Annotated in this window: 42 protein-coding genes (1 of these 42 running past the window's edge); 20 read left to right on the forward strand and 22 right to left on the reverse strand. The window is 58.2% G+C overall.

Features of this window, described 5'->3' with window-relative positions; all coding sequences use genetic code 11:
- Positions 1–144 precede the first annotated feature (144 nt).
- The 7 genes from FEM03_RS21460 to FEM03_RS21490 all read right to left on the reverse strand — a co-directional run bounded on the left by FEM03_RS21460 (position 145) and on the right by FEM03_RS21490 (position 10,043).
- Entirely contained in the window at positions 145–1,236 is a 1,092-nt protein-coding gene (locus FEM03_RS21460) for a M42 family metallopeptidase (protein ID WP_138088368.1), read from the reverse strand.
- An 82-nt stretch (positions 1,237–1,318) separates the two neighbouring features.
- Positions 1,319–1,672, reverse strand: coding sequence for a DUF4870 domain-containing protein (locus tag FEM03_RS21465; protein ID WP_138088369.1), 354 nt, complete (start codon positions 1,670–1,672; stop codon positions 1,319–1,321).
- 42 nt (positions 1,673–1,714) lie between these two features.
- Positions 1,715–2,485 carry a phosphodiester glycosidase family protein gene (locus FEM03_RS21470; RefSeq protein ID WP_138088370.1) on the reverse strand — a complete coding sequence of 257 codons (771 nt, stop codon included), beginning with the start codon at positions 2,483–2,485 and terminating at the stop codon, positions 1,715–1,717.
- Positions 2,482–3,090 (reverse strand): non-canonical purine NTP pyrophosphatase, encoded by a 609-nt coding sequence (locus FEM03_RS21475; protein ID WP_138088371.1) that lies wholly within the window; start codon positions 3,088–3,090, stop codon positions 2,482–2,484. Before FEM03_RS21475 ends, FEM03_RS21470 begins: the two co-directional genes overlap by 4 nt.
- Before the next feature lie 345 nt (positions 3,091–3,435).
- Positions 3,436–6,345 carry a PVC-type heme-binding CxxCH protein gene (locus tag FEM03_RS21480; protein ID WP_138088372.1) on the reverse strand — a complete coding sequence of 970 codons (2,910 nt, stop codon included), beginning with the start codon at positions 6,343–6,345 and terminating at the stop codon, positions 3,436–3,438.
- A 90-nt stretch (positions 6,346–6,435) separates the two neighbouring features.
- Positions 6,436–7,083: a response regulator gene (locus FEM03_RS21485; RefSeq protein WP_138088373.1), complete on the reverse strand. Its 648-nt coding sequence runs from the start codon at positions 7,081–7,083 to the stop codon at positions 6,436–6,438.
- Complete coding sequence (locus tag FEM03_RS21490; RefSeq protein WP_166443052.1) at positions 7,080–10,043, reverse strand: sensor histidine kinase; 2,964 nt, start codon at positions 10,041–10,043, stop codon at positions 7,080–7,082. The genes FEM03_RS21485 and FEM03_RS21490 overlap by 4 nt, the downstream gene beginning before the upstream one ends.
- Positions 10,044–10,175: 132 nt before the next feature.
- Here FEM03_RS21490 and FEM03_RS21495 point away from each other — a divergent pair, with 132 nt between their 5' ends.
- The 9 genes from FEM03_RS21495 (at position 10,176) to FEM03_RS21535 (ending at position 25,881) form a co-directional block, all read left to right on the forward strand.
- Complete coding sequence (locus FEM03_RS21495; RefSeq protein ID WP_138088375.1) at positions 10,176–10,943, forward strand: pilus assembly FimT family protein; 768 nt, start codon at positions 10,176–10,178, stop codon at positions 10,941–10,943.
- Complete coding sequence (locus tag FEM03_RS24565) at positions 10,940–11,452, forward strand: hypothetical protein (protein WP_166443051.1); 513 nt, start codon at positions 10,940–10,942, stop codon at positions 11,450–11,452. Before FEM03_RS21495 ends, FEM03_RS24565 begins: the two co-directional genes overlap by 4 nt.
- 5 nt (positions 11,453–11,457) lie before the next feature.
- Positions 11,458–12,384 (forward strand): PulJ/GspJ family protein, encoded by a 927-nt coding sequence (locus FEM03_RS21505; RefSeq protein WP_166443053.1) that lies wholly within the window; start codon positions 11,458–11,460, stop codon positions 12,382–12,384.
- Positions 12,385–12,417: 33 nt separating this feature from the next.
- A complete protein-coding gene (locus FEM03_RS21510) occupies positions 12,418–16,716 on the forward strand; it encodes a hypothetical protein (protein ID WP_138088378.1) in 4,299 nt (1,432 codons plus the stop codon).
- Positions 16,713–17,549: a hypothetical protein gene (locus tag FEM03_RS21515; RefSeq protein ID WP_138088379.1), complete on the forward strand. Its 837-nt coding sequence runs from the start codon at positions 16,713–16,715 to the stop codon at positions 17,547–17,549. Before FEM03_RS21510 ends, FEM03_RS21515 begins: the two co-directional genes overlap by 4 nt.
- A 349-nt stretch (positions 17,550–17,898) precedes the next feature.
- The gene (locus tag FEM03_RS21520) at positions 17,899–20,883 is read left to right on the forward strand and encodes a beta strand repeat-containing protein (protein ID WP_138088380.1); all 2,985 of its coding nucleotides are present in this window, start codon (positions 17,899–17,901) and stop codon (positions 20,881–20,883) included.
- Between the two features lie 259 nt (positions 20,884–21,142).
- Positions 21,143–22,042 (forward strand): hypothetical protein, encoded by a 900-nt coding sequence (locus FEM03_RS21525; protein WP_138088381.1) that lies wholly within the window; start codon positions 21,143–21,145, stop codon positions 22,040–22,042.
- 47 nt (positions 22,043–22,089) lie between these two features.
- A complete protein-coding gene (locus tag FEM03_RS21530; RefSeq protein ID WP_138088382.1) occupies positions 22,090–22,935 on the forward strand; it encodes a hypothetical protein in 846 nt (281 codons plus the stop codon).
- 84 nt (positions 22,936–23,019) lie between these two features.
- Entirely contained in the window at positions 23,020–25,881 is a 2,862-nt protein-coding gene (locus tag FEM03_RS21535) for an RICIN domain-containing protein (RefSeq protein ID WP_138088383.1), read from the forward strand.
- A gap of 570 nt (positions 25,882–26,451) precedes the next feature.
- On the opposite strand, the gene FEM03_RS21545 is transcribed toward FEM03_RS21535, so the two are convergent.
- Together FEM03_RS21545 and FEM03_RS21550 are read right to left on the reverse strand one after the other, a co-directional pair.
- Positions 26,452–27,723, reverse strand: coding sequence for a DUF1501 domain-containing protein (locus FEM03_RS21545; protein WP_138088385.1), 1,272 nt, complete (start codon positions 27,721–27,723; stop codon positions 26,452–26,454).
- A gap of 13 nt (positions 27,724–27,736) precedes the next feature.
- Entirely contained in the window at positions 27,737–29,953 is a 2,217-nt protein-coding gene (locus FEM03_RS21550) for a DUF1549 domain-containing protein (RefSeq protein WP_138088386.1), read from the reverse strand.
- Between the two features lie 150 nt (positions 29,954–30,103).
- Here FEM03_RS21550 and FEM03_RS21555 point away from each other — a divergent pair, with 150 nt between their 5' ends.
- Together FEM03_RS21555 and FEM03_RS21560 are read left to right on the forward strand one after the other, a co-directional pair.
- The gene (locus FEM03_RS21555; RefSeq protein WP_240772870.1) at positions 30,104–31,465 is read left to right on the forward strand and encodes a hypothetical protein; all 1,362 of its coding nucleotides are present in this window, start codon (positions 30,104–30,106) and stop codon (positions 31,463–31,465) included.
- A gap of 177 nt (positions 31,466–31,642) precedes the next feature.
- On the forward strand, positions 31,643–32,719 hold the full coding sequence (locus tag FEM03_RS21560; RefSeq protein WP_138088387.1) for a hypothetical protein: 1,077 nt from the start codon (positions 31,643–31,645) through the stop codon (positions 32,717–32,719).
- Positions 32,720–32,734: 15 nt separating this feature from the next.
- Here FEM03_RS21560 and panC read toward each other — a convergent pair whose 3' ends face one another.
- Positions 32,735–33,586 carry a pantoate--beta-alanine ligase gene (gene panC, locus FEM03_RS21565; protein WP_138088388.1) on the reverse strand — a complete coding sequence of 284 codons (852 nt, stop codon included), beginning with the start codon at positions 33,584–33,586 and terminating at the stop codon, positions 32,735–32,737.
- A 71-nt stretch (positions 33,587–33,657) separates the two neighbouring features.
- Complete coding sequence (locus FEM03_RS21570; RefSeq protein ID WP_138088389.1) at positions 33,658–38,097, reverse strand: PVC-type heme-binding CxxCH protein; 4,440 nt, start codon at positions 38,095–38,097, stop codon at positions 33,658–33,660.
- A 120-nt stretch (positions 38,098–38,217) separates the two neighbouring features.
- Here FEM03_RS21570 and FEM03_RS21575 point away from each other — a divergent pair, with 120 nt between their 5' ends.
- Positions 38,218–39,162, forward strand: a complete 945-nt coding sequence (locus FEM03_RS21575; RefSeq protein WP_138088390.1) for a TerB family tellurite resistance protein — start codon at positions 38,218–38,220, stop codon at positions 39,160–39,162.
- Between the two features lie 36 nt (positions 39,163–39,198).
- Here the strand turns inward: FEM03_RS21575 and FEM03_RS21580 are convergent, their stop codons facing one another.
- The 4 genes from FEM03_RS21580 to FEM03_RS21595 form a co-directional block, all read right to left on the reverse strand.
- Entirely contained in the window at positions 39,199–40,191 is a 993-nt protein-coding gene (locus FEM03_RS21580) for a ParA family protein (RefSeq protein ID WP_138088391.1), read from the reverse strand.
- Positions 40,188–41,381, reverse strand: a complete 1,194-nt coding sequence (locus tag FEM03_RS21585; RefSeq protein ID WP_138088392.1) for an ATP-binding protein — start codon at positions 41,379–41,381, stop codon at positions 40,188–40,190. Before FEM03_RS21585 ends, FEM03_RS21580 begins: the two co-directional genes overlap by 4 nt.
- Before the next feature lie 93 nt (positions 41,382–41,474).
- Positions 41,475–42,449 carry a tRNA preQ1(34) S-adenosylmethionine ribosyltransferase-isomerase QueA gene (queA, locus tag FEM03_RS21590; protein WP_138088393.1) on the reverse strand — a complete coding sequence of 325 codons (975 nt, stop codon included), beginning with the start codon at positions 42,447–42,449 and terminating at the stop codon, positions 41,475–41,477.
- Between the two features lie 101 nt (positions 42,450–42,550).
- Positions 42,551–43,321, reverse strand: a complete 771-nt coding sequence (locus tag FEM03_RS21595) for an SDR family oxidoreductase (RefSeq protein ID WP_138088394.1) — start codon at positions 43,319–43,321, stop codon at positions 42,551–42,553.
- Positions 43,322–43,467: 146 nt separating this feature from the next.
- Here FEM03_RS21595 and FEM03_RS21600 point away from each other — a divergent pair, with 146 nt between their 5' ends.
- Entirely contained in the window at positions 43,468–44,148 is a 681-nt protein-coding gene (locus FEM03_RS21600) for a hypothetical protein (protein WP_138088395.1), read from the forward strand.
- A gap of 142 nt (positions 44,149–44,290) precedes the next feature.
- On the opposite strand, the gene FEM03_RS21605 is transcribed toward FEM03_RS21600, so the two are convergent.
- Entirely contained in the window at positions 44,291–45,376 is a 1,086-nt protein-coding gene (locus FEM03_RS21605; protein WP_138088396.1) for a sugar kinase, read from the reverse strand.
- 476 nt (positions 45,377–45,852) lie between these two features.
- Here FEM03_RS21605 and FEM03_RS21610 point away from each other — a divergent pair, with 476 nt between their 5' ends.
- Entirely contained in the window at positions 45,853–46,641 is a 789-nt protein-coding gene (locus FEM03_RS21610) for an ice-binding family protein (protein WP_206171104.1), read from the forward strand.
- A 71-nt stretch (positions 46,642–46,712) separates the two neighbouring features.
- Here FEM03_RS21610 and FEM03_RS21615 read toward each other — a convergent pair whose 3' ends face one another.
- Both FEM03_RS21615 and FEM03_RS21620 read right to left on the reverse strand, forming a co-directional pair.
- On the reverse strand, positions 46,713–48,911 hold the full coding sequence (locus tag FEM03_RS21615) for a FecR domain-containing protein (RefSeq protein ID WP_138088397.1): 2,199 nt from the start codon (positions 48,909–48,911) through the stop codon (positions 46,713–46,715).
- Positions 48,912–48,931: 20 nt separating this feature from the next.
- A complete protein-coding gene (locus FEM03_RS21620) occupies positions 48,932–49,903 on the reverse strand; it encodes a porin family protein (protein WP_166443054.1) in 972 nt (323 codons plus the stop codon).
- Positions 49,904–50,125: 222 nt separating this feature from the next.
- On the opposite strand from FEM03_RS21620, the gene FEM03_RS21625 reads away from it, so the two are divergent.
- The 4 genes from FEM03_RS21625 to FEM03_RS21640 all read left to right on the forward strand — a co-directional run bounded on the left by FEM03_RS21625 (position 50,126) and on the right by FEM03_RS21640 (position 54,120).
- Positions 50,126–52,357 carry an adenylate/guanylate cyclase domain-containing protein gene (locus FEM03_RS21625; protein ID WP_138088399.1) on the forward strand — a complete coding sequence of 744 codons (2,232 nt, stop codon included), beginning with the start codon at positions 50,126–50,128 and terminating at the stop codon, positions 52,355–52,357.
- An 82-nt stretch (positions 52,358–52,439) separates the two neighbouring features.
- Positions 52,440–53,264: a hypothetical protein gene (locus FEM03_RS21630; protein ID WP_138088400.1), complete on the forward strand. Its 825-nt coding sequence runs from the start codon at positions 52,440–52,442 to the stop codon at positions 53,262–53,264.
- An 83-nt stretch (positions 53,265–53,347) separates the two neighbouring features.
- Positions 53,348–53,905, forward strand: a complete 558-nt coding sequence (locus tag FEM03_RS21635; RefSeq protein WP_138088401.1) for a cob(I)yrinic acid a,c-diamide adenosyltransferase — start codon at positions 53,348–53,350, stop codon at positions 53,903–53,905.
- The gene (locus FEM03_RS21640; RefSeq protein ID WP_138088402.1) at positions 53,902–54,120 is read left to right on the forward strand and encodes a hypothetical protein; all 219 of its coding nucleotides are present in this window, start codon (positions 53,902–53,904) and stop codon (positions 54,118–54,120) included. Before FEM03_RS21635 ends, FEM03_RS21640 begins: the two co-directional genes overlap by 4 nt.
- A gap of 434 nt (positions 54,121–54,554) precedes the next feature.
- Here FEM03_RS21640 and FEM03_RS21645 read toward each other — a convergent pair whose 3' ends face one another.
- Positions 54,555–55,361 carry a hypothetical protein gene (locus FEM03_RS21645; RefSeq protein ID WP_138088403.1) on the reverse strand — a complete coding sequence of 269 codons (807 nt, stop codon included), beginning with the start codon at positions 55,359–55,361 and terminating at the stop codon, positions 54,555–54,557.
- A 30-nt stretch (positions 55,362–55,391) separates the two neighbouring features.
- The gene (locus FEM03_RS21650) at positions 55,392–56,162 is read right to left on the reverse strand and encodes an SH3 domain-containing protein (RefSeq protein WP_138088404.1); all 771 of its coding nucleotides are present in this window, start codon (positions 56,160–56,162) and stop codon (positions 55,392–55,394) included.
- Between the two features lie 197 nt (positions 56,163–56,359).
- Here FEM03_RS21650 and FEM03_RS21655 point away from each other — a divergent pair, with 197 nt between their 5' ends.
- Both FEM03_RS21655 and FEM03_RS21660 read left to right on the forward strand, forming a co-directional pair.
- A complete protein-coding gene (locus FEM03_RS21655; RefSeq protein WP_206171105.1) occupies positions 56,360–56,620 on the forward strand; it encodes a hypothetical protein in 261 nt (86 codons plus the stop codon).
- Positions 56,621–56,625: 5 nt separating this feature from the next.
- Positions 56,626–57,072 (forward strand): TA system VapC family ribonuclease toxin, encoded by a 447-nt coding sequence (locus FEM03_RS21660; protein ID WP_138088405.1) that lies wholly within the window; start codon positions 56,626–56,628, stop codon positions 57,070–57,072.
- Positions 57,073–57,137: 65 nt separating this feature from the next.
- Here the strand turns inward: FEM03_RS21660 and FEM03_RS21665 are convergent, their stop codons facing one another.
- Together FEM03_RS21665 and FEM03_RS21670 are read right to left on the reverse strand one after the other, a co-directional pair.
- Positions 57,138–57,389: a hypothetical protein gene (locus FEM03_RS21665; RefSeq protein ID WP_138088406.1), complete on the reverse strand. Its 252-nt coding sequence runs from the start codon at positions 57,387–57,389 to the stop codon at positions 57,138–57,140.
- Between the two features lie 65 nt (positions 57,390–57,454).
- Positions 57,455–57,671, reverse strand: partial view of a hypothetical protein gene (locus tag FEM03_RS21670; RefSeq protein WP_138088407.1) — the final stretch only. Its footprint extends 326 nt past the window's final position; only the last 217 of its 543 coding nucleotides appear in the window; its start codon lies beyond the right edge, outside the window; it ends in the stop codon at positions 57,455–57,457.

The following is a 57,671-nucleotide window of genomic DNA, read 5'->3' on the forward strand; positions in this document are numbered from 1 at the left end:
GGTTGGTTCATATGATGAACGCCCCACACCTGTGGTTGGAAGAACTAAGCGAGCGCAGACCCCGCCGACCGCGCCAGTTGGCAAGAGTCAAGCGATGCATGGCGCGTTAGGTATATGCTTATGGGCTCCAAGCCTGTGTCACGGTCAAATCTTCAGCATGAAGTCATCGCCATCGCCAATGCTCTCAACGAAGTCGGTCAGCACCGTGATGATTTTTTCCACATCCTGCAAGTTCGCCATCTCTACGACCGAATGCATGTATCGCAGCGGCAAACTGATCAAGGCGCTGGGAATTCCCGAACCCACATTAAAGATGCTATCGGTGTCCGTGCCGCTGTAACGTGACGAGGCCTCATGTTGCAAGGAGATCTTCGCCTTCTCCGCCACCTCCATCAGCCGTGCGACGACGAGCGGATGATTGCAAGTCCCGTGCGTGATGCTCGGGCCGCCGCCAAGTTTAACATCACCATGTTTGCTCTTGTCGATGCCAGGAGTGTCAGTCGCATGGGTGACATCGAGCACAACGGCCAGATCAGGCAGCAGACGTTGGGCGATCATCTTCGCCCCGTTGCCACCGATTTCTTCCTGAACCGCATTCACCGCGATCACGGTGCAGTTTTGGCGTTTCTTTTTCGCATGCAGTTTTTTGATCACCTGCGCAATGATGAAACCGCCGATGCGGTTGTCGAGAGCGCGGCCGAGCAGAAGTTTGTCGCCCATGAACTCCGCGTCATACGCATACACCGCCGGATGACCGACACGGATGCCCGCCTTGGCGACCTCCTTGTCGCTGCTGGCACCGATGTCGACATAAAGCTCGTTCACCTTAGGCACCTTTTCGTTGTCGCGCTCGCGAATGTGGATGGCCGTGTTGCCAATGATGCCGCGCACCACGCCCTTGTCTCCGAGAATTTCCAGACGACGACCGCGCGCCGTGGCCACATCGGAACCGCCGATCCGGTCCAGATGAAGAAAACCGTCCTTGGTGATCATGTTGACGATAAATCCGATTTCATCCGCATGGGATTCAAGCATCACCCGACGAGGCTTTTTGCCACTGCCTTCGAGCGTCGCCCATGCTGTGCCATACGCATCGCTTTCGACGCGATCAGAAAACTTGCGAAGATAGGATGCCCAGATGCGCTGGCCGCGGACTTCAAATCCGGTCGGGCTGGGGGCGCTGAGGTATTCGATGAGAAACGATTTGGATGGGGAATCAAGAGAGGTCTGAGCCATGGGAATTGATGAATAGATGGGATACGAGATACTGCCATGCTTCAGACACGGTGCCTAGTGCATTTGTATCGACGATCTGACCTCAAGCAATCAGCCGGATCGTCAGCGGATACCGATACATCACGCCATCGGCCGACTTGACGGCGGCGATGATGGAGAGCACCAGCGCGCCCACACACAGCACGATGAACATCGGAATGCCGATCAGAAACAGGCTCAGCACCAAGCATCCAATCGCATAGATGAAGAAGCTGATATGGAAGTTGAGCGCCTCCTTGGCGTGTTCAGCGGTGAATGGTGCTTCTTGTTTTTTGACGAGATAGATCACCAGTGGCAAAATGAAACCCACTCCGATTACCAAAGACAGGTGGCTGAGGACCACCCATATTTGTTCATTGGAATTGCTGTTGGGAAGGGGTGGAGTGGGCTGGTCCATGGTCGGCAGGATGGGCTGAATTTTCTGAAGGCAGTTTACTCCTCATGGGCGGGGAACCACCACCAAAAAATTGCGGACGTGGGTGAACTCGCGACGATAACGCACCTTACCGGACGACTCTTTCCACCACAGCGCGGTGGAACGACCGCCATCAAGGTTAAGCGCGCGATCCACTTCCAGCTCCGTGATGATGCCCTTGATCGAGAGCAGATCAGACAGCTGCCGCAAAGTTACATAACGACAGGTGCCAATGGCCCATTTGCCATCGTTGTCCGTCATGATGAAGGTTCGCGGACGACTGCGCACCGCTTCGAGGCCCTTTACCGCGAGACCGCCGTTCACCAGTCGGGGACCCGCCTGCACCAGATCCGTGATGCCCAATACATCGGAAAATTCATCGCGCCACAGCAGCATCGGCCGACCCCGCCGGACTTGAACCAATCCGCCGAGCAGCGAACTGCGTTGAAATTTCCCCGCCCGCTTTGACGCGGTTATGCTCAATCCCAATGGAGCAAATTCCGGGGTGAAATAACCGCCATTACAAGCTGCAAGGGCACCGCTGATGGAGCCCGCCATCTTTCCGAGATCCACCGCAGCTGATGCTGAAGGTTGATCCACCACGCGCAGGGTGCAGCGTTTGGAATCAAAGAAAATCAGCGTCAATTCCGCATCGACCGGACCTTCAATTTTTTTCTCCACCTGAACTGCTCCGTGACCGAGGTCGACGGCGGGGCTCTGCGAGGCAACTCTCCAAGCGGGTTGCGCCAAGAGTTCGGTGCTGCACAATACCATGCAGAATAGCAACAGTTTCACGTCGGCTGTGCCTCCAGCCACTGGATGACTTTTGCCAGCGCGCGTGCCCGGTGGCTCAATTGATTTTTGGTCGCGGCAGGCAGAACCCCGAAGCTGTGTTCGTAACCTTCCGGCACAAACAGAGCGTCATATCCAAAACCACCGACACCCTCTTCTTCGCGCAATAAACTTCCTTCCACCGCACCGTCGAAAACGCCTTTCACCACGCCGTCCAACGCGAGCACCATGCAACAGCGGAAGCGACCGGTGAACGGTGCTTGTTTGCCACTGGAGATCCGGGCGGTGAGTTCCTTGATAAGCTTTCGGCGGTTGCTGGCGTCGGTCGCACTCGCTCCTGAATAACGCGCAGAATGCACGCCGGGTTCACCATCGAGAACATCGACTTCAAGACCGGAGTCATCCGAAAGCACCAGCACACCCGGCAGCAAAACGCTCGCCGAAAGCGCCTTGATGGCGGCGTTCTCCGCAAACGTCGATCCTGTCTCGTCGGGCGAGGGAAGATGGGGATGGCTGGTGAGATCCGTTACCTCCCAGCCAGCACCGAGCATGGCGCGAATTTCTTCGGTCTTATGAGAATTTCCGGTGGCGACGAGCAGTTGCTTCACAATGGCCTATTGGTAGCACGAAGCAGCCATGCGCCAAGCAGCATTTGTTTGCCCAACGTTTCATTCGGCCAGAATACCTAATTATGAATTATCATCGAAAGCATCCTCCGGCCTGCGACGCAGTCGTCCTGGACTGCTGCGGCCTGCCGCCGCTGTAGGGAGCGTAGCCTGCTGCGCTGCGGAGGGAGACAACATGGCGGCTTTTGCCGTGGCAGGCACAAACCGGCAGGCCGGTTTTGGAAAAGCTGCGGCAGGCCGCAGCAGTCCACAGCGCTACGCGCAGAAGAAATGGATTCCGGCATCAACTGCGCTTGATTAAGCCTTCTGGCAATGAAACTGGAGAGCCTATTTGAGCGTCATGAGAAAGGCCATCAGATCGGCGATTTCCTGGTTTTTAAGAATCAGGTTCATCGGCGGCATGGGCGAGATCGGTGTGGCGGTGTAATTTTCCGCCATCACCGCATTCGGTTCCAGCAGGCTTTGCAGAAGGTAGGCTTCATCCTTGCGACCAGCGATTCCATCCAATGCCGGTCCGACCGGGCTGCCTTTTCCGCCCAGCATGTGGCAGTTCAGGCAGGCGGCGACAGGATGGGTGAGAAACAATTTTTCCCCGTTTTTGGCATCCCCCACCAGCACCTGATCATCGGCGTCCTCAAGCACCAGTTCGCTCAATTTGACATCGTCAAAATAGGTGTCGCCTTTCGCCACATGCAGCAAATTGACACTGGCCTTGGTGAGTTCACCGCTGTTGAAGATCACTTCCACCTCACGCCAGTCACCTTTGGCGACAATGGTTTCTGTCTGGATTTTGGTGCCATGAATGTTGAGGCTAGCCCTGCCACGAAACGCATGAGTTTTGATCCAGCCGCTGAGCCGGTATTGGGTGTTGGGTTTGAGCGCCACATCAGCGAAGAAGCTGGTGTCGGCAGAATCTCGCGTGATGCAGCGAAACCCAGGCGATGCCGCGTGAAACTGGCCATTCTCTTTGACGATGCTCCATTCCGCCGTGGCGTTGCCCGGAGGTTTGCTGTAGTCGTAATCGCGGCGTGTCCAACCTTCGGGCAGGCCGTTCGCTGCCAGCTTGTCAAAACCAGGATTGGGCAGCAGGTTGGGTCCTTCTTTCCAGGGCACTGCGTCATGATGCCGGCCCAGTTGGGTGATCGCCTCATTGAGCCATTCGTCCTTCTTCAACGATTCGTCCCGGCTCAGGTTTTTGATGGCTTGTTGGATTTCCGGGGTGGTAGGAAAATTCGCCAGTTTGATCAAGGCCGCGAGCCGTGTTTGTGGATCAGGATCGCTCATCACTCCGCTGCTGAAGTAGCTGTTGGCGGCATCTGCATCACTTCCAAGAGAACGAATGGCATTGCGGCGCAGCGCGGCATCCTTGGCCAGCAATGCGGATTTGGAAGTCTCCGCATCCAGCAAGCCAAGACCCTGCAAAGTCCACAGGGCATGGATCGCCTGAATGGGATTTGCCGCCGTCGTGATGATGGCCTTCAAAGCATCTGCTGCATCCACCTTTTTTCCTTCGACCAGCAAACGTTGGGCCGTGAGTCTCCAGTGTTGGGTGTCGTCTGCCAACGCGTCGACCAGTTGCGCCGTGGTGGCTTGTTGCAGCGACTTTTTCTCCGGCTTCGCCTGATCCCAAACGATGCGGTAGATGCGGCCACGACGATGATCACGCAGATCATTTTCATGAGCACCACCCACTCCGGTCTTCGCATCAAATCCACCGCGCGCCACACTGGGGGTGGGGTTGTGTTGAATAATAAAATTCTGGAAATCCGCCACCCAAATCGCACCATCGGGGCCAACTTCCGCATACACCGGTGAAGTCCATTCGTCACTGCTTGCCAGCACGTTAAAATCGTCCAAAGCCTTGTAGCCTGCGCCGTCGGGCTGCGCATCCATCAGCGTGATGACCTTCATGGTGGGCTCACAAATCATCGCTCTTCCCTGGAGTCGCGCGGGCAGATTGGCCGATTCAATAAAGGCACTTCCCGCAGCCGAGGTAAAACCACCGAACACATCAACCTGCCGGAAATTCGGCGTCACGGTATGCACCACATCCACGGCATTGATCTTCTTCGCCGACATGAAGCGACCTGCTTTCGGAAAGGTGTTGGCTGGAATGCCACCGTAAAAAATGGGCGCACCATTGGCCGTTCCGCCAAATGAATCGCCGACCGCGTTGAAGCTCTGCGCCCATGCGTTGTTGGTAAACTGGTGCAAAAACTCCATCTCACTGCCATCCGCCTTGAACCGATAAGTGCCCATGCCGAACTTCATCGCCTTGCCATTCACCGTGCCGTCAAAATTTGAATAACCCACGCAACCATGAATCCAGTTGTCGTAGCCATAGTGCAAATTGTTCGCCTGGGCGTGGGTGTCGCCGATTCCCCAGCCCGTCATGATCTCCTTGCGGACATCCGCCTTGTCATCGCCATTGGTGTCCTTCAAAAAAAGGAAGCGCGGAGGTTGAGAAACAATGACGCCGCCATGGCTCAACACGAGGCCGGTGGGAATATTCAAACCTTCCGCAAAAACCGTGAACTTGTCCGCCCGGCCATCGCCATTGGTATCTTCGCAAATCGTGATGCGGTCATTGCCCTGCCCGTCGGGTTTAACCCCATGCGGATAGTCAAAAGTTTCCGCCACCCAGCAACGTCCGCGCTCATCCCATGCCATGGCAATCGGTTTGCCAATGTCGGGATCGCTGGCAAAAAGTTCCAGCCGCATGTCCGCAGGCACTTGCGTGCGTTCGATGGAACCTTTGGCCTTAAACGGATGTTGAAAGGTGATCGCTTCCGGCCTCTTCTCATAGTTGGCCACCTGGGGATGTGGTTCACGCACCTCAGGTTCCCGGCTGCCGAGAAATTTGAGCCACTGATCTTTGTTGGCAGCGCTGAGCACCTCTTCACGAATTTGAGCCACCGTCGTGCCGGGCTCGGTGGTGATCAATTTCTTGCCGGACAAAGTCGCAGGGACCTTGTCGGAAGCCGCCATCATGACGACAGGAAAGTGTTTCACATAAGCTTCCGTCAACGCGCCGGCATCTGCCGTGTAGTCAAAATAAATGGCGTCCCTTCCGAGTTCGGCCATGGCCTGATGGAGGACACTGTCTTTACTCGCCTGACTGCGTGAAGGGTCAAACCACAACACCCGCAAATGATCGGGCGGATTTTCGGACGCGGTGGCGAAGATTGAAAAATGCGTAATAACCGCAAAAATAGAAAGGCGAAGCGAGTGAATCATACAAAGTTACCGGGTGAAGTGCATGGTATAGAACGCCCTATTGGCAGCGATGGTTAAGACGACTTTTGTAGGAAATCAGACATTTGGCTGCTACTTGCCGAGAAATTTCACCACCGCTTCGGTGCGGGATTGCACATGCAGTTTGCCGTAGATGGCATGCAGATGAGCACGCACCGTGCTGGTGCTGATGTTGAGTTGATCCGCAATTTCCTTGTATTGCAATCCCTTTGAAAGCTGGCCAAGAATCTCATTCTCGCGAGCCGTGAGGGTTTGCAGTTCGGGTGCCATCGTGCGACCAGGGTGAAAATAGGAAACCACCTTGCGGGCAATGTGCATCGACATCGGTGAACCACCCCGGTGGACTTCCTTCACCGCAGCGAGAATGTCCGCCGGGCGTGCGCGTTTCAGCATGTAGCCGCTGGCACCCGCGCGTAGAGAATCAAAAATGTTCTCCGTGTCATCATAAGTGGTGAGCATCAAAACGTGCAGGCCCGGCATCGCGGTCTTGAGCGCGGCGACGCACTCGATGCCGCTTCGTCCGGTGAGGTTGATGTCGGCCAGCAATACATCGGGCGGCAGCTTGGGCACTTCGATAATGGCCTGTTCGGCGCTGGGATAGGTGGCAATGCAGGTGAGGCCAGGTTCGCGGTTGATGAGTTTCTCCAAAGTTTCTCGGGTGACGCGGTCATCCTCAACAATGGAAACTTTGACGGAGGTGGAAGCGGTGGAAGCGTTCATGATTTTGGCCAGGGAAGCGTGATGGTGATGGTGGTGCCGGTGCCCGGTATGCTGACAATTTCACAGTTTCCCTTCAAGGCAGCCGCGCGGGCGGTGAGATTTTTCAGACCGTTGCCAAGGGAGTCTAAGGCGATCGAGTGGTCGTCAAAACCCCGCCCATTGTCGCTTAAAACCGACAGCAAATGGTGGGGTTTGGGTTGCACACTCAACGTGATCTCGCTGGCACCGGAATGTTTTGCCGCATTGTTTTGGGCCTCTTGAATCATCAGGAAATAATGATGACGGAAGTCGGCATTGAGCGGTCGTTCAGCCACATTGTCCGGAAGTTCAAGCCGGCAACGGATGCCGGCTGCATCAAACATTTGCACGGCTTTCTGTCCCACATATTCCAGCAGGCTGCTGAGGTTGTCGTGGCGTGGATTCACGGCCCAAACAATTTCATCAAGATGAGTGACGGCTTCCCGGGATGTCTCCGCCAGCTGCCGCAGTTGCTCTTTGGGAGCCTGGCCCGCTGACTGTTCGTGGTCCGCCAGTTCCGCCAGCAGTGCAATTTGTGTGAGGCTGGCACCTATCTGATCATGCATGTCACGGGCGATTCGTGCCCGTTCACGTTGAATGTCTGCTTCACGTTTGAAGGCTTCGGTTTGGCGACGTGTTCTCAGCTTTGAATAGCGATAGGCGGTCACCGCAGTGACCAGAAAAAACAAACCACCCAAACCGAGTTGGAACCACAACGTCTGCCAGAAAAATGGCAATACTTGCAAGGACAAGGTGGCGTCCCGGCGACTGGACAAACCATCGTTGTTGGTGGCACGCGCTCTTAACTGATAGTGACCCGGGCGCAGACTTCCATAAGTGGCCGTGCGCGTCGCGCCACTGTCGATCCAGTCGTCATCCACCCCGTCCATCCGATACCAGACCGTCACACTTTGCGGTGCCACATAACTCATCGCCGCGAGATCGGCCCGCAAGGTGTTCACTCCAGGTTGGAGAGCCACTGACAGCTGCACCGGCACCTCACGACCATTCACGCGCAGCCCTTCGATGCTCACCGGCGGCGGAATCAAATTCGTGCCCGGCAACGTCGGGTCCGCCATCACGATGCCACTTCGCGAGGCAAACCACAGCCGGCCACTGGCCATCGCCATCGCATTGGGCTGGTAACCATTGTTCGCCTGGATGCTTGGCACCCCTTCATTGCGACCGTAGGCCGACGCGTGAACCTTCACCGCACGGCCATCCGCCACCGCGTTCAGCGATGACAGCGAAACCGCAAAAATGCCCCGGTCACCCGCGCCCCACAAGCGTCCTTGCTGATCCAACACCAGCTGTGAAACCGCGTTGCTCCACAATCCATGCGAAGCGTTGACCATTGCCACCTTGCCATCCTTCAAACGTGCCAGTCCACCCCTCGCCGTGCCCATCCACATCGCGCCATCACGCGTCGTCAAAAACACCCGCACCGGCCCCGCCCCTTTCATCTCCGCAAAACGTTGGAACACCATCCGCCCTTTCTCCAGCCGGTAGAGTCCGCCATTTTGAGTCGCCGCCCAGACACGGTCAGACTGGTCATGGCCAATCGCCTGCACCTCGACGCCTCCGTTATCGATCACATAAGTGGTCCACTGTCCGGGCAGGCCACAGACCACGGCATCCCCACGCCCAAACCAAAGCTTGCCATCACGTGCTACACTCATCGCGCGGATGCGCGTCGGAGACTCCTTTTTAGGCAGCCCATGAGTCTCAAACACCTCACCATTCCAGCGCACCAAACTCTGTTCACTGGTCGCAATCCACACATCCCCATTGCGACCCACCGTCACGCTGGTGGCCAGCTTGCCCGGCCAGTGCAACCCGGCGATAAGATGTTTCCAACGTCGATCCCGTCGCAAAAAAAGTTCCCCCGTCTGCAACGCCACCCACACATCGCCGCGCTGATCTTCACAAAACGCCCGGGCCGTCTGCTGCACCGGTGCATCCGGCTCATTCAGCATCGACAACACCCGCTGACGCAGCCGGCAAGCCCCGCCGCCACCCGTGCCCACCCACACATTGCCCTCGCGATCCTCACTCAGCCACCACACATCCTGGTTGGGCAGATTCACCCGTCTAAAATCCCCGTCCTCCCAGCAGTGCAGGCCATACCCAAACGTTCCAAACCACAAACGCCCCGTCCTGTCCTCATACAATGACGAGGCCCGCGTTCCCGGCGAATAACCCGTCAGATCCGCCAGCTCCACCAGCCCATCGCGGGTCGAATACGCAAACAGCTTCTCGCCAATCCCCATCCACAAACCTCCCTGCTTCGCCGCACAGATCACCGGACGATCCCCCGGAATCTCCAGCACCCGCTCAAACCTCCCGTTGCGCCATTTCGCCAGCGACTTATGGCCCGCCGCCCACATCTCGCCCTGGTTGTCCATTGTCAGCGACGACGCAAAGCTCAACCCCATCCCTTCCTCCACCGGTGCCTGCTCCAGCCGCTCGTTCACCACGCGAAAAATCGGCCCGTTCTCATAACCAATCCACAGCACCCCTTCCGCGTCCTCCACCATCGCCACCACCCTCGCATCAAACCGGAGGTCACCAAGCGGCAACGCCAGATCCTGCTCCCCCTTTTTGAATCGCACCAGCACCTTGTTCACGATCACCCAAAGACACCCATCCCGCGTCGTAAAACCCCCCGCCACCGCCAGCCCTGAAGTTCCATGCGGGGCCAGATCAATCATCCCAAGCCGCAGCCCGTCCAGTCGCGCCAGCCCTCCGCGTGTGGCAAACATCATCGCCCCATCCGCCGCCTGCGACAGGCACACCACGTCATTGTTGGGCAACCCGTCATCCGTCTGCCACGCGTGGTGAATCCACGCCGCCTCCACGGCATGCAAACTCGTCATCGTCGTCTGGCAAACCAGCCCGACCAGCCCCATCCCGACCAAACACGAATGCCAAAAATATCTCATGAACTCGAGCAGCAAAATCATTGTGCCCAACATCCATGGGCCAACGCAAGCCATTTGAGCGGAGCCACCCCCGAACGACTATAGAACATTCGTTCGATGGTGGATTAATTCCCGTGCTGGTAGCCTTGGTGAATGACATTGCCCATACAGCGTCAACGGCCATCCACAAAATCCAGGCCAGCCCTTTCCCGGTCCCGCTCCGCCTTCACCCTCATTGAAGTCCTTACCGTCGTCGTCATCATCAGCATCCTCGTCGCGCTCTCCGCCCCCATCATCACCTCCATCAACGGTGCCAACACCGTCACCCGCAACGCCTACACCCTCACTGACACCCTCGACCAAGCCCGCTCCTACGCCACCGCCAACAACACCTACACCTGGGTCGGCATCTTCGAGGAAAACGCCGACGCCCCCGGAACCCCAGGCATCGGTCGCATCATCCTCGGCATCTTCGCCTCTACCGACGGCTCAAAAATCTACGCCGACGGCACCCCAAGCCCCGGCCCGCTCGACCCCACCCGCCTGAAACAGATCGGCGAACTCATCCAACTCGAACACACCGACCTTGTCACCCTCAGCAGCAGCGACATCCAGCGCGACACCGTTCCCGCCGCCATCCATCAAGTCGCCGAAGACACCTTCACCAGCCCCATCACCATCACCCCGCCCCACCACACCGACCCGGCTACCGCCAGCTACACCTTTGCCAAACTCATCCAGTTCAGCCCCCTCGGAGACGCCAGCAAAATCGCCAGCTCACCCGTGCGCTGCATCGAGTTCGGCCTCCGACCCACCAAAGGCAACATCACCGACACCACCAGCAAAAACCTCGTCGCCGTCCAGCTCTCCGGCATCGGCGGTCAACCCAGTCTCCACCGTCCCCAACCATCCCAGCCATGAAACCAAATTCGTTCTCCATATCCAGTCGAAAAAAAGCCTTCACACTCGTCGAAACCGTCCTCGCCCTCGGTGTTGCCGCCGTCAGCATGTCCGCCATCTTCGGCCTCCTGCCCGTCGGACTCAACTGCAACCAATCCTCCACCGAGCAAACCAGCGCCGCCAACCTCCTCACCGTCCTCGCCGCCGACCTGCGCAGCACCCCCGGCAGCACCAGCACCAGCGCCAGCACCGAAGCCGAAACCCACCGCTCCAACCTCTTTGAAATCGACCTTCCTGCCAAACCCACCGGCAGCACCGAACCCACCCAACAAACCCTCCACATCGGCGACGACCTCCAGCCCACCTCCGAGCTGTCGCTTGCCCGTTACCAGCTCAACCTATGGGTTGTCGCACCCGCCACCGACCGCGCCCCCACCACCGTTCGCGCCCTCATCACCTGGCCCGCCAACGCCACCTATCAAAAAGCCATCGGCTCACTCGAAACCATGATCGCACTCGACCGCCACTGATCCCCATGAATCACCACCGGCCCGCATCCACTCATCGCCGCGCCTTCACCCTGATTGAGCTGCTCATCGTCATGGCCATTCTCGGCATGCTCGTCCTCCTTATGTCGCAGCTCCTTAACGACACCCTCAGCGTCACCGGTCGCGGCAACCAGCGCATCGATGCCGACAGCGAAGCCCGCCTCGTCCTCGACCGTATCGGCATCGACATCGCCCGCATGGTCAAACGTCCGGACATCGATTACTACCTGCAAAAGACCAGCGGCGATGACCAGCTCGCCTTCTTCAGCGAGTCCACCGGCTACTACCCCGACGGCATCGAAAGCGAAACCCCCAAAGGCACCGCGTCGCTCATCGGTTACCGCATCGAAAACCAAAAACTCGAACGCCTCAGCAAAGCCCTCATTTGGAACGGCGTCAACACCAGCACCCCCGGCGCCACCGGCATCTCCGCCCAAAACAAACCCATGATCTACGGCATCGGTGCCACCCCCGGCGAAGTCCTCCTCAACAGCTACACCATCAATGGCGGCGGCGGCAGCAGCATCACCACCACCGGCAGCGCCAGCGACCCCGACTACCAGGTCATCGGCGAAAATGTCTTCCGCCTCGAGTTCTGCTACCTCATGAAAAACGGCACCCTTTCCGACACCCCCTGGCTTGCCCCCAACACCACCATCAACGGCCTGCGCGACGTCGCCGCCATCATCGTCGCCATCGCCGTGCTCGACCCGGCCAGCCGTTCCACCCTCAACGCCAGCCAGCTCACCGCCGCCTCCGCCAAACTTCCCAACGTCGCCGGCACCACCCTCAGCTCACCACCTCTTCCCCTCTGGCAAACCCAGATCGACAACAACGACCTCGACCTCCCCCGTTCCGCCGCCTCCCAAGTGCGCATCTACCAGCGCACCTACCATCTTGACGAAGCCCCCTGATTTCCCTCACGCATGCACCCACACCTTCCATCCATGAAAATCTGCACACCATCCCCATCCAAGCAAGGCATGGCCCTCGTCATCGTGCTCGCCTTCGTCGTCCTCCTCACCGGACTCGTCGTCGCCTTCCTTGCCCGCTCCGTGAACAACGAAAAAGTCGCCACCAACTACTCCCATCAAACCCGTTCCGACATCCTCGCCCGGAGCGCCCTCGACTACATCATTACCGACCTCAAACAAGAAATCCACAACGGCTCCAACCTCGTTACCGTCGGCCCCGAAGACGCCTCATCAACCCTCTATCTCCCCCAAACCCCGGCCGACGCCATGGCCCAACGCAGCGGCCTGCCTGCCGATGACACCATCCCCAACCTCATCCGCCGCAGCGTGCGCGACGACACCCTTGTAGTTCCCAGCCGAGCCTCCGCCATCAACAGCAGCGAAGACGCCTCCATCGACGGCCGCACCATCACCCCTGCCCGTTGGAACCGCCACTACCTCATCCCCCGCTTCGATGCCGCCACCAACACCGACACCACTCCCGATGCTGACACCGGATTCATCGCCCCTGACTGGGTCCTGCTCACCCGTAACGGCCCCGCCGTCCACACCAACCTCGGCAGCGGCCCCACCGCCCTCAACAACGCCGACAAAGACAACAGCAACTACGTCATCGGCCGTTACGCCTACGCCATCTACGACGAGGGCGGCCTTCTCGACCTCAACGCCGCCGGTTATCCTGAAGGGCTCCTTACCGACGTCAAAAGCCGCAAAAACAACCTCGCCCTCGCCGATCTAACTCGAATTCCCATCGATAAAACAAAAACCACCTTCCTTTCCCAGGCCCAGATCAACCAGTTTGTCGGCTGGCGCAACTACGCCTCCTCCCAGCCCATCGGCGGCTTCGGTGCCTTCACCTTTGATGCCGCCCGTGCCAAATACTGGCACAAACACTTTGTTTTGGAGAACCAGACCGGCTTCCTCAAAACCATCGCCCCCGAAGATGCCGTTCCGCCCCTCACCGACCAGGCCCTGCTCAGCCGCCAGCAGTTGATCCGGCTTTTTGGCTCATTGGACATCAGCCCCAACGCCCTGCAATACTTCGGCACCTTCAGCCGCACACTCGACCAACCCTCCTTCGCCCCCGATCCCAACCGGCCCAAAGTCCTGGCTGCAGCCAAGGGCGGGAATAGCGCGGCGGGATTGAATGCCGATGATTTGATCAACCCCAGCTTCCTCACCACCAGAGTCGGTAGCACTTTTACCCGCAACAACGGAGAAACCGCCAAGTCCGGCGAACCCCTGGTGAAAAGACGCTTCGCCCTCAACCGCCTCGCCTGGCTCACCTATCAAGGGCCCAGCGCCACACGCAATACCTCCACGACCACCACCACGGGTGATGACGCCGACATCGGCTTGCTCAAACAACATGGAATTAGCGAAGAATTGCTCGAAGAGGGCACCGCCGAAAACATCAGAAAATACTTCGGGCTGACCTGGGATAACACCGATCATTGCTGGCAATACGACGTCCACAACGGCTCCTCCGGTGCGATCAAGAAGCTCGGCGACATTGCCCAGCTCTCCCCCGCCCGCGAACCCGATTTCTTCGAACTGCTCAAAGCCGCCATGCACGTCGGTTCGCTGGGCAAAGCACTGCTTCCCAGCGGTGGCGGCTCCATTGAGCCATACAGCTACAACCACTATGCAGAAAACTCCGTTGACCTCCAGATTATCCAGATCGGAGCCAACATCATCAGCCAGTTCCAACCCTCGAACTACCCGCCCATCATTATCTTCAACGATGGAAGCGGACATGCTTCGATGCCCCGCAAAATCGCGGGTGTGACCAACTTGCCCTATCTGCAAAATCTCATGACCGGCGTGCTCCAGGTGCGCGCTCCCAACCCCCTGCCCAATAGCATGGGACCCGGTGCCACTTACCCCTCCGGAACCAAAATCATCGACCCCGGCGTGGGTGCCCTGATGATGCTTCCCGTCGTTTGGAATCCCCACGACCCCGCCAGTTCCACCGGCGGGATTGGACCGACGCGCTTCCGTGTCGTCGCGGACAGCACCACGCCCGATCTACTGGACTCAAGCACGCGCACTCCCTATTGTGTGTATGCCAACTCAGGGGGCAATTGGTCTTTCGACGCGGGGAACAACTCTCCACAAAGGGACTGGTATGCCGACTCGACCCGCACCGGCGCGCAAATCAGCCGCGCACTCACCGCTGACACTACCGCGATTGAGTTCTTGGTGCAGTCCGGCGGACTGCCGCTCTTTCCCGAGCCCGCCATGCTGGTTCGCCCTCGCACCATCACCGATCCCAACGGCAACAGCGTGCAAATTTCCCTCGGCGATGGGCACCTGATCAATACGGACAATGTGCTTAGAGATTTGCGCGTCTCCCCGGGAACCGCAATCAGCGGCCTGCCCAATTACTTTGCCAACGCGCTGAACATGAATCAACCCGGCCAGACACAAGATCCCGCAGGCACGGCCTATCTGGGTTTCTGTCTTGGCACCGTCCCACTCGCCTGGACCAAGGGCAGCGACGAGAGCACCACGGCTTACTCCGCAGCCAGAGACGGCGTTTTCTGGGGCAGCGTCAACCATCCCCTTCCCACCACCAGGGGATGCTACATGACGTATCGGGTGCAATATGAAAATCCCTTCAGCCCTGGAGACTGGATTACGTATGACACAAAATATGGCAAAGTCATGTTTGACCGGTGTCAATTCGGAGTTGGCACTCCCAGCTTGATTTGCGGCTTCAGGGGGGGCGGCCAAGGCGAGGGCCACTGGGCCACTGCGACAGACCCGCGCAGCAGCCGCTTCGGACTATTCTGGAATGGAACGGCTTCTTGGGCGGGTAATTACACCCCGGTGGGAAGCATCGTCATACCGCTGCCAATCCCCGGCCCCGAATTGGCGATTTCGCATTATGGCGGCAGCAGCCCCCACGCAGCCGGATGGCTCAACCCGGCCAGCGCCACCCTCTACACCATCCGGCCTGACGCGCACGCAGGTTTTGGATTCATGAAATGCTGGTTGGATCACGCCACGAGTGCCAACGAAAACAGCGGCTGGATGGCATGGATTTCTGCCGACGGCAAATCCTTTCCCGGCATCGCTCCGGGACTGCTCAGCCAGAACAACACCAGCGCCCACTACGTCCCCTCGGCTTACTTCGGTGCCGGACAGGGAAATGACGCCCATGCACCCCACTATTTCGCGGACCCTGATGGGATGGTGAGACGCGCGATGGGCGGATTTGTCGCCGAAGGCAACTCAACCTCACCGGGTTATGAGGGCTGGGGCAATAAATACCCTTCCGCCAACACCACCGTGGGCCTGCCCATGGCCAGAGCTTTCGGCTGGGATTCCAGCACCTACCGGCCGCCCAACCCCAATCCTACCATCACCGAGCACAACGTCGCGACTCAAGCCACCAGTCAGGCACAGAGTCGGCCCTATTTCCTCAACCGGCCTTTCCGCAACGTGGGAGAACTGGGCTACGTCTTCACGGACACACCCTGGCGCAACATTGATTTCTCAAACGCGGAAAGCGGCGGTGTCGCGCTGCTGGACGTGTTCTGCATCAGCGAATCGGAGAACAACGACGGCCTCGTCGCTGGCAAGATCAATCTCAACACCCGCCAGATTCCCGTCCTGAAGGCGGTGCTGACCGAGGCCTATCTCGACCCTGCTCTGGCATCCAATGGCTTTGCAACCTCACGCATCGACGCGGAACACACCGCCGGGCTTGTGTCCCAGGCTCTCGTCGCCCGCACCAGCAGCACTGCCAGCGGCATGGGACCGCTGCGCAATCTCAGCGAGCTTGTCGGTAAACTTGGCGATAAAACAGGAATCACGCATCCTTCCGTCAAAGGCGTGTCCAAGGTGCCCCTATCCACCGCAAACGGCTTTTACGATGGCAAGCACTCCTACAGCGGCTTCAGCGATGCGGGATGGAACAACACCGACCAACGTCCCCGACAGACTGATCCGCCCACCGACATCTACTCCGCCTACATGAGTTCTGAGGCATTCAGCACCAACACCAACAATAGCGGCACCCGGGAGACCCTCAGCTACATCCATCGCTTCCGCGAGGCACCCATTCGTGCCCTGGCGGCCGCCGGACAAACGAGAACTTGGAACTTGATGATCGACGTCATCGCCCAGTCTGGCCGCTATCCCAAGTCCGCCACCAGTTTGAATCAGTTTCGCGCCGAAGGCGAACAACGTTACTGGGTCCATGTGGCGATTGATCGGCTCACTGGTGAAATCATCGACAAACAAATCGAAGTTGTAAAAGAATGAACCCGCGCACTCTCCTTCCACTCCTCTTCACCCTTGCGCTTGCGCTTCACGCGCGCGCCCAGGATCCCGCCACCCTGCCCCAGGGACCGCTGCTAAACCGGGCTCCGCAGTTTTCCCAATGGGTCATCACCACAAAACCTCTCGACGGCGCGAAACCCGCCGAAGCGCAAGCGGGCTCCACACCGCGGAATGACGACGGCACCACACGCCCGAAAACAACCTCTGTGACCAAAAACAACCAGTTGATCCATGAACAAACCGTCTATGCTGGAGGCGATAAAGTCGACATCTGGCGCATCGGCGGTCAGGCCCTGATGTCGGCCGCTGGCAAACCCTGGATGACCATTTCTTCGGTCGGCACTTCGTTCAACGCGACGGATTATCAAAAGGCGGACTTTGCCGGGTTCGACTGGATCGCGCCGGGCAACTACACTGGCATCAAAGAAGTCGGCGGAAGGAAGTGCCTCACCTTTAGCGGTAAGACGATTTGTCTCGACCCCCAGGAAATCGATCTATTAAAAACGTCAGCGGAACAGCAGGTTTCCGTCATGGAAACGATGAAAAACGAGGAGGTTCGTCCCGGCGATCCTCCGCTGCCTGAGGCAAAACCCTTCCGCATGGAAGACTACCATGTGCAGGTCGCCGCTTACATTGATCTGGAAACCCGTTTGCCCGTCATGCTCCAATATGAACTGCCTGAGGGGCCTATGACGCGCACCTACCAGTTCCAGCCCAACGTCGATCGATTGAGCCTCCCATCCGAGGTGCAGGATGTGCTCAAGGGGGCCGCTGACCACCAAAAGAGCCTTAACGTCGGCCGCCCGCCAATCTGAGCGCCACATTGGTGTTCGAAAATGAATATCCGAACAACAACAGGGCAAACGGATTGGCAAACTCATGCACTGCCCTGCACTGCAACACCAAGAGCCGTCACCCTTCGCATCATCAGGTCATCAGGTCAGGTGGCCAAACCGCCATCCAAACATGGCGAAGCAAAACTTCGCGGTCCGTTCAAACCATTGATGAATTCGATCCCACGTCAACCGATGTCTGATTGCCCACAACCCCCGTCCGAAGCCCCATAAAATGGACCTTCCAGAGCACTCCAACTAGAACATCCGTTCAATGGTTAGCCTCATGAGATCTGATAATATGGAGTGAAAATAATACTTCACCAAGGCCATGAAAAATCCAGCTTCCTCCATCAAACATACCCGCTGCTTGTGGCGCAAAACCCTGCTAACACTCGGCTTCACCGCCGCCAGCTCTCTCAGCACAATAACAGCTGCTGATTTCACTTGGCAAGGCAATCAGGATGCCCTCTGGAATAATGGAAATAACTGGGATCCGGCCGTTTTCCCAGACAACACGGACACCGCCATCTTTAACAACGATGGCAACAGTTTCACCATCCTTGACCTGGGAGGCGGCGCCTCCATCCTTAACATCACTTACGACACCACCGCCGCCGCTTACACCATCGGCGCAGGCGCAGTGGGCAGCCAGACGCTTACACTATCCAACACTGGTGCGATCACCAACAATGCCGCCGTTACCAACAGTCAGTTGATCAATGCCAATGTCGCCCTCGGCGGCGCATCCGCCACCATCGCCAACCACAGTGCTGCCAGCCTCCTCACCATCGCGGGAGCCGTGAGCGGCGCAGGCGGCTTCACCAAAGATGGCGTCGGCGCACTGACACTCAGTGGCCTTAACACCAACACCGGCGACACCACCCTCAACGCGGGCACCTTGAACCTCGACCACGCCGCCGCGCTGGGCAATACCACTGCGGGAGCACTGATCATCAATGGCGGCACCATCAACAATACCAGCGGCGCGGCCATCACCACCACCACGGCGAAGGCGCAGACCTGGGCCGGTGATGTTACTTTCATTGGCAGCAACAATTTGAATTTCAACGGTGGCGTCGTCACCCTCACCGGCGCTGGTTCACGCACCGTGACGGTCAGCGCGGGCACGCTCGGCGTGGGTCGCATCACCAGCGCCAGCACCGGATTGAATGTCGCCGGCCCAGGCGTATTGGCCGTCACCACCAGCGCTGCCAGCACCATCGGCGGCACACTGGATGTCGCCACCGGCAGCACCCTGCGCTTCAATACCGGAGCCACCGGCCCACTCACGAATGACTTCATCGCCACCGGCCTGACTGGCGGAGGCATCATCGAGAATGGTGGAGGCGTGGAACGCTGGCTGTTCATCAACAACGCCGTGGACAACACCTTCACCGGCATACTACAAAACGGTGCTGCAGGCGGCATGGGCTTAAACAAGGGCGGTGTGGGAACGCTCACTCTCACCGGGGCAAACACCCATAGCGGTGTCACCACCGTGCGCCTTGGCAACCTCAATCTCAGTGCCACCGGCTCGATCACTGCCAGCAGCAGCACCGGCAGCATCGTGGTGAATGCCGCAACAGGCACCACGGCGACTATGACGGTGGATGGAGGCAGCATCCTGGTGGGGGCGAACAATGCTGGAAACGCATCCATTATCGTGGGCAATGTCAATGGTGGTGCAGGCATTTTCAACGTGGGAGCTGGATCCGATGTGACCACCGGCGGAGTCACTGGCCCCGCAAGAGAAATACACGTTGGCCGCGGCGGTTTTGGCACCGCCAACATCACGGGTGGCACGGTCACGGTCGGAGGATTCATTGTCGGCGGCATCGCCACGAACGGAGTGGGCATCTGGAATGTCAGCGGCGGGTCCGTCTCCGTTGGCACAAACGGCAACTGGGGTGCCACTTTTGGTGCCAGCGGAGGCACCACCGGTGTGCTGAACCTCACTGGAGGAACCTTCAACAACACCCATACGGGAACGAGCGCCGGCTTGTGGGTCGGCGAAAACGGCAGGGCAGAGTTCAACATTTCCGGCACTGGACAGGCCAATCTGGGCGGCAACACCTCCAACGGAAACTCCGGCCTCGTCATCGGCAAGAACAACGGTGCGGCAGGCATCGTCAACCTCGGTGCCGTCGGCGCAGGTGGCGGCACCATCAGCACCACCATGGTTTCCCACACCGGCAACGGCACCGGCAGGCTCAACTTTCACGGCGGCACCTTGCAGGCCAGGACAGGCGCAGCCGCGAACTTCATGTCCGGACTCACCAGCGCCCACGTCTATGCTGAAGGCGGCACCATTGATAACAACGGGCAGGCCATCACCATCGCCCAAGCCCTGCTTGCCCCGACCGGTTTCGGCATCAATGCGCTGGATACCACCGGACTGGCCACCACCGGCTACACCACCGCGCCCCTCGTCACCATCACCGGCGGCACCGGCACCGCTGCCACCGCCAATGCCACCGTCGATGCCAGCGGCAACCTCACCGGCTTCATCATCACCAACCCCGGCTCTGATTACACCGCAGGCGACACCCTCACCGTGACCCTCTCCGGCGGCGGAAAAAACACCACTTCCGCCAGCACCACCTCCGCCACCCTCAGCGAAAACGCAGGTGGCGGCATGACCTACATCGGCACCGGCACCACCACCCTCACCGCTGCAAACACCTACACCGGGGGCACCATCATCACCCAAGGTCGCCTGTTGGCCAATAACACCACCGGCTCGGCCACGGGCACCGGAAGTGTCAGCGTAACTTCTGGAGCCACGTTGGGCGGAACCGGTAGCATTAGTGGCGGCCGCACGGCCAACATCACGCTTGGTGCCGGGAGTTTTCTCGCGGTTGGCAACACCCACGGTGCAGGCGGCCTCGCAGAAACCTTGGAACTTGGCACGGGCGGCACCATCACCAGCACCGCCGACACCACTTTCCAGTTTGATCTCATGGGCGCTGGCACCGCCGGTGCTGCCCCTGCCGCGTATAACTTCAACAACGACTATCTCGACTTCACCACTGCCGCTGCAATAGATATCCTTGGCGTCATTCAACTCTCGGCCGCAGATACCAGTTCATGGCTGCCTGAAGAACAAATCTGGAAACTCATCGACTGGACCGGCATTACCGATTTGGGCGCATCGATGGACCTGGTCTACTCCGGTATCATCGACAACTACGTGCTTAGTTCCTTCACTGACGACAGTGGTTTTTACATTAGGGCATCCCTGGTCCCTGAACCATCCCGTGTGTTGCTGATGATGGCCGGGCTTTGTCTGCTTGGACTGCGCCGCAAACGTTGAGTGTTGCCGACAAGCAACGCCATGAATTGTCTGTCAGACCAAAGTTTGATTCATTGCCCAGAGTTAATTTGAACTGCCTATCATGAACCGGTTATTTTTGTTTTTCATCGCAGCCTATCTAAGTGCTTTCGCAGAAATTGCAAAGGCGGCACCCAAGCTGCCCAAAGATGCGGCGAATGTGCTTGCCTCGTTGTTGAGTCCGCTATCTCAGGGGCAGGCGCAGGAAGTGCCGAATCGGTTCAAAGCCATCCTATCATTCATGGAGCTGGCGGAGCAACGTTCACCATTGGGGGCCGAGGAAATTCTGCGCCGGGCTTACAATGAACGAAAAGACATCGGGCCAATGCGCAAAACCGCATCGGTCATGGCATTGAGTGCAGCCTGGCGGCAGGCGCGCGCCATGGGGTCTTTCAATTCTGATCATGCTTTCACCGGTCGAATCATCAAAGGTGAAGACTATGGCAAATCGGTGGTTTTTGAGCAGGTGGTGCCGGCCTCGCAGGCGCCGCAGTTTGCCGCAGAAATCGCCAACTACCGGCTCATCGAACCCAGCCGCGCCCGCAAGGCGGATGAGGCGGTGAGCCATCGTGATGCAGCCACTCTCGCCGGCTTGGAAAGTATCGCTCAGGAGGCGAGAAGGATGGATACGGTGGGGCTCCATGCCGAAGCCTGGCAGCGTGACATGGAAGCGGCGGGCGAGTTGGCGAATCAGCAACCGCGCGTCAGAATTCGCATGCTCACCCAGGCGACCCCCGCCAGGAAGAATGGCGATGCTTGGCAGACCAGGGTGGACCTTGGAAACGCTTCAGATATTCCCTCCGAAGTGACGCTGCATTGCTACATGATCGGCAGGCTTTGGAAGAGCAATGATACTTATGTCATGAAGCGCCATACCCGGCAGCTGAAGTTGCGCGGAAATGAAACGAGGCAGTTGATCCTGTCCACGCCAAGCCGGGGACAATGCAAGCAAATGATGGACGACCATGAGCGCCTGAACAAAAATGAACGGATGGTGAGCGAACTGGATTATGTCGGTTCATTGAGTGTCGTTGAACATGACGGAACGACACTGGCAACCGCCGCCACTTACCCCAGCCTGCTGAAGATTCTCGACGAGCAACAACAGTTCCCCAGCGGCATTGCCATCGTTGGCAAGTAGTGGCCGTTTCGCTGATGGCGCACTTCAAAACTTGGCTTTACCCACTTATGAAGAATCTCTTTCGGTTGATCTGCTACGACATCTGCAAACAGCTTTTTTCGAGGCCTGCTTTCGCGCCGATGGTGGCTTTGGCTGGTGGCCTTGGTGCGGCGACCGTCATTGCGTTTGTCCAGATGGATGTGTTGAATGCACGCGACGCTTCAGGGCGCGCCGCAGCGGTGGTTTCCCGCATCGCAGAAACACCAAGGGCCGTGCCGGATGAACAACTGAATCACCAAGCGCAATCGGTCAATTATCCACGGGCGCTGGCCCGGGCGTTCGCGCTGGACAAAGGGAGCGAACGTGAAGACCTCCTCCGTGATCTGCTTTCCAGCTGGGCTGAGCGGAACGAGGCGGCGCTGGTGAGTTGGATTGCGGCGTTGAAGGATCCAGCCGTCCGACGTTCCATCTGCTCCACCGTTTGTCTGGCTGTGGCGGAGAAAAACCCGAGCAAGGCCATCGCGCTGGCGCTCGCTCCTGGTTTGGACGAACACGATGACGGCGGATTGCTCGAGTATTTGACCATGCAGTGGTGCGAGAAAGAAGTCGCAACCGCCCTCGAATGGGTGCTCGAACAAGCGCCGGGCGAATGGCGGGACCGCCTGTTGGCGAGAGCTTCCTTCGTGCTTTCCAAATCGGATCCGGCGGCGGCGGCGCAACTCGTTTCCGGCTTGGAGCCAGGAAACCTGCAGAAAGAAGCCGTCATGGCCGTGCTCCACCAATGGGCGCTCAAAGACTCCAAAGCCGCCCTCCAGTGGGCGGCAGCCTTTCCCGAACCGACGCTCCGCGAACGCGCGTTCGCCGAGATCTCGAACATCCGCAATCTGTCAGCCGCCCGTGACGTGGAATCATGATGGCAAGCGCCTCCATAGTTCGACTTCTCCACCCTCCCTGGCTGCTGGAAAGGCTTCAATACACAACCTGAGAATCCCAAAACAATGCACAAACCTATAAAAAACTGGCTGGCGTCCTTGATGCTGCCAATGATTGCCCTTGGACTGCCACAAGCGCAGGCCTACACTCACCCCAGCATCCCCTTCACCATTGAGGATCTGGATACCATCAAGGCCAACCTCGACAAGGAGCCTTGGAAGTCCGGTTACGCCGCGCTCGCCGGTGCCAGCACCTCCCAGCTCAACTGGCCGATGGAGGGCCCGACCGCGAATGTCAGCCGCACTCCGGACATCAATCTCACCACCTGGAAAAACGACATGAACGCCATCTACAACCTGGCGCGCATGTGGTATTTTACCGGCAACCACGCCTATGCGCAGAAAGCCCACGGCATCCTCCTCGCCTGGGCCAACAACCACACCAGCTTCTCGGGCCAGGAAATGTCCCTTTCCGTCGGCGACTTCGCCCCCGTTTACATCGGCGGCGCCGACATCCTCCGCGGCACCTGGCCCGGCTGGACCGAGGCCGACACCACGACGGTCAAAAACTACTTCCGCAACGTTTACTGGCCGCAAACACTGGGCGACTTCACCACCACCGGCCCCGCCAACAAGGGCTACCTCAACCTGGCCGCCGGCATCGCCATCGCCGCCTTCCTCGACGACACGGAAAAGTTCAACCGGATCGTCGATATTTTCCGCACCACCCCGGCCGCAGGCTTGCCCAACACCCTGCCTATCGGAGTGATGGGGGAGACCGGTCGCGACGCCGGCCACCTCTACGGCGGAATCTTCAGCGCCGCCTTCTTCGCCGAAGTGGCCTGGAAGCAGGGGATTGACCTTTACTCCGAATTGGACAACCGCTTGCTTGCTTGTGGCGAATATTACGCCCGTAACACCTACAAGTCCGACAATCCCTTCGTCCCCTTCGGCACCATCGATTGGAACTACTACGCCAACAACGCCTATCCCTACACCGCCAATCGAGGAGCCTTCTTTCTCCTCCAAAACGCCTACAAAAACCGCCTCCGTCTCCCCACCCCCTGGATCGATCACAAGATGATTGAGCAGGGCGTCGACGGCGGCAACTTCATGTATGCCAAGGCCGCCGACTTCAGCACCGCCACCCCGCTGTCGCCCGTCGTCCGCCCGCCGGTTTCCCCGGCCTCGGGCGGCTTGACCCTCACCACCCTCGGCGGTCAGACCGCCGGTCGCAGCCTCTCCTACGCCAGCGGCGTGTGGACCATGAGCGGCCTTGGCGGCGGCACCTGGACCGACGGCGCCGACGACTGCCAGTTTGCCTACCGACCCATGACCGGCGACTGCGCCATGGTCGCCAAAGTCACCTCCGCCACCTGGTCGGGCAACGGCAACGGCAAGGTCGGCCTCATGATTCGCGATAACCTCGTCGGCACCGTCGCCCAGCGCCACTGGGTCGGCATCGTCCCCAACCCCGCCAACATACTGATGGAGGCCCATGTGCGTGGCTGGACGGAAATCTGGGGCGGAAACAACCGCTCGGCGCGTTCGGCCGGACTTCCCCCCGGCATCCCTTACTGGGTCAAAATCGAACGTCGCGGCAACTTGGTCACCTCCTACACCTCGCAGGATGGCGTCAGCTGGGGCCCCTGGCTCGCCGGCTACTTCGCCAATCTCCCGGCCACCATTAACATGGGCCTGTTCATCTGCAGCGGCAACAGCAACGTCACCACCGCCACCTTCGAGCACGTGGCCTACACCGGCGGCACCGGCGGCCTCGTCACGACCCCGGCCGCTCCCGCCGGGCTGCTGTCGATCGGTTCCAACAAAGCGATCACCGTGCGCTGGTTGCAGTCCTACGGGGCCACCGCCTACGACCTCCTCCGCTCCACCACTTCCGGCAGCGGCTACACCGTCATCGCCGGCAACCTCGGCACCGACAAAACCAGCTACGTGGACAAGGCGGTCGCCGCCGGCACCACCTACTACTACGTCGTCCGCGCCAAGAACTCCGTCGGCACCAGTGCCAACTCCCCGCAGTTCAGCGGCTCCCTGTGGCCGGTGCCGATGAGCAACCTCGCCCTCGGTGGCGGCACCGCCAGCGACAGCGGCAACTCGGTCGCCACCAACTCCGCCAACGCCTTCGACAACAACCCCGGCTCCCTCTGGTTCCACCAGGGTGCCACCGGATGGGTGCAGTTTGACTTCGGCGCTGGCAACGCCCAGGTCATCAAACGCTACACCGTCTCCGCCTCCCCTGTGATCATCCTCCCTCGCGACCCGAAGAACTGGCAGTTCCAAGCCTCAAACGACGGCACCACCTGGACCACCCTCGACATCCAGACGAACCAGGCCTTCCCCATCCGGATGCAGCAGAACACCTATAATCTAAGCAACACCACCGCTTATCGTTATCACCGGTTCAACGTCACCGCCAACAACGGCGACGCCGGCCTCCTGCACCTCGGTGACGTCGGTCTGTGGAGCGATGTCGGCCGCACCATCCCGGACGGTCGCTACCACATCGTCAGCCGTCTCAGCAACAAGGTCATGGACGCTGCCGCCGCCGCCAACGGCACCCCGCTCGTCCAGTGGGGCCATAACGGCTTCAACGGCCAGAAGTGGGACATCACCCACGTCGGCAACGGCCAGTATCGCGTCACCAATGCCGCCAGCGGCAAGGTGATGGACGTGGCCGGCGCCAGCAGCGCCAATGGCACCCCGTTACACCTCTGGGACTGGCTCAATGGCAACAACCAAAAATGGACCTTCACCGCCGCCGGCGACGGCTACTGGAAGCTGATCGCCGTCCACAGCGGCAAATCCGGCGACCTGACCGGTGGCAGCACGGCCAACGGTGCCAGCATCATCCAATGGCAATACAGCGGGAACGAGAACCAGCATTGGTTGGTCGCCCCGACTCCCTGACCAGCGCACCTCGTCAACGCGCAGCGATGCCTTGCCGGGTTGGATTCCTCCCAAGCGATCAAGTTTTTCTGCGTCCAGCGCTTCAACGCGCCGGCCAAACCGAGCTTGGTCTGTGGTCTGTGGTCTGTGGTCTGTGGTCTGTGGTCTGTGGTCTGTGGTCTGTGGTCTGTGGTCTGTGGTCTGTGGTCTGTGGTCTGTGGTCTGTGGTCTGTGGTCTGTGGTCTGCCACCGGACACACCAACGGTCAGAAAGGAACAGTCACACCTGTGGGCGATGGTGCCTACAAGCTTGCGAAGGCAAAAAGCGGCAAGGCGGCTGACGGCAGCGGCGGCAGCAACGCAGATGGAGTCACCGGCGATACGGCAATGGAGACCACTAGCAGTGACGGCTCTCCATTTTCTCTTTACCCGTTCACAGCCTGACGAACTGCTGGGGCGATCCGTGCGCCATGCTTGTGACGAAGCCTGGCGGCATGAATCGTCTCATGATGAGAACAACGCATCCCCTGTCGGCAAAGGCGTCCCTTGAGGGTGCATCGCAGGCTCAAGGGAAAGCATAAAGCATAAAGCATCACACAAAAATTTCGGCGACTGCATTGCCCCGGTCTCCGATGGTGAAAGGTCGTCCAGAAGGTGACATGACCACCTCATGGACTGGTAGTGCCATCGCGGCACCAATCGTTGCAATGAAATCCTGGACCGTGACGGGACTTTCGGTGGCGGCGTAGCCTTTGTCGTCGCTGGCTCCATGAACATAACCGCCCTTGACGCCGCCCCCGGCAAACACGGTGGAGAACACACGCGGATGATGATCACGACCGGAGTTTTCGTTGATGCCGGGGGTGCGTCCGAATTCTGTGCCGACCACCACCAGGGTGGATTCAAGCAGGCCTTGTTGCTGCAAATCTTCAAGCAATGCGGCCATGCCTTGATCGAGTGCGGTGCCAAGACCGTTCATTCTGTCGTCGATGCCGGCATGCATGTCCCATCCTCCGAAGTAGACCTCAACAAAACGCACCCCCGCTTGGACCAGTCGGCGGGCAAGCAGACAGCTTTGGCCAAACCCGCGGCCATAACGTTCGCGCGTTGGTGCATTTTCTTTTTTGAGGTCAAAAGCTTCCAGTTCCTTGCTGGCGAGAAGGGTAACGGTTTCATCATAGAGTTCGGTGTAGGCCTTTACTTCAGCGCTACGGAACTTTTCGAGAAATGCCTGGTCGAAACGACTGGTGAGGTTGAGCCGACGGTTGAAGTGGGCCCCGTCCAACCCGGTTTCTGCGCTTTGCAGACCTTTCTCTGGATCGCTGATGGGAACCGGTGAATAGGCGGGCGGAAAAAATCCTGCATTGGCGGTTCCTTGACCAATGACCACGCTTGAGGGCAGGGTTTTGTGGGAGGGACCTTTGAAGTGGCGGGCCCAGGGGCCAAGGGTGGGGTGAACGATGGTGCCGCGCTCTTCGTAGGCGGTGTGCATGAGGTAGGAGGCGGGGCCATGAACTCCGTTTTTGGTGGTGGTGGAACGGATGATCGACATTTTGTCGGCATGTTTGGCCAGGCGCGTCATGTAGCCGCCGAACTGGATGCCGCCGACATTGGTTTTGATGAGATCTTTTGCACCCTTGGTGTCGCCGGTCTTTGGATCAAAGGTATCGATGTGGCTCATGCCGCCTCCCATATAAAGATAGATGACCGATTTTGCCCTGCCTTTGACGTTGGGCGGAACCGCTGAGGACGCACCGAAGGCTTGATCGGCTTCCGCAAGAAGGCTAACTCCGAGGGTCGTTTTGGCGGCTCGCATGATGAAGGCGCGTCGTGAGGATGGGTCTAGTTTCAAAGATGGGTTCATGGTAGATAGGATGTTATTGGATGAAGTAAAATTCGCGGGTGTTGATGAGCGCCCAGATGATGTCGGCATAGGCGTCGTCGCCATGAGCGGCCAGTTCCTGGCGGGCAATGTCTTTCTCGGTAAGGGTGGGGCGACGGTTGAGGATACTTAGAAAGACGCTTTCGACCTTATCAGGTGGCGAAGCGACCTTGGACATGTTGCGCATGACAAGGGAGTCTTGATTGGTCAGCATTTTCTGAACTTGACCATTCATCAGCATCAAGATCTGCGGGATGTTACCCTCGCGGTTTCCTCCGTCCATGACTTGGCGGGTAGATTGTCCGAACTGCAAAAGAAAATGTCCGGCAGGGGCAGGTTGTGGTAACTCCGAAGCACGCATGAGTTTCAGCCCTTCATGAGTCAGATAACCATCGGCGGAGCCAGTCGTCATGTCTGGCGTGGATGCGTTCATCTCGCTCATGCCGCCTCCCGTGTCGGCCATGGCGAGGCCGCCGGCGGCCTTGCTGCGGATTCGTGCATCAACACTCTCCACGGCCTGCAGTTTGCGGAGAATGATTTGTGCATCAAGGGCGGGATTGAGCATGTTCATTTCGACCGCCCGGCCATAAAGGTCACTTTCGTTGTTTTTGAACTTGTCGGGTTCTCCGAGCACCAGGGTCATGAAAGAATCCCAGGCCTGTTCAGCGCTCATCCGGCGCAACACGGGTCCCTGGAAATGATAAGGTTCACCCATGGCCAGCTCATGGTTGGTTGCCTGGCTTTGATAGGCGCGGGTGTTGTAAAGGATGCGCATGAATTCTTTGAGGTTGAATTTCAAGCGAATCATTTCGCTGGTCAGGTGCTTCAACAACGCGGGGTTGTAAGCATCGTCAGGGTTGTCCAGTTGGGTGACTGAAGGCATGAGGGAAAGACCAAAAGCGCGCTGCCACATGCGGTTGGCAATGGACATGGCAAAGCGTGGGTTTTCGGCATGGGTTACCCAGCCGGCAAAGGATTGCCGTAACCCGTCAACGTCCCCGGTGCGCCGCGCTGCCATGGTTTTGTAAGCCGCGTTGTGGCGCGGGTTGGTGTCTGGCCAAACGATCAATTTGGGTTCGACGGGTTCCCCGGGAGTTCCGTCTTTGTAAGCGTAGTCGTGAGGCAGGCGCAGGCGGTTTTCCTGCAGGTCGTTGATGTCGTAGAGATTTGATCCCACCAGGTTGTTGATTTTTCCACCGAAGGATTTGCCGTCTCTGCCATTGGCGGTCAGTAGATCTTGCGCGGCCTGCACCAGATCGCGTCGGCGTTCGCGAGGAAAGTCGCTGTTGCTGGTCATGGTGGAGGTGGCGCCGAAGAAGGCGGCCATCTGGTAGAAATCGCGCTGGGTCCATTCGGCGAACGGATGGTCATGGCATTGGGCGCAGGAGAGGTCGGTTCCAAGAAACACCGAGAGGGTGTTGGCCAGGTTGTCGAGGGGCATTGAGGAGTCTCTTAACAAATAACCGGCGGGGCCGTTGTTCCAGACTTTGCCTTTGGCGGCGAGAAGTTCGTAAACCAGTTCGTTCCAGGGGCGGTTGTTGCGAATCTGCTCCTTCATCCATTGGATGTAGTTGGAGCTGCGGATATAAAATCCGTAGTGATCGACGATGCGCAGCATTTCCGCCAGATAGTTGTATAAGTGGCTGACATGGCCGTCGGATTCGAGCAGGGTGTCGATAAGTCGCATGCGCTTGTCGTTGGCATTGCTCTGGAGAAATGAGACGGTTTCTTGCTGGTTGGGAATACGCCCGGCAATATCGAGATAGGCGCGGCGCACAAACTGTTCGTCGTTCAATGGGGGGTTGGGTTTTAGAGGCGCGAACTTGCCGTCTTTGCGGGTGGCATCATGACTGAGTTTTTGGTTTGCTTTATGAAGCCCGGCGAGCACCAGTTCATCCACCTTGGCGGCGGCTTGCGCGGCGTTCATGTGGGTCGGCACGCTGTTAAGTGCGCTGGCGAGTGGAGAGGGCGGCAATGATCGGGCTGCCTTTTGGTCTTCCGCAGACAAAAGTTCCAGGGCAATGGCGTGAATGTTGCCATTGGCAAGCTGGATGTGGACGCTATCTCCCTGCAGCATGATGAAGGTGGCACTGACCTTCCGTCCCTCGACATCCGTCCAAATGCGGGGGGTTTTGGTATCTGCAAGAATGGAACCGGCGGCCAGTTGGATGGCGAGCAAGATGGAGATGCGGGTTGCTTTGAATAACCTCATAAAGTGACTTGGTGTTGTTAGTCATTAAAACGAGAAAGTGCCGGGGGCATTAGGACGAAGGCATAGAACGAATATCCTAGGACGCATATCCAATGGCGGGAGGTTCAGCGTTTGGTCATGCTGGAGGGATGATCTTCACACTCTTTACACATGAATATCCCCAACCGTCATGATTCACCGCCTGTCAGGCCGGTGAAGATCCAAAGTCTTCAGCGGGAGCATGAGCTGTTGTCGATGCCTGAACCGCTGGAAGCGGAGGTGAGCATGGATGAGGTATCTGCTGCGGGGAAGAAGGACCATGTTTTTGTTAGCTACTGGCGCAAGGCCGGTGGCGGGTCACTTTCGGTGAGCATCGCCTTGCATGTGGCGTTGTTGGTGGCGGCCTATTTTATCGTGGATACGATTTCGCCGCCCGAAGCCAAGGTGGATTTTGTGCCGGGGGGAGGCAGCAAGGCGGCGGCGCAGGCCTCGCAGGAGCGCACCCATCAGGTGCAGCAAAAGAAGTTCAACAAGATGCAGCAGTCGATGCCGATGAAGCGGATTGTGGTGGAAAGTTCGAGCGCGACGATTTCGTTGCCTGATCTGCCGCTGGAGGACATTGATTTGCCGGATACCAGCAGCATGATGGGTGGGGCGATGGGGGGCGGGGGATTCGGTTCTGCTGGCGTTGGCTTGGGTTCAGGGAATGGCATCGGCTCGGGAGCGATGAAGGGATTTGCGGGGATGACTTTTTTTGGGAAGATTGGTGGAGATGGGATTCCCGGCAGTTTCTATGATTTGAAACAGGATCGAAAAAGGCAGCCGCTAACTTATGGCAGGGGCAACCAGGCAGAGACGTTTCGGGAGTATGCGGGACATATCAACAAGGTGGCGGCCAGGCGGTTTGGTGCGTCGGTGTTGGATGGCTATTACAAGGCGAGTCAGGAGGTGAATTTCACTTATCTTTTGGTGCCCACAGATACCTTGGCGACGGAGGGGCCGAAGTGTTTTGGTGCGGAGAAAGAAGTGCAGCCGAGCGGGTGGTTTGTGCATTACACGGGCAATGTGGTGGCTCCTGACAATGGCGAATGGCGCTTTGTGGGGTTTTTCGATGACTTGTTGATTGTTTACATCAATGGCAAGCCGGTGCTGGATGGTTCGTGGAATCCGATGGTGGAGCGGAGTGGGAGAAACGGGGATGTGGATGATATTCGCCAGGAGTTTCGTGGGCCGTCGATTGCGGGCGATCGCACGGCTTATGTGGGCAGGTGGATCAAGTTCAGCGGGTCGACCCGCATTGACATTGTGGTGGGGGAGACGCCAGGAGGCAAGGTGGGGGGATTGTTGATGGTGGAGAAGAAGGGGGCGACTTATGAGAGGCGGGCGGATGGAACGCCGATTCTTCCGTTGTTTAGTGCGGTGGCGTTGGATGCGGGAGAGAAGAAGGGGTTGATGGAGAATGCTTTCGCCAAGCGGGTTCAGGTGGATCCGAACATGCCGGTGTTCGAGGTGAAGAAGTCGGTGTTTAGGTGAGGGGGGGATTGGATGGGCTTTAAGCAGGAGAGCAGACAACCAGAAGAAAGCCGCGTGAGAGATGGATAGGGAACTCAGGCGGGTGCGATGTTGATCGAATCAGCGCTAAAACCTTTGTTCTATTGGCTATGATTTTGAGGCTGCTGTTCGTTATATTTTGACCATTTCCATTTTCCCATGATTTCACGTTATCTGCCGTTCGCCCTTGTGATCCTTTGTCTTTGTTCCTTGCAGGCAATGGCGGCTCCCAAACTGCCCAAAGATCCCGAGAAAGTTTTGGCTTCAAGATTGAATCCGTTGTCCAAGGGGCAGGCGCGGGAAGTGCCCAATCGATTCCGAATCATCCTTTCATTCATGGAGTTGGCGGAGCAACGTTCGCCTCAAGGAGCAGAGGAAATTCTGCGCCGGGCTTACAACGAACGTGGTGATATCGGTCCGATGCGTCGAACCGCTTCGGTCATTGCGATCACGGCGGCTTGGCGGGAGGCGCGTGCACTGGGGGCGTTTGACGAGCAACATGCCTTCACGACAAAGATTACCAAGGGTGCTGACGTGGGGCAGTCGGTGGTTTTTGAACCGATTGTGCCGGTGGCAGAGGCACCGGAGTTTGCTGCGGAGCTGGCCAACTACCGGCTGGTTCAACCGAGTCGTGCACGCAAGGAGGGGGAGCCACTTTCGCATCGGGATTCCGCCGCCATCGAGGGATTGCAGAACATCATGCAGGAAGCGAAGAAAATGGACACGGTGGGCAACCATGCAGAGGCCTGGAAACGAGATATGGAGGCCGCCGGCGATCTGGCAAAGCAGGTGCCCAAAGTGCGGTTGAGCATGATGTCTTTTTCCTCACCCTCAAAAAAGAACGGGGAGGTCTGGCAGACCAGGATTGATATTGGCAACGCCTCCGAAGTGCCGAGCGAGGTGACCCTTCATTGTTACATGATCGGCAGGCTCTGGAAGAAAAAGGATATTTATGTCATGCAGCATCACACCCAGCAGCTCAAGCTGCGCGGGACGGAGGTGAAGGAGCTGACGCTGGCCACCCGTAGTCGCAGCCATTGCAAGAAGGTGATGGATGATCACGAAAAGCTCAGCAAAGATGAACGCAAAAAGAGCGAGCTGGATTATGTGGGCTCGTTGACCATCGTTCAGCACAATGGCACGACGTTGGCCACTGCGGCGACCTACAGTTCGTTGTTGAAGCTTCTCGATGCCAAGCAGCAGTTTCCCGGTGAGGTTTTGATTCTGGGCAAGTAGGCAGCCCTCCGATACTCAGATTCCAAGCTCAAGGTTGTCGATGAGCCGGGTCTTTCCAAAGAATACGGCGGTGGCCAGCAGGCTGCGGTCGTTGGCACAGGGATCGGGGATCAGCGTGTCCCGGTTGACGCAGGCGATGTAGTCCAACCGATGCAGCGGGGCGGCATAGGCGAGATGTTTTTCGAACATGGCGGTGAGCATGTTGGAATCCGTTTCGCCGCTGAGGAAACGTTCGTTGACGAACTCCAGCCCCCGGCGGATTTCCACGGCCTGATCGCGCTCATCTTGATTGAGATAACGATTTCTGGAACTGAGCGCGAGGCCGTCGGGTTCGCGCACGGTTTCGATGCCGATGATCTCCACCGGAACGTCCAGGTCGCGCGTCATGCGGCGGATGATGGCGAGCTGTTGATAATCTTTTTTTCCAAACACCGAGTGCGTCGGCTGGATGATGTTGAAGAGTTTTAGCACGACCAGACAGACGCCATCAAAATGTCCAGGGCGGCTTGCCCCGCACAGGGTGGTGGAGAGACTGGTCTCCAGAACCTGCATGGATCGGTCGGGTGGATAAACTTCGTTTGCATCGGGCGCAAAAATCATGTCGACGCCAGCTGCCTCACATTTTTCGGCATCGGCTTGAAGTTCGCGGGGGTATTTGGAGAAATCTTCGTTGGGGCCAAACTGGGTGGGATTGACGAAGATACTCACCACCACGCTGCCTTCGGGTCCGGCGATCTGCCGTGCTTCATGAACGAGCTTGAGATGACCTTCGTGCAAGGCTCCCATGGTCGGCACCAGCACGATCCGGGCAGGAATTTTCCCGGCGTGCCAGGCACGCACTTCGTTGATGGTGGACAACACTAGCATGCGTTCCGATAGCCACAGAGGCGCGTTTCACAAGCGGCAAGTGAGGCGATGTTGTCCGGAGGTCGGCGAGATTACCGAAGCGAGCGAAGGTATTCGAAGAGGTCGGTGACTTGCTGGTCGGGGAGGGCGTCGATGAGCCCTTCGGGCATGAGGGAGCGGCGCAGGAATTTGGCTTCGCGGATGGCGGATTTGTTGATGCGCTGGTCTTCGGCTCCGACGGTGCGGAGGATGACGGCTTGTTGGTCTTGGGAGGCGAGGAAACCTTCGCGGATGGTGCCGTCCTTGAGTTCGACCCGGTAGATGTAATAGGCGCTTTCAAGGGCGGCGTTGGGGGTGAGGATGTTGCGCAGGATGGCTTCGGTGCCCATCGCGCCGACGCCGCTGAGGTCGGGTCCGATGTGATTGCCCTGACCTTTGATGAGATGGCAGCCCATGCAGATCATGGCGGTGAGTTTGCCGGCTTCGGCGTTGCCGGGTTTGCTGGCGAGGGCGCGGTGTTTGGCGAATTTGGCGTCGAGGACGGTGGCTTCTTCTGCGGTGAGGACGGGAGGGATGTCGGAGGTTTTGGCGGGTTGGGCTCCGGGTTGGAGTTTGCCCCAGACGTTGTCGCTGGAGGTGTTGAGGAGGAGATTGGGCGTGGAGTCGGGAAGGCCGCGATCAAAGCTGGCGCGGATTTGGTCGGGGGTGCGTTCGGTGTTCCAGACGCGGAAGTTGGACATGGCTCCACGGGTGCCGCTGGGTGCGGTGGACCAGGCGATGCGAGGATTTTCGATTTTTCGAGGGGCGGGTTTTTGGCTGATGCCGGTGGGTTCGCCGTCTTGATAAAGTTTCCAGATGCCGGCGGCATCGCGAGTGGCGGCGACATGGGTCCACATGCCGGGGGTGATGGGTTTTGAGGACACGACGGCGTCGGCGATTGGGGGGAAGGCGTAGACGCGGAAACGGCCGCCGAAGAAGTTGAGGTCGAGCTGGCCGGGGGCTCCGAAAATGCCGTCGGAGTTGCCGGGCTGGCGGGTATCGGGATCGAGTCGGATCCACGTTTCGACCGTCATGGGGCCTTCGAGGGTAAGGTTGATTTGGGTCCAGGCGTTTTCGGTGCCGTCGAGCATGAGAACGTCGCGAAAGAGGCTGGAGGAGCTTTGAAGAAGAGCCGCGAGTTGAGGGTCGTTGGGCAGCAGAACTTGCAGGCGTTCGAGCAGGGAGGCGTCGAGGTCGATGGCATCAATGGTGCCGGATTGGGCGGCGTTGACGATGGTTTTGGCGGTGGATGGATTGGTTGCGAGCCGGTTGAGGGCGGTGCGGCGTTGGGAGGAGGGGAGTAAAGGCCAGAGGTCGAGGGTGAGGGTGGCGGCTTCGGCGGATTGGCTGCTGGTGAGGGCGAGGAGGGCGGAGTCGCGGATGGCGGGATCGGCGGAATTTTTGATGAGGTTGACCAGTAACGTGGTTTCACTGGTGCCGATTTCGGCGAGGGCGCGAAGGGCGGCGAGGGTATGCTCCGGTTTTTGGATGAGGGCGATGACTTGCGGTTCGACGGCGGTGAGTTTGAATCCGGCGGCGAGGTTTAACGCAAGGGCGGTATCGTTGATCTTGAAGAGATTGATGGTGGTTTCGGTGAGGAGGGGGGCGAGTTTAGTGGTGTCGAGTCGGCTACGAATCTGGAGGAGTGAATCGAGGACGGCGATGCGGGTGACGGGATTGTCGAGGGCGAGTTGCAGGGCTTCGATGACGCCGGGTTGATCGAGGTATTCAACGAGGCGGAGGATTTCGGCTTGTTCGGGGGCACGTTGAAGTTGGGGAAGGAGTTTGGCGACGCGGATGGCGCTGGACTGGGGTTCGAGGGAGAGGGTGGCGAGCAGGATGGCTTCGGTGGGAAGGTCGGTGGCGGCGGGGGAATCGAGAAACGTTTCGACGGCTAAAGGCTGTTTTTCGAGGGCCAGCCGGACGAGATAACGTTGGAATTCGCGTTCGTAGGCGGGACCGACTTTGATGATGTTTTGGGCTTTGTGGGATGAGGGGGCGGTGGGCGAGGCGAGGGGGGCTTCAGCGAGTGAAAGGAGGATTTGGAGGGATTGGGTTTGTTCGGCGGGGGTGAGTTGGGGATGGTTGAAGAAGATGCCGGCGACGCGGGCGGTTTCGGCGCGGACTTCGGGATCTTGGTCTTTGGCGGTGTTGGCGAGGAGGGTGAGTGATTCGGCGGCGGTGATGTGTTTTGGTTGGTTGCCAAGGAGGCGGATGGTTTCGCGGCGGAGGTTGCGATTGGGGTTGGCGAGGAGGGCTTTGACGAATGGGTGGTCGAGATGCGGGGAGTTGAGGCCTTCGAGGGCCCAGAGGGCCTGGATGCTGGCGGCGGGGCTTCTTTTGCCGTTTTCGATGAGGGCGCGGAGGTCTTCAGCGAGGTCGGTTTTTTTCTGATCGACGACGGTTTGCCAGGCGAGGTGGCTTTGGGCGAGGGAGTCGTGGCCGAGTTTGGCGAGGAGTTCGTTGTTGGAGAGTTTGGTGAAGTCGGGGACTTGATGCGGGGTTTTGGTTTTGGCTTTGATGCGCCAGATGCGGCCACGGATTTTGTCGCGCTCGGGGTGGTTGCGGGGGACTTCGTTGTGGGAGATGATTTTGTTATACCAATCGACGATGTAAACGCAGCCGTCGGGGCCGAGGGTGAGAGCGACGGGGCGGAACATTTCGTCGGTGGACTCGAGGAAATCGGGCAGATGTTCGGTGCGCCAGTGGGGTCCGTCGCGATGGAGTTTGATGGCGTTGATTTTCCGCGTGATGGGGTTGGCGACGAGCATGACATCGGCCCAGGGGGCAGGATAAGCGCCGTTGGCATCGGTGAGGGCGAGGCCGCTGAGGCCGGTGCCGCCGAGGCGGAAGTTGGTGATGCTGGGGAATTCGGGGGCGTAGCTTTTCCACTGTTTGTTGGAGCAGCCGGGGTAGTTGGCGTATTCGTGGAAGGGCATGACGGCGTAGCCAAAATCGTTGGCCTCCTGGATGAAAGCTTCGCCTTCGCCGTTGAGGACAAGACCCCAGATGTTGCAGGGGCCGTTGCTTGTGATGTCGAAGCCGGAGCCGTCGGGGCGGAATTTGGCCATGCGGGTTTGGTCGAACTTGATGGCGCGTTCGGGGGCGTCGTTGGGGCGGCGGACTTTGCCGTAGTTGAAGGCACCTTGGGCGAACCAGAGGTAACCTCCCGGGGCGCGGGTGAACTGGTGGGGGAAGAGGTGGGAATCCTGGACGCCGAAGCCGGTGAGGATGGTTTCGCGCTGATCGGCTTTGCCGTCGTTGTCGGTGTCTTTGAGGTAGACGATGTCGGGTCCATGCAGGGCGTAGCAGCCGTCTTTATAAGGAAGAATGCCGAGGGGAATGGCGAGTCCGTCGGCAAACACGCGGGGTTTCTGGGGGCCGGGGGCAAAGGGGGCGTCGTAGACGAGGATTTTGTCTTTGGCGTGACTTTGATAGAGGGCATCGGCGGCGGCGGGGTTTTCATTGCCGTCGACGGGGTATTCCATGGCGGTCATGGTCCAGAGGCGGCCGCGGTCGTCGAAATGCACGGCGATGAATTTACCGATGCCGGCGTCGGGGTCTTCGGCAGCGACGAGTTCGACTTCAAAACCGTCGGGGACCTTGAAGGTGGCGAGTTGTTCCTGCGGGGTTTTGGGGGTGACGGTGAGGGCGTTGCCTTCTTTGAGAGGGACTACGTTGGCGGAGGCTTTGGGTTTCTTTGCAGGGGGGTGGCCGACCTTGTCCCAATTGGGGGCGTTGGGAGTGGCGGGCAGCTCTTCGATGGTGACGTCTTTTACCTGCACCTGGGCGACGCCGCCGCTGTGGATCTGGATGGCGATCTTGCCGTCGAGGGCGATTTTGGGATCGGCTTCAGTGTAGTCGAGCGCGGGGACGTCGTTGATCCAGGTTTGGATGCGTGGTCCGGTGGTAAGGATGCGGAAATCATTCCAGTCGTTTTTGATGACGGAGGATTGCACGGCAGCGAGATTGGCGGATTCACTGATGACTTTGTTGCGGCGCGATTCGTCATACATCTTGCCCCACCAGCCGTCGCCGGCATCAACCTGGTAGCCGCTCATTTCGGTGTTGTTGGGGACGCGTAAGCTGCGGATTTGAATGCCGCTGTTGATCATGCCGGTGGTGGGGTCGCCGGTGAGTTTGATTTTTAGACGCAGGTCGAAGTTGTGGTAGCTGCGGTTGGTGGCGAGGAAGAAATTGTGGGGGATCTTTTCGGTGATTGAGCCGCCGGAAATGGCGCCATCTTTGACGGACCACCATTTGAGATCGCCTTCCCAGCCTTCGAGGGTTTTGCCGTCGAAGAGGGGCACGGGCGCAGCATTGGTGACTGGAGCGAGCGTAATGCAGGCGAAGGTGAGGAGGAGATGGAAAAGGCGCATGGGAAGGAAAGACAAGGGAGGGGTGGGATGGAGGATACGTGGAATGATGACGAGGTCTGGCGGTGAGGCACCCACCATTAAACGATGAAAATCCACCTTGGGAAATCGGTGCATTTTCCAGAGTCTAGCGATGAAGGCGGGAAAGATGAAGGGGCATTTTATGAGACGTCTGATTGCACCAACATCCATCGACGATGAGTTGCGTGAGGAGAATTTGTCGGCTAGGAATTTTTCATGCACATTCCTGAAGAGACCTCATCGGCGGTTCAAGATTCCTTGCTGGCCATCTGTTTGTTTGCCGCGTTTGCGGACGGGGAGAAATCGGAAGTGGAGCGGGAGGAAGTGCGTCGAGCGGCAGTGGATTTCGGATCGGAGAATCTTGGCATCTTGTCGCGAAAGATCCTGATGCGGAAGCTGTCGTTGCAGGAGGTGGCTGCGGGATTGGAATCGTCGCAGGACAAGTTGCTGGCTTATGAGATGGCGCTGGCGGTTTGTGAGTCGGACGGTGAGGTAAATGCGAGCGAGAGGGAGTTTTTGGACGAGTTGAAGGGACTGCTGGCGTTGAAGACGGAAGATGCGGGGGCGGTCGAGAAGGAAGTGGACGAGGTGGCGCTGGCTCCGGTGAGTGTGGTGCCGCCTCCGTTGCCGGTTGCGGCTGCCGGGCCGGAGAATGGCGGGATGATTTTGAAGTATGCGATTCTAAATGGGGCGCTGGAGTTGTTGCCGGAGACGTTGGCGACGATGGCGATTATTCCGATGCAGATGAAGATGGTGTATCGGATCGGCAAGACCCATGGGTTTGAGCTGGACCAGTCGCACATCAAGGAGTTTTTGGGGACGATTGGGGTTGGGATGGGATCGCAGGTGATGGAGGGTTTTGCGCGCAAATTGATGCAGGGATTCGGCAAAAAACTGGGCGGCAAGATGGGTGGGAAGGTGGCCAATCAGTTGACGGGTTCGGCATTTTCTTTTGCGTCGACTTATGCGTTGGGCAAGGTGGCGGAGAGTTATTATGCGAGCGGGCGGAAGCTGGATGTGGCTTCAATCAGGGGAATGTTTGGGCCAATGAGGGACCAAGCCGAGCAGTTGCACGGGAAGTATCTGCCGGACATTCAGGCAAAGGCCGGGGAGTTGACACCGTCGAAGATTTTTTCGCTGGTGCGGGGTGGGGAGGTTTGAGGGGGCGTTGGTGGCGATTGCTAGTGATTCAGCAGATTATTCGGGCCTCTTGTCCAGTGCATTAAGAATCTGCTCGGCAAGATCGCGAAAGTCTTCGCCACTGTCCTTCGCACTTTTAGAATGGGCACCAATTGCTCCATCAGAGGGTTTCAACTTGAAGATCGGTTTGCGTGCTTCCATCGCCATTGGCATCAAGCTCCGGTAATGTTTTAAGAGGCCCAGGCAATTTGGGTCGTCAACCGTTGAAGTGATGGAGTTGGGGGGCAGGCTCAAAACTTTTTCTCTAAACGTCGAAGGTATTTTCCTGGCCCACTTTTCATAGGCCCAAACAGGTTTGCTGTCGCGGATCCCAAACTGAATCACGACATAACCCAATGGCTGCATTGTCGCTTCGGGGAGGAGCAGATCGGGTGCAGGATTTTGTGTGAGCCGAATTCGCCAGTCTTTGCGCCAAGTGGTGAGCGTTGGCCCGAGGTTTCGAAGACCTTGGATGGAGAAAAGGTCGGGAGCCAGGGGGATTACGACGGCATCGGCACAAATGAGTGCAGCGCGATTGATGGCTCCGAAATTAGGTCCCACATCGACGAGCACAAGGTCAGCTTCAAAACTATCGGCCGCTTGGCGGATAATCCGATACAGCGAACTGGTGACGCGGAATGCGGGCTCCTGTCGATCCAGACACTTGCCCCAAGCTTCAGAAAGGTTCGATTCAAAGTTGGAGAGGTTCAGGTCTCCAGGGATGAGGCGAATATTGGAGGAGATGTGTTGAAAGGGGGTGGGGCCGATGTCGCCGAGACCGCGAATAATGGGGGTAAGCGGTGCCATGATGCTCTGATCCTGGGCGTTGTCTGGATCCCACAATTTTTCGAGTTCCGGTTCGGTGAGGAACATCGAAGTCAGGTTCGCCTGAGGGTCGAGGTCCGCGACAAGGACACGTTTACCCATTTCGGCCAACATCCACGCGAGGTGATAGAGCAGCGTGGTTTTTCCTACGCCGCCCTTGTTGTTGAAGAAGGCAAGTGTCTTCATCGCTGCAGGTGCTTCGGAATAATGGCGAGGAAGTGACTGGATTGATAGTCGAAACTGGGTGGCGGACTTTGGTTGTCGTTGAGTGCACGTTGGGCACGGGCGATGCCGCGCCCGAAGCGATTCACATACCCTAGGGTGTGCATAGCCTCGGCGATGATCGGATTTCGGTAAGCATTGACTCGAGGGAAATTCTCGGGGGAGGCGTCTCCATACAATCCACCGGGGTTCTGAATCTCGATGCGATCGTTAAATTGGTAAAAACGAATCGGGCTGGTCGACTGATAATCCCTGTGCAGCACGGCATTCATGAGCAGTTCGCGAACTGCCTCGGGCGGGAAGTCGAAGACCGCTTGTTCGCGTAATTCTGAAACCGCCACAGGTCGTTGGGTGAATCGGCCTTTGAGAAAGCTATCCAATTCAGACAGGAGTGTGATGAGGCTACCTGTGAAGGTTTTTTCTGCCAGCACGGTGTCGGCAAGTTCGGGGCCGTCGTATTGGACGAACTGCACTTTTGCGCCGGGGAAGAGGTCTAGGGGATCATAAGCGAAGACCAGCATGCCAGCATTGGTCGGGCAGTTGCGTTTGAGGTTGTAGAAGCGCAGCGCGGCAAGCTGTTCAGGAAGGTCCCTGTGGTTTTCTGCAATGACTTCCGCCGCGATGGCTTGCGGGCGGTAAGTGTGACGAAATGTTTCTGTATCGAGGCGTTCAAGATCACCTTCTGGGCAAGGTGTAACATCGAACGTCCGAAAATTTGCGGTCCTACGTTCGATCAGAACTCGTTCTTCTGATTCGCTGGCCACGCCCTTTCGTGGGCCGATCCGAATGTGGGTGCGTCCTTTGTATCGCACGGGTGGCATATCATTTGGGTGCACTTCCACCACGATGACTTCACCGTCTCCGCCTGGATGCGGCACACGGCTTACATTCATAACGGGGAGGGGCATGATGGCACCATCGGATCGGAGGCCCACCAGTTTTTCAAGCATTTCGGTGGATACCGACAGGCGATAAGCTGGGTTGTTCTCGTCAATGCCGATAACCAAATAACCCGCGAGGCCCCGACCTGCCATGTCGTTGGAAAAGGCGCAGATGGCTTCACGAAACTTCTCGTTGTCCTGGGCCGCTCGAGTGAGCTCAACACGGTCTGCCTCGCCGCTTGAAATCAATTGCCTTAGGTCTTCGGATGTCATGTGCTTGAAGTCCACCATAGCGGGATTTGTTGAACATGATAGGATGATTGCATCCATTGTGTCCCGCGACACGCTGCGGAATTGGCTAATGACTTACAGGATCAACATGCAGTCGCCGTAGCTGTAGAAGCGGTATTTTTGTTGGATGGCTTCTTGGTAGGCGCGGAGGATGAGGTCTTTGCCGGCGAGGGCGCTGACGAGCATCAACAGGGTGGATTTGGGGAGGTGGAAGTTGGTGATGAGGGCGTCGATGACTTTGAATTGATACGGCGGGTAGATGAAGATGTTGGTGCTGCCGGTGTCGGGGATGAGGCTGCCGTGTTTGGCGGCGATGCTTTCGAGGACGCGGGTGGCGGTGGTGCCGACAGCAATGACGCGGTTGGCGGCGTTGATCTCGGCGGCGGATTCGGAGGTCAGGGCGTAGTGCTCGGCGTGCATTTGGTGGTCTTGCACGTTTTCGGCTTTGACGGGTTGGAAGGTGCCGACGCCAACGTGGAGGGTGACGAACGAGTGGGGGATTTGGCTGAGGATTTCAGGGGTGAAGTGGAGGCCGGCGGTGGGAGCGGCGATGGATCCGTCGTGTTGGGCGAAGACGGTTTGGTAGCGGGGTTTGTCGTCGTCGCGATCCTCGCGGTGCATGTAGGGAGGGAGGGCGAGATGCCCGTGTTGGTTTTCGTCGATGGGGTGGTCGAAGGTGAGGTCGCGGTCGCCGTTCTCGTGGATGAAGGTGACGGTGCCGGTGGAGGGGCCGATGTGAATGGTATCGTTGAGGCGCAGTTTGCGGCCGGGCTTGACCATGCAGCGCCAGTGGGTGGGGGTGATGGCTTCGAGGCGGAGAAGTTCTTTGGTGCCGTCGTTGGAGAAAAAGCGGGCGGGGACGACGCGGGTGTTGTTGAGGACGAGTCGGTCGCCGGGTTGGATGAATTGGGGGAGGTCGGTGAAGTGGTGGTGGGAGATGGTTTGGCGGGCGCGGTCGACGACGAGCATGCGCGAGGCGGCACGATCGGGGAGGGGCTCACTGGCGATGAGTTCTTCGGGGAGGTGGTAGTCGAAGTCGGAAGTGAGCATGAAAGGCTAAAGGATAAAGGATAAAGGCTGGGAAAGATGGGCCCGATCTAAGTGGGTGCGGCTCTTGTTTTAGACTTTCGCCTTTATCCCTTATCCTTTTCTTAAATGGTCATGGAGGAGTAGCCGCCGTCGACGACCATTTCGTGGCCGGTGATGAAGGAGCTGGCTTCGTTGGAGGCGAGAAGAAGGGCGGCGCCGATGAGTTCTTTGGCTTCGCCGAAGCGGGCGGCTGGGGTGTGACCGAGGATCTTGGCGATGCGCTCGGGAACGAGGACTTTTTTGTTTTGCTCGGCAGGGAAGAAGCCGGGCACGAGGGTGTTGACGCGGATGCCGAGCGGGGCCCATTCGCGGGCGAGGTTTTTGGAGAGGTTGTGGACGGCGGCTTTGCTCAGCGAATAGGTGAAGACGCGGCTGAGGGGGACCAATCCGGACATGGAGCCGAGGTTGATGATGCTGGCGGGGATTTGGTTTTCGACAAAATATTTGCCGAAGACCTGGCAGGCGAGGAAGACGGCTTTGGTGTTGATGTTGATGATGCGGTCGTATTCGTCTTCTTCGATTTCAAGAAATGGAGTGGCGGAGTTGACTCCGGCACCATTGATGAGGATGTCGCATTTGCCGCTTTTGGTGAGGACTTCATCAAGGACACCCTGGATGGCAAGTTTGCTGGAGGCGTCGGCGGCGATAAAATAACCTTTGCCTCCGGCGACGGTGATGGCGGCGAGTCGACGTTCGGCTTTGGCGGGGTCGCGTCCGACGATGACCACTTCGGCTCCGGCTTCGGCGAAGCCTTCGGCGATGGCGCCACAAAGTTCACCGGTGCCGCCAATGACAACGGCGGTGCGGCCTGCGAGGGAGAAAAGGGAGCTCATATAGGAAAGGATAAAGGATAAGGGCGAAAGGCTAAAACGGATGAACGGCTATCCAAGCGGGGGATGGAGGGGGGTTCAACTGGAAATTGAGGCGGTGATGTTTGTGGTTGAGGTGTCGGGGGGATGGGTGGAGTGTTTGGGATTGGATGATCGGTTATCTGCTGACGTTTTTGGCGGGGATTTTGTTGGGCGCGAGTGCGCTGTCGTTGTGGCTTTTGCTGAGGTTTCTGGGCGAGTTGAAGCGGGCGCGGGTGGTGAAGGCTTCGGAGGTGTTCGCGGGAGCGCCGGGAGAGAAAGATCTGGCGGCGCTGGCGGCGGTTGGGGCTTGCAAGAATCGTTTGAGGTGGAGTCGGGAGTTGAATCCGGAGTGGTTGCTGCCGTTGCTGGATGAGATTCCGCGTTTGGTGAGGGAGATTGCGGAGATCTATCATCCGGAGTCGCCGGAGCCGTTGCTGGCACCGGGGTTGAGTCATTTCACGCGGGCGACGGAACTGGCGGCGGCGGATGTGACGCAGTTTTTGCAGCAGCGAACGATTGGCCGGCTGGTGGATGTGAGTGCGCACAAGGCGCTTCGGGTGTGGGAGCGGGGGCGGGGCTTTGTGAATCACCGCACGATGCAAAGTTTGGGGAAATGGTATAAACGGGCGTTGCCGGTTTGGCAGGTGTTGAGTTTCAAGAGTCCGCTGACGTGGGCGTCAATGGCGGTGAACAACGTGGCGACGCGGACCTTGCAGCCGGCGATTGTGGATATTGTGGCGCGGCGCGCGGTGGAGTTGTATAGCGGCCGGGTGGCGGCATCAATGGGGGACGGGGAGGTGGTGAAGTGAAAAGGGGGGAGGATAAAGGATGAAGGCGGGTGGGGTGGATGGTTGTGCGCTCAGTCAACTTATCGTGGGGAGGTGGGCGTGGAGCCGTTCGGTTGACAGGCAAAATGCCTGACACACCCACAGGCTGCAAGCCTGTGTCACGTTACCTTTGGACTTTGGCGTCGCCGCCTTGGGCGAGTTTTTGGACTTCGGCAAGGGTGGCCATGCTGGTGTCGCCGGGGGTGCTCATGGCGAGGGCTCCATGGGCGGCGGCGAGGTCGAGGGTCAATTGTGGGGATTGATTGGTAAGGGAGCCGTAGATGAGGCCGGCAACGAATCCGTCGCCGCCGCCGATGCGGTCGAGGATGTCGAGTTTGGGGTAGTTACGGGCGCGGAGGAAGGTGCCGTTGATGTAGGCGAGGGCCCCCCAGTCGTTGACGGTGGCGGTGTGGACGCGGCGCAGGGTGGCGGCGACGGTGTGGATGTTGGGGTATTGGGCACGCATGGTTTCGATGGCTTGGGATAAGGCATCGGCTTGGGCGGAGAAGATGTCGGTGGGATCGTTGTTGGCGGCAAGGGCGGCGGGTTCGCTGTCGGTGAGGACGCCGAACATGACGTCGATATGCGGGGCGAGGCGGTGGTTGAGGGCTTGGGCGGCGGGGAATCCGCCGCGTTCCTGCCAGAGGGAGGGTCGGTAGTTGAGGTCGTAGGAGACGGTGACGCCATGGCGTTTGGCGGCGGCGCAGGCTTCGATGGTGAGCTGGGCGGTGGTTTCGGACAGGCCGGCAAAGATGCCGCCGGTGTGGAGCCATTTGCAGGCACCGTCGGCGAAGAGGGCGTCCCAATCGTAGTCGCCGGGTTTGAGCTGGGAGGCGGCGGAGTGGCCGCGGTCGACGCAGCCTTTGGCGCCGCGGATGCCGAAGCCGCGTTCGGTGAAGTTGATGGGGTTGCGGACGGCGCGTCCGATGCCGTCGTAGGGAACCCATTTGATGTGGGTGGTGTCGACGCCGCCCTGGAGAATGAGGTCTTCGAGAAGTCGACCGATTTCGTTGTCGGCAAAGGCGGTGAGGACGCCGGTGCGCAGTCCGAAGCAGCGGCGCAGTCCGCGGGCGACGTTGTATTCGCCGCCACCTTCCCAGGCGCTGAAGCGACGGGAGGTGCGGATGCGGGATTCACCGGGATCGAGGCGTAAAAGGACTTCGCCGAGGGCGAGCAGATCGAGGGACGGTGAGGTTGCGGTGGAAGACATGGGAGGGGAACAAACCCAGTTCAGGGCGGGTGGCAAGGGACAAGGGGGATTTTGGTCGCGGGCGGGCAAGCGAGCGAAGGTGAATAATGGTGGCATGAGTGGGACAGGAATGTCGCTTCTCCTATTTTGAGAGGGGGTTTTTGAACATGACAAGGGGGGTATGAGGAGCTGTTTGCCGAACTGGATTGTGCGCATTTTGCGTTTTGATGCCCCGCCGTTGTCCCGGAGGGGTGATTGCAGAAATATTGGTGGGCGAATTAAGCGTATTTCTGTAAGTTAGACAAAGAAGTAGGGCCACTTACTCGATAACAGAAACAATCGAAGTAAGGACCAGATGAAATGTAGGGAACACTTACAATAAGGATAAGTTGGGGTAGTTGAGTTGAGTGAAGTGCGGGCGATTGGCTAAGAACAGATTTTTAAGCTGGTTCGAAGTTAGGGCAGTTAATCTCAAACGAGGGTTATTTTATTTATTTATGAAAACAAACAGGTTGGCTGGCAATACGTTGGGCTGGAGCTGGTTGGTGATTGGTATGTTGGGTGCGGGGTTAAGTCTTGATCTGAAGTCGCAAACGGTGTCTTTGGGGACGGCGGAAAATTTCGCCGTGCTGGGGGCGACGACGGTGACCAACACGGGGGCGTCGGTTTTGAATGGTGATCTCGGGGTGAGTCCTGGAACAGCCTTGACGGGTTTTTTTGCTGTGGATGGGGGGCCCGGAGTGGTGAATGGATCAATCTACTCTGCGGGGGCGGAGGCCTTGCAGGCGCAGGAGGATGCTGAAGACGCATTCGATGCGATTGCCGCCATGGCGTTCACTACGGATTTGACGGGGCAGAATCTGGGTGGCTTGACTCTAACTCCAGGGGTTTATCATTTTGATACTTCGGCGCAGTTGACGGGGAATCTGACCTTGGATGGAGTGGGTGAGTATATCTTTCAGATTGGCTCGACCCTGACAACGGCGTCCAATGCATCGATCACGGGAATCAACGGGGCGGATGCGAGCCAGTTCTTCTTTAATGTGGGTTCGTCGGCGACGTTGGGGACCGGAACGCAGTTTGCGGGGACGATTCTGGCGTTGACGAGCATTACGCTAACGACGGGGGCCGACATCGATTATGGACGGGCTATTGCGTTGAACGGGGCGGTGACGATGGATACGAATTTCATCAATGCGGTGCCTGAGCCATCTTCCGCGCTGCTGGTGGGTGGGGCGTTGATCTATTTTGGCATGTTCCGCTCACGCCACAGCATGGGCAGTTGAGGGGTCAATTCTGCAAGGATTGCGTTGGATTGGTCAGCAGGGGGTTCTACCTCCGGCTAACGGTTAAGGAGTTAATTGCGCTCGTTGAAGCGGCGTTCACTGACGTCAACGGGGGCGCCGTTTGGACCGGAGGTGAAGGTGCCGAGGCCGTTTTCGCGGGTCGAGGAACGGAACTGGGCATCGTCGGTGAAGACGGTGACACCATTGGGGCCGCGGACGAGATAGACCTCGCCGAATTGCTCGATGCGAACGGTTTTGCCGGCGATGTCGATTTTGGCGCTGTCGAGGCTGACGTTTCCTGAGAATGAGACGCCGCCGTTGCTGCCTTCGGCGTAGAGTTTCATGACTTGTTCGGCATTGAGGTGACTGTTGCCAATGTTGATCCAGCCATTGGTGCCGAGAACCTGGACTTTAAGGGAGTCGGAGTAGATGCTGGAGTTATTGATGTTGATGCTGCCTTGTTGGGCGATGAGTTCGGCGGCGGTATTGGTGTCGATGCTGGTGGATTCGTATCCGCCGTTGATGGTGATGTCGCCCTCGAGGGTTTCAAGTTTAAGCAGAGCATCGGGGTTTTCCGCAAAAGCGCGCAGGACACCGGAGCTGGAAATGTTGATGTTACGGCGGGCGGTGAGTCGGAGGTTTCCACGAGATCCGACGTCGGCGTCAACATTGATGTCGCGTCCTGCCTGGGCGTCGATGTTGTCGGCGCGAATCCACGGGGAGTAGTAGTATTCGGAGTCCGGCGTATTGATGTTGATGTCGCGTCCGGCGCTGAGGAGGAGGTTGGCGGACCCAAATTCGTCGTCGGCGACCCTGAAACTGCTGCCCTCGCTTTCACTTTCACCTTCACCGGGGCCGAGATAGATGTCGGCGTTGATGTTAATGTCGGAGGTGGGGCTGGCGGCGATGAGGGCGAGGCTGGTTGTGCCTTCAAAGTTGATGAAGGTTTCGGGGCCGATGTTGACGTTGCCGTTCTGACTGTAGAGGGTCAGATTTTGGAGGTCTGAATAGTAGAGTTGCAGACCGTATTCTTCGGCATCCCTGCCGTCGCCGATGAAGGAATCATTGTTGACGGAGACGTCGCCGACGGCGGAAAGAATGACGTTGGGAGTTTCGACGATTTCGAAGTTGGGGCTGCCATTGATGATGAGGTCTTCGAATTTGAAGACTGCCCAAGGTTTGCTGGAGAGGTAGGTGTCGACGCGCGGGTCGGCGGGGTTGAGGTCGAGCGGGGTGGCGGTGTCGAAGGCGAAGTTGGGGAAGGGTTGTTCGCCGTTGTAGGTGGTGCCCTGGGAAACCAGCGCGTTGCCGGTGATGCTGTTGAAGGCGGTGATTTGGGGGTTGGTGCGGATGTTGGCGCTGCTGTTGAGGACGCTGGTGCCGGTGATCAGGCCGACGGAACTGCCGCCTCCGCCGGGGATCTCATCGCCTGGGGTGCCGCCGCCGGGGACGGTGGGTTCGGGAGGGGTATTTGGGGTGTCAGGCTCGGTGCCTGGTGGGAGGGTTGGGACGGACTTGAGGACATCAATGTAGGTGTTGCTTTCGATGGCGATCTGAGTGCCGCGACCAGGAAGGTAGAGTCGGGTCCCTGCGAGTTCGCCGTTTTTGAGTTTCTTTTGCTGGTCTTTGACGGCGTCGGCAACTTGCTGGTGGTTGGGCATCCATTCTTCGTCGCCGCTGATGAGTTTGGAGGTTTTGAGGAGGCGGGCGAGATCGATGTCGACGGGTTCAGGGATGGTGTCGCTGTCGGTCTGCATGACGATCATTTCGCCGGCTTTGACGGTGCGGAACTTGGAGGGGTCGTTATTGAAAAAGAGGTCGACCTCGCCCTCAATGACGATGAGTTTGATGAAGCCGTCGGGGAGGTATTCGAAGAGAACCGTGGTGCCGGTGACGGCGGCGGTGACGGCGGCGGTGCGAACTTTGGCTCCGCCGATTTTTTTGGGGACCTGGAGCAGCATGACGCCCTGGTCGAGGTCGATGGTGCGGGCTCCGGCGCGGAGGGTGAAGCGGGAGTTGGCACCGAGCCGGGTGAGGGATTTGTCGGGGAATCGGAGTTCGGCGCGGGAGGCTTCGCCGGTGGTGACGGAACTGATGCGGTCGATGGTCTCGCCGACGTTGGCGTTGCGGACGACGTCGTCGGATTTGACGACGCTGACCTTGTTGTGAAGACGGGTGATTTCTGCGGTGTCGTAGTCGGCGGCTCCGAGAGGGAGGGTCGATGCGACAATGGCGAGAGCGAGAATGGGGAGGATGCCGGTTGGTTTCATGGCGGTGACGGGTCGGTCGGTTAGAAGCGGAATTTCAGGGCGATGGAGGGGCCGGCGATTTGGGTTTCGTAGTCGAAGACATCGCGGCTGCTGCGGTTGATGGCGTAGTTGTAGTGGGCGCTGAGTTCGAGGTATTCCTTGGGCCGCCAGGTGAGGGAGGCGCTGTAGGTTTGGAACCAGTCCTGACGGCCATCGAGGTTGAAGTAGTCGTAGTAGGCGACGCGTCCGGCGAGGGTGAAGATGAGGCGGCGTGTGATTTTGAAGCTGTAGGCGGCTTGTGCGGCGTATTCGTGGCGTTGGAGAAGGTCGGGATCGGTGTCGAGGGCGAAGACGGCGAGGATGTTGGTATTGAAGCTGTTGAGGCGGTCGATGAGGAAAGTTTTTTGGGCGCCGATGCGGAGGTTGTGGGTTTCGTAGATGGCGTCGTCGTCGATGTTTTGAGTGATGCGCTGGTATTGATAGTGGGCGTGCAGGATGGTGTTGGCCAGTTCGGGCAGGATGATGAGGGTGCCGAGGGTGGCGTCGCCGACCTGGTAGTCGAGGACGTCGAATTCATCGTAGAGATACCAGTGCTGGCCAATGTAGGCGTCGGCGTAGAAGCGGCTGTGGAGGCGTTTTTGCCAAGCAAGGTTGACGCCACCGTTGTAGAACCAGTCGTCGAATTTGCCGATGTCGACGTTGGCGGCGTTATCGGTCCAAAACATGCTGCTGTCGACCCAGGCGCTGAAGGAGCGGGCTTTTTCCTGGCGTTTGAGGATGAGCTGCTGACCGATGTCGTTGTCGCCGGGCGAGATGGGGGCAAAGGTGTTGTCTTCTTCGAGTTCGGCGAGGGGTTCGGTGCTGGATTCCCGAACTTGGGGTGCGACAGTTGAAGAGGTGTTGCTGGCCGCGCGGGAGGGATCCAAAAACGTTTGGGCGGGAAGGAGGCCGGGTGCCAGCGTGACTGCGAGGGCGAAGAGGTGGGTGAGTGGGAACCAGATTTTCGGTGTCATGGATTTGGCGGGTGATGGTGCGTCGCGAATGCTTGGACGTCTTTGATTCTGACGATGAAAACGGAGCCGACGAGAAAGGCATTGGTGCCGCATGGCCCGGGGAAGGGTTAAGAGGCCTTAATGGATTCTCCTACGATCGGTTGAATTAGTCCCGATCAACGGAATTGTCTGCTACTTTTTTGCATCAAATTTTGTGATAGGGGGTATAGGAATTTTTTTACCATGGCACGTAAATCTTTGGCAAACGGGACGGGCTTGTCTGACTCGGTCAGTCAGACGGTGGTTTTGCCGGTGATTTTTGGGGTGGGGCTGTTGCTGGCTCTCGGCTATGGATGGTTTGGTGACCGGGGCTGGCTGGCGTGGATGGATCGTCAATTTTTGGACGAGTTTCATCGACGGGGGGTGAAGGCGGTGGAGCGTGAGGATGTGGTGATCTTGGGGATTGATGATGCGAGTTTTAAACTGGACGGGCTGTGGCCGGAGGAGATTGAGGAGTCGGTGGCGTTGAAGGCGATGCAGAGACCGTGGCCGTGGTCGAGGGTGGTATGGGCGGAGTTGCTGGAGCGGATGTTTGCGGCAGGGGTGAAGGTGGTGTTTTTGGATGTGACATTTAAGGGGCCATCGCTGGACCCGGCTGAGGATGAGCGGTTGCGGGAGGTGTTGCAGAAACATGCGGGGAAGGTGGTGTTGGGAATGAATTTTGAGGGATCGTCGGCGTCATTGTCGGCAGGAAGCAGGATCAGGCTGACGGGGCCGCCGGAGTCGATCTGGGAAAGTGGTGAGGGCCGCTGGGATGGGCCGGTCCATCTGAATTTTTGGGCCGAAGGGGAGGTGGTGCGGAAGGTGTCGTTGCTGGCGACGTTGGAGGAAGCGGAGTTGAAGGATTATTTGGGAGCAGTGGGAGATTATGGCGGCATGTCGGTGGAGGAGGCGGAGAAGGTCGGTGACGAGCTTGAGGTGGAGATGGCAAGGGTGAATCCGCAGGATGGGATTCCTTCGGTGGCGATGTGGGTGGCAAACAAGGTCGGTGCCGGGGGTGCGGAACTGGAGTTGAGGGAGCCGCGGTTTCGGTTTGCCGATGCGGGGGCCTATCCGCCGGTGTCCATTCACGAAGTGTTTGTGGAGAGTTTGTGGGAGTCGAATTTTGGATCGGGTGAGGCATTTCGTGACAAGGTGGTGTTTGTCGGGGCGACGGCGTCGGTGATGCAGGATTTTCATTCCACGCCGGTGGGAAGGATGGCGGGGGTGCAGTTGCATGCGCATGCACTGGCGGCGGTGATGGATCGGAATTTTTTGAAGGAGGCTCCGCGTTGGTGGCCATTGGCGGGCGTTGGGATGGGGATGTTGCTCTCGTGGGCTTTGGTGACATTGATCAGGCAGCCGGTGGTGTGTTTGCTGGTGTTGTGGGGGGTGAGCGTGGCGCTGCTGGTGGGGGCGTGGTGGGCGTTTGATGGGTTGTCGATGGAAGTGAGTCCGCTGCCGGGTGGGTTGGCGCTGAACCTTTGCGGTCTGGCAGGGTTGTCGGGAAATTACCTGACACAGATGCGCGAGAAGAAGAAGTTACGAAGGTTTCTGGAGCGATACACGTCGCCAGAGTTTGTGAAGGAGATGATGTCGGACAGGGAAGGTCTCTACACGATGCTCGGTGGTGCGGAGCGGACGGTGACGGTGTTGTTTTCTGACGTGCGGGGGTTTACCAGCATGGCGGAGGAGATGAGTCCGGCGGACATGGTGAAGCAGTTGAACGAGTATCTCAGCAGCATGGTGGAGCAGGTGATTCGGCATCGTGGGTTGGTGGACAAGTTCATTGGGGACGCGGTGATGGCGTTGTGGGGAAGCACCCGGTTGTTGCAGGCCGAGGGAGGTCGCAGGGAGGATGCGCGTCAGTCGGTGGAGTCAGCGTTGGCGATGCGGGCGGCGTTGACGAGGTTGAATGAGCAATGGCGGAAGCGGGGCATTGCGGAGTTCAAGATTGGGATGGGGATTCACCAGGGCAATGTGGTGGTGGGCAACATTGGATCCGCAGCTCCGTATGAGAAGATGGATTTGACGGTGATCGGCGACAGCGTGAATCTGGCCTCGCGGCTGGAGGGGGTGACCAAGGAATATGGGGTGGATCTGGTGATCAGCGGGACGGTATGGGAGTTGGTGAAGGACGAGTATTTGTGTCGTTCGGCGGACCTCGTGAGGGTGAAAGGCAAGGTATTGCCGGTGGAGGTTTTTACGGTGATCGGTCCGATGGTGACAGCGAGGCCGCCGGGATTGAAGGATTATGAAAAGGGGATCGTGAGTTATCGAGAAGGGAAGTTTGTTGAGGCGCTGGAATGGTTTGGAAAGGCGCGTGAGGCGGGCCTGGATGATGTGTTGACGTCGACTTATATTTCGCGGTGCGAGGCGCTGATGGCATCGCCGCCGGAGAAGTGGGATGGGGTTTTTGTGATGACGAAGAAGTAGGGCGGAATCGCATGGAGCCTTCACGCAATTTTCACGCTTTCCTGCTTGTTTTGTGGGGCGTGGGCTGGGATGCTTGATTCGCATGAAAATTTTCTCCTTCCTGGTGGCGCTTGCTAGCGTTTTTTCGCTTTCAAGCTGTGTGGAACTCGGTTCGCTGATCACGGTGAACAAAGATGGCAGCGGCACGATTGAAGAAACAGTGCTGTTGAGTGCTCAGTTGAAGGCGATGGTGGCTTCGATGCCGCCGGGTGCGGGGGATGGCGCGGGTGCGGCGGGGAATCCTGCGGCGGCGTTGAGCGGTCTGGTGCCTGATAAAAAGAAGGCGGATGAGAATGCCTTAAAGTATGGCGAAGGGGTGACGGTGAAGAGCGTGGATGAAGTGACCCTGCCGGATGGCCGGGGCGGGGCGAAAGTGACTTATGATTTTGCTGACATCACCAAAGTAAAATATCATCCGGGCAAGGAGGAGGCCGAGAAGGAGGGGGTGGAGCAAGAGCCGGTGACTTTTGGGTTTTCTGGCGGCGAACTGACCATCAACATTCCTCAAGGCAAGACGGGTGAGACCATTGAGAAGCTGGATGAGGAGCAATTGAAGAAGGCGCAGGAGATTGATCCGGCGCAGATGGCGATGATGAAACCGATGTTCGCGGGCATGCGCATGTCGTTTGCGGTGAAGGCGGCTTCAGGGATTGCCAGCACGGATGCGGCGCATCTGGACGGCGATACGGTGACCATCATGGACATGCAGGTGGACAAACTTTTTGACAACCCGGAGAGCTTCAAAAAGTTCGCGGCGATGATGGAAGAGCAGTCGGAGCCAGATCCGAAAAAGCTGGCGGAGCAGTTCCGTGGGGTTGAAGGCATCAAGGTTGAGGAGAAAGAAATAATCTCAATCAAGCTGAAGTAATTTGAAATCCATGCCGGTGAATGGTCGGTGTTTGAACGGGCCTTCACCGGCGTTTTTGTATCTGGATTAAATGGATAAAAATTATGTCAATAAGCACTCGAAAAGGCGATGAAGGGGAGACGGATTTGCTGTTTGGCTGCCGGGTGAAGAAGGATTATCCGCGTATCGAAGTGGTGGGGGCGGTCGATGAGTTGAATGCAGCACTGGGGTTGTTGCGGGTGTCGGCGAAATTTGAGATGAGTCAGCGTGAGGTGCCAAAGTTTCAGGAGACGTTGATTACCTTGATGGGCGAACTGGCGACGCCGGTGGGATCGGAACACCGGTATGAGGAACGCTTCGGCGGGAGTGTGAATGCGGACATGGTGAAGCATCTGGACGACTTGGTGGCCGAACTGGAGGCGATGGGAGCGCTGAAGATCAAGGGTTGGGCGCTGCCGGGGGCGGCGGGGGTGATGTCGGGGGCTTACGCGGACTTGGCGCGCACGGTGTGTCGTCGCGCCGAGCGGGCGGTGGTGGGGCTTGAGGGAACGGAAGAGGCGGTGCCGAACGGTGAGATCGTGAAGTATTTGAATCGCCTGTCCGATGTGCTGTGGTTGCTGGCGCGGATGGAGGAGAAAGGCGGGGGAGAGGAATCATCGTGAAGGTGCTGGCGCAGGAACTGGGGTTGTTCATGCTTGGAGAAAAGAGCGACGGAGAGCTGTTGCTGGAGGTGGAGTGCGGGACAACGGCGGTGTTTACGGTGGCAGTGAAGTTGAACGATGAGGAACGGCTAGGGTATGAGTCGGGTGGGGTGGACTTCATCAAGCCACTGGCCTGGAAGGTCCATGATCGACCGGATGACTATTTGCGGCGGTAGGTTTATCGTCATCCTCACTCTGCGTCTGCGCGGCATCGAGTTTTGTGATTTAGCCGCACAAAGGGAATCTTTGATCACCTAATGAGCTGGCGTAGCCCACCAACCAACCCATAAAAATTGCCAGTTTCACGAATGAGCATGGCATGGAGGCATCGATCAATGATCCATCCGGCGAGGATCTCCGTCCCAACGGGACGACTCATAAAAGCCCGGCACAGGGTGCCGGGTTGCGGTCGAGGATCGGGTAGCGTCCTGCATGGACGCTTCATGCGGAGTGCGTGTGCCGACCCGTGTGCGCATGAGCCGTCCATTCAGGACGCTCACCCTAATGACTCCCTTACCCGGCACCCTGTGCCGGGCTAATATGAATTGTCCCGTTGGGACATAAAAAGCAATATCAGCGCACCCCGTCCGCATATCCAGGGAGTCGTTTGTTATTGGGCGGTCCGTTTTTGTTTTGCGGGAAGGAGGGATTTGACGAGGTCGGCCAGCGCACACCACAACCAGGCGAAACCGAACAGGCCGACAACCCAGGTGGCATAGGTGAATTGTTGACGGGCGAGCTGGCTTGGGCGTTTGCCCCAGACGATGACCGGCGCACGGGGAGCACTTTGAAGTTGGTGGCGGGATTCGGCTTTGAGGATGGCACCTTCGGATGGGCGGGGGTTTTCACGAGTGGGGCGAATGATGGTTCCGTGGTTGAGAGGTTGCTGCCAGCTGGACGGGGCGATGAGGTCGCCGTGGACAACCCAGGCGGGGACGGGTTGGTCACGGGTCCAACGGGATTCAGCAAGAGGGGCAATGATCGAGTTATGATGGATGGTGCCGCCTTGCCGGGTGCGGGTCGTGAACGAGTGCATGGAAGCGTATTGGGTGTGGATGATGACGTCGGTGAGTTCGGCAAACTCCGCGTCGGGATGATGCTGAACTTGGTGGATGGAAACGTGGTGCAGGTGTTCGCCGAAGAGGGCGGATCGCTGATGGCGCATGCCTTGTCCAGTGACAAAGGCGGCACCCAGACAGCCGAGGCCGAGGAGGAACATGGGTGCGCCGTGGCGTTCGAGGGCTCCGGTGGACCAGAGCATACAGACGCCTCCGACGACACCGGTGATGAGATAACCGAAGCCGCCGAGAAACCCGATGGACATGGCTCCGACGGATTGCGTGACGAGGATGACCAGGAGGCCGAGAAGCAGCTGGTGATGCCAGCGATGGAGGCCGGGTTTGGGGACGAGTCGCATGAAAGCGTAGCGATTGGATCGATAGATGCCTCAACCGGCCCATGGGAGGGTGGCGAATTCACTTTGAAGGTGTCGGCCCTGGACCCAACCGGTGAAGCCGCTTTCGGTTTGGATGAGATACCATTCATTGTCGAAGCTGACATGTTCGCGTTCGCTGGTGCGCGAGGCGGGGTCCCATAAAAGAATTTTGAACTGCGATCCCTGACGGGTGTTGGCGAGGATCTTTTTGGCGTTGCGTGTCTGGTAGACGGGGAAGGTTTTGATGACGGTGCCCTGGACGTCAATGGTGTAGAACTCCTGGGGGATGTGAGTGAGTTGAAGGTCTTGGGTGAAGACATGTTTTTCAGTTTTGTTCCAGAAACCCATCCAGTTTTTGGAGATGAGGGTGCCGTTGCCTGGAATGAGAAGTTCCCCGTGCGCTTCGATGAAACCGATTTTGGTGAGTTTGCCGTCAATTTGGGCAAAGAGAACGCTGGAGGTGAAGTCGCCTTCCTGAACGGCGGAAACCACAAGGACTTCGCGCGGGTTTTCACCCGAAACGCGGTGGGAAGTCAGGGTGATTTCGTGGGACTGGGAATCCGTAAATGTTTGGTCGAGCGGGATGGAGTCTTTACCTGTGGTCAGCAGGGTTTGCGATTGATCAGGTGAAGATTTGAGTTGGTAGGACTGCGGTTGGCCGTTGCCGCTGAGATCGGCACGGATAGGCGGAGGAAGGGATGGGGCTTGATCCTGAGCGTGTGCGGAGCAATGCGAGATGAAGGTGGCGAGGAGAATCAACCAAATGGCCAGTGTTGCGTTCATGCGGCAAATATGGTTTGGGGGATCGATGGCGCAACTGCAAGCTGGACTTTCGACTTGCGGGTTTGAAGGCCTTAGGATTCACGGGCGGGCATATATCCGGCAATGTCTTTGGCTCGTGGAGCACACAGGCATTTTCCTGGTAAGGTGGCTAATGACAACAGATTGACATCGCGTCATTTTGTGGGCATGGTATTCACATGATTCGCACGCAGATTCAATTGCCGGACGAAGTTTTTGATCGAGCTAAAAAAGTTTGTGAAGCTCGGGAAATTTCTCTCGCTGAGCTTGCCCGGCGTGGTCTGGAATACATTCTCAATGTCTATTCGGCCCCCGAAGACAGCCTGACGGATTGGCAGCCACCCAAACCTCGCCGCCTTGGTTGGAAAGGGCTAAGCGATGAGGAGCTCAAAGCCGAGGCTCAAATGACCATCACCGAGTTGACATTGAAGCGCCGCTAAACCTCATGCTTTCCATCGACACCAACATTCTTCTGCATGCCCTCAACGAAGATTCGCCGAGTCACGAAGCTGCCTATGCGTGGATCATTTCGATTCAGCGGGAGGAGAATGTGGCGATCTCTGAGTTCATCCTTGCAGAGCTTTACGGCTTGCTTCGCAATCCTGCTGTTTCAAAACATCCGCTGAATGGTGAAGATGCGGTTGCGGTCATTCAGACTTACCGTCATCATCCTCTTTGGCGTCTGATCGGTTTCCCTAGCGAAACTCGCTCTCTACATGATGACCTCTGGAAACACGCCAAATCAAAGTCATTTGCTTTTCGCCGACTATACGATGCGCGTTGCGCACTGACCATGATTGCCCAGGGTGTGACGGAGTTTGCGACGGCGAATGTTAAAGATTTCCAAAACCTTGGGTTTCAAAGAGTCTGGAATCCGTTAATCAGCGAATGAAGTTGGCCGCTATTTTTCCTCTGTGCGAGAATGTCCAACAGAGCAGAAGATTCATATTGGGAGCATCACATGCCGAATTCGGATACGGTTGCGTCGTCGTCTAGTTCATTCGCAAGACGATTGAAGTCGCCAATGCTCAATTCAGAAGGGAATGGGGCAGTGAAGTTAGGGGTGACTGCGTGTCGGGCAATTCCCGGTGCTGCCGCAAGCAGTGAGCGGAGAAAGCTTTGATTGAGAACCTCATTGAAGGAAAAGCCCGACCGCATCATTTCTTCACGCAGAAGAACCATCGTATCCGGGTCAAGGGTGACGGTCATTCTCATGCAGGCATCTTGACATGAGTTGAATCACCGTCAAGGCAGCCTCGGATTCGTGGGTGCCGCTAGAACAGATCAGGATGATGTTGGGGACAGATGCAGCGCCAATGGTCGATGGGGGGATCGAGGTGGGGGAGTGCTTGGGCGAATGGGGAGAGATGGGCTTCGAGGCGGGTGGCTTTGGTGAAGTCGGAGGGGGTGACGAAGGGTTGTTCGTTGAGGGTAATGCGGAGGGTGTTGGGGCCGCACCAGATGAAAACTTTTTCGCCGTGGAGGGTGGTC

Source organism: Phragmitibacter flavus, from assembly GCF_005780165.1.
In the GTDB taxonomy this organism is placed as follows: Bacteria; Verrucomicrobiota; Verrucomicrobiia; order Verrucomicrobiales; family Verrucomicrobiaceae; genus Phragmitibacter; species Phragmitibacter flavus.

Coding starts and splice junctions, on each gene's coding strand:
- FEM03_RS21490 (WP_166443052.1), bottom strand. CDS start 10,043: ATGAGATATTTTTGGCATTCGTGTTTGGTCGGGATGGGGCTGGTCGGG.
- FEM03_RS21465 (WP_138088369.1), bottom strand. CDS start 1,672: ATGGACCAGCCCACTCCACCCCTTCCCAACAGCAATTCCAATGAACAA.
- FEM03_RS21460 (WP_138088368.1), bottom strand. CDS start 1,236: ATGGCTCAGACCTCTCTTGATTCCCCATCCAAATCGTTTCTCATCGAA.
- panC (WP_138088388.1), bottom strand. CDS start 33,586: ATGCTAGTGTTGTCCACCATCAACGAAGTGCGTGCCTGGCACGCCGGG.
- FEM03_RS21610 (WP_206171104.1), top strand. CDS start 45,853: ATGAAAACAAACAGGTTGGCTGGCAATACGTTGGGCTGGAGCTGGTTG.
- FEM03_RS21530 (WP_138088382.1), top strand. CDS start 22,090: ATGAAGAATCTCTTTCGGTTGATCTGCTACGACATCTGCAAACAGCTT.
- FEM03_RS21535 (WP_138088383.1), top strand. CDS start 23,020: ATGCACAAACCTATAAAAAACTGGCTGGCGTCCTTGATGCTGCCAATG.
- FEM03_RS21660 (WP_138088405.1), top strand. CDS start 56,626: ATGCTTTCCATCGACACCAACATTCTTCTGCATGCCCTCAACGAAGAT.
- FEM03_RS21485 (WP_138088373.1), bottom strand. CDS start 7,083: ATGAACGCTTCCACCGCTTCCACCTCCGTCAAAGTTTCCATTGTTGAG.
- FEM03_RS21560 (WP_138088387.1), top strand. CDS start 31,643: ATGATTTCACGTTATCTGCCGTTCGCCCTTGTGATCCTTTGTCTTTGT.
- FEM03_RS21665 (WP_138088406.1), bottom strand. CDS start 57,389: ATGACCGTCACCCTTGACCCGGATACGATGGTTCTTCTGCGTGAAGAA.
- FEM03_RS21480 (WP_138088372.1), bottom strand. CDS start 6,345: ATGATTCACTCGCTTCGCCTTTCTATTTTTGCGGTTATTACGCATTTT.
- FEM03_RS21580 (WP_138088391.1), bottom strand. CDS start 40,191: ATGAAGACACTTGCCTTCTTCAACAACAAGGGCGGCGTAGGAAAAACC.
- FEM03_RS21555 (WP_240772870.1), top strand. CDS start 30,104: ATGAATATCCCCAACCGTCATGATTCACCGCCTGTCAGGCCGGTGAAG.
- FEM03_RS21620 (WP_166443054.1), bottom strand. CDS start 49,903: ATGACACCGAAAATCTGGTTCCCACTCACCCACCTCTTCGCCCTCGCA.
- FEM03_RS21545 (WP_138088385.1), bottom strand. CDS start 27,723: ATGAACCCATCTTTGAAACTAGACCCATCCTCACGACGCGCCTTCATC.
- FEM03_RS21635 (WP_138088401.1), top strand. CDS start 53,348: ATGTCAATAAGCACTCGAAAAGGCGATGAAGGGGAGACGGATTTGCTG.
- FEM03_RS21630 (WP_138088400.1), top strand. CDS start 52,440: ATGAAAATTTTCTCCTTCCTGGTGGCGCTTGCTAGCGTTTTTTCGCTT.
- FEM03_RS21650 (WP_138088404.1), bottom strand. CDS start 56,162: ATGAACGCAACACTGGCCATTTGGTTGATTCTCCTCGCCACCTTCATC.
- FEM03_RS21495 (WP_138088375.1), top strand. CDS start 10,176: ATGACATTGCCCATACAGCGTCAACGGCCATCCACAAAATCCAGGCCA.
- FEM03_RS24565 (WP_166443051.1), top strand. CDS start 10,940: ATGAAACCAAATTCGTTCTCCATATCCAGTCGAAAAAAAGCCTTCACA.
- FEM03_RS21645 (WP_138088403.1), bottom strand. CDS start 55,361: ATGCGACTCGTCCCCAAACCCGGCCTCCATCGCTGGCATCACCAGCTG.
- FEM03_RS21655 (WP_206171105.1), top strand. CDS start 56,360: ATGATTCGCACGCAGATTCAATTGCCGGACGAAGTTTTTGATCGAGCT.
- FEM03_RS21615 (WP_138088397.1), bottom strand. CDS start 48,911: ATGAAACCAACCGGCATCCTCCCCATTCTCGCTCTCGCCATTGTCGCA.
- queA (WP_138088393.1), bottom strand. CDS start 42,449: ATGCTCACTTCCGACTTCGACTACCACCTCCCCGAAGAACTCATCGCC.
- FEM03_RS21505 (WP_166443053.1), top strand. CDS start 11,458: ATGAATCACCACCGGCCCGCATCCACTCATCGCCGCGCCTTCACCCTG.
- FEM03_RS21600 (WP_138088395.1), top strand. CDS start 43,468: ATGATCGGTTATCTGCTGACGTTTTTGGCGGGGATTTTGTTGGGCGCG.
- FEM03_RS21510 (WP_138088378.1), top strand. CDS start 12,418: ATGAAAATCTGCACACCATCCCCATCCAAGCAAGGCATGGCCCTCGTC.
- FEM03_RS21575 (WP_138088390.1), top strand. CDS start 38,218: ATGCACATTCCTGAAGAGACCTCATCGGCGGTTCAAGATTCCTTGCTG.
- FEM03_RS21625 (WP_138088399.1), top strand. CDS start 50,126: ATGGCACGTAAATCTTTGGCAAACGGGACGGGCTTGTCTGACTCGGTC.
- FEM03_RS21520 (WP_138088380.1), top strand. CDS start 17,899: ATGAAAAATCCAGCTTCCTCCATCAAACATACCCGCTGCTTGTGGCGC.
- FEM03_RS21605 (WP_138088396.1), bottom strand. CDS start 45,376: ATGTCTTCCACCGCAACCTCACCGTCCCTCGATCTGCTCGCCCTCGGC.
- FEM03_RS21570 (WP_138088389.1), bottom strand. CDS start 38,097: ATGCACCGATTTCCCAAGGTGGATTTTCATCGTTTAATGGTGGGTGCC.
- FEM03_RS21585 (WP_138088392.1), bottom strand. CDS start 41,381: ATGACATCCGAAGACCTAAGGCAATTGATTTCAAGCGGCGAGGCAGAC.
- FEM03_RS21595 (WP_138088394.1), bottom strand. CDS start 43,321: ATGAGCTCCCTTTTCTCCCTCGCAGGCCGCACCGCCGTTGTCATTGGC.
- FEM03_RS21515 (WP_138088379.1), top strand. CDS start 16,713: ATGAACCCGCGCACTCTCCTTCCACTCCTCTTCACCCTTGCGCTTGCG.
- FEM03_RS21550 (WP_138088386.1), bottom strand. CDS start 29,953: ATGAGGTTATTCAAAGCAACCCGCATCTCCATCTTGCTCGCCATCCAA.
- FEM03_RS21525 (WP_138088381.1), top strand. CDS start 21,143: ATGGAGCTGGCGGAGCAACGTTCACCATTGGGGGCCGAGGAAATTCTG.